39 protein-coding genes (1 of these 39 running past the window's edge) are annotated in these 57,671 nt (G+C 61.3%); 12 read left to right on the top strand and 27 right to left on the bottom strand.

Features of this window, described 5'->3' with window-relative positions:
• Window positions 1-262 precede the first annotated feature (262 nt).
• The 4 genes from ACVWXD_RS12530 to ACVWXD_RS12545 all read right to left on the bottom strand — a co-directional run bounded on the left by ACVWXD_RS12530 (window position 263) and on the right by ACVWXD_RS12545 (window position 4,456).
• Complete coding sequence (locus ACVWXD_RS12530) at window positions 263-706, bottom strand: GNAT family N-acetyltransferase (RefSeq protein WP_032885800.1); 444 nt, start codon at window positions 704-706, stop codon at window positions 263-265.
• A 95-nt stretch (window positions 707-801) separates the two neighbouring features.
• Window positions 802-1,131 (bottom strand): hypothetical protein, encoded by a 330-nt coding sequence (locus tag ACVWXD_RS12535; protein ID WP_032885840.1) that lies wholly within the window; start codon window positions 1,129-1,131, stop codon window positions 802-804.
• Between the two features lie 148 nt (window positions 1,132-1,279).
• Entirely contained in the window at window positions 1,280-3,781 is a 2,502-nt protein-coding gene (locus ACVWXD_RS12540) for a TonB-dependent siderophore receptor (protein ID WP_457371078.1), read from the bottom strand.
• Between the two features lie 237 nt (window positions 3,782-4,018).
• Window positions 4,019-4,456 (bottom strand): DUF3995 domain-containing protein, encoded by a 438-nt coding sequence (locus ACVWXD_RS12545; RefSeq protein WP_032885797.1) that lies wholly within the window; start codon window positions 4,454-4,456, stop codon window positions 4,019-4,021.
• Window positions 4,457-4,547: 91 nt separating this feature from the next.
• Between ACVWXD_RS12545 and ACVWXD_RS12550 the strand changes: the two genes are divergently transcribed.
• Window positions 4,548-4,937 carry a DUF2946 domain-containing protein gene (locus ACVWXD_RS12550; RefSeq protein ID WP_095185943.1) on the top strand — a complete coding sequence of 130 codons (390 nt, stop codon included), beginning with the start codon at window positions 4,548-4,550 and terminating at the stop codon, window positions 4,935-4,937.
• A 95-nt stretch (window positions 4,938-5,032) separates the two neighbouring features.
• Window positions 5,033-7,159 (top strand): TonB-dependent receptor, encoded by a 2,127-nt coding sequence (locus ACVWXD_RS12555; RefSeq protein WP_457371079.1) that lies wholly within the window; start codon window positions 5,033-5,035, stop codon window positions 7,157-7,159.
• Window positions 7,160-7,227: 68 nt separating this feature from the next.
• Here the strand turns inward: ACVWXD_RS12555 and ACVWXD_RS12560 are convergent, their stop codons facing one another.
• Both ACVWXD_RS12560 and ACVWXD_RS12565 read right to left on the bottom strand, forming a co-directional pair.
• Entirely contained in the window at window positions 7,228-8,229 is a 1,002-nt protein-coding gene (locus tag ACVWXD_RS12560) for an ABC transporter substrate-binding protein (RefSeq protein WP_181644244.1), read from the bottom strand.
• A 132-nt stretch (window positions 8,230-8,361) separates the two neighbouring features.
• A complete protein-coding gene (locus ACVWXD_RS12565) occupies window positions 8,362-8,811 on the bottom strand; it encodes a hypothetical protein (RefSeq protein ID WP_032885792.1) in 450 nt (149 codons plus the stop codon).
• Between the two features lie 420 nt (window positions 8,812-9,231).
• Between ACVWXD_RS12565 and ACVWXD_RS12570 the strand changes: the two genes are divergently transcribed.
• The 3 genes from ACVWXD_RS12570 (at window position 9,232) to ACVWXD_RS12580 (ending at window position 10,152) form a co-directional block, all read left to right on the top strand.
• Window positions 9,232-9,498 (top strand): hypothetical protein, encoded by a 267-nt coding sequence (locus ACVWXD_RS12570; protein ID WP_163033237.1) that lies wholly within the window; start codon window positions 9,232-9,234, stop codon window positions 9,496-9,498.
• A 114-nt stretch (window positions 9,499-9,612) separates the two neighbouring features.
• On the top strand, window positions 9,613-9,843 hold the full coding sequence (locus ACVWXD_RS12575) for a hypothetical protein (protein ID WP_032885791.1): 231 nt from the start codon (window positions 9,613-9,615) through the stop codon (window positions 9,841-9,843).
• A 72-nt stretch (window positions 9,844-9,915) separates the two neighbouring features.
• Window positions 9,916-10,152 (top strand): DUF2789 domain-containing protein, encoded by a 237-nt coding sequence (locus ACVWXD_RS12580; protein ID WP_032885790.1) that lies wholly within the window; start codon window positions 9,916-9,918, stop codon window positions 10,150-10,152.
• Window positions 10,153-10,209: 57 nt separating this feature from the next.
• Here the strand turns inward: ACVWXD_RS12580 and ACVWXD_RS12585 are convergent, their stop codons facing one another.
• From ACVWXD_RS12585 to ACVWXD_RS12645, 13 genes are all read right to left on the bottom strand, one after another.
• Complete coding sequence (locus ACVWXD_RS12585) at window positions 10,210-11,892, bottom strand: methyl-accepting chemotaxis protein (RefSeq protein WP_447095570.1); 1,683 nt, start codon at window positions 11,890-11,892, stop codon at window positions 10,210-10,212.
• A gap of 96 nt (window positions 11,893-11,988) precedes the next feature.
• Complete coding sequence (locus tag ACVWXD_RS12590; RefSeq protein ID WP_010564800.1) at window positions 11,989-12,393, bottom strand: TraR/DksA family transcriptional regulator; 405 nt, start codon at window positions 12,391-12,393, stop codon at window positions 11,989-11,991.
• A 381-nt stretch (window positions 12,394-12,774) separates the two neighbouring features.
• Entirely contained in the window at window positions 12,775-13,797 is a 1,023-nt protein-coding gene (locus tag ACVWXD_RS12595; RefSeq protein ID WP_032885788.1) for an ABC transporter permease, read from the bottom strand.
• 58 nt (window positions 13,798-13,855) lie between these two features.
• On the bottom strand, window positions 13,856-15,409 hold the full coding sequence (locus ACVWXD_RS12600) for a sugar ABC transporter ATP-binding protein (RefSeq protein WP_457371080.1): 1,554 nt from the start codon (window positions 15,407-15,409) through the stop codon (window positions 13,856-13,858).
• Window positions 15,410-15,474: 65 nt separating this feature from the next.
• The gene (locus ACVWXD_RS12605) at window positions 15,475-16,410 is read right to left on the bottom strand and encodes a sugar ABC transporter substrate-binding protein (RefSeq protein ID WP_122754346.1); all 936 of its coding nucleotides are present in this window, start codon (window positions 16,408-16,410) and stop codon (window positions 15,475-15,477) included.
• A 48-nt stretch (window positions 16,411-16,458) separates the two neighbouring features.
• Window positions 16,459-16,635, bottom strand: coding sequence for a hypothetical protein (locus ACVWXD_RS12610; RefSeq protein WP_163033238.1), 177 nt, complete (start codon window positions 16,633-16,635; stop codon window positions 16,459-16,461).
• A gap of 128 nt (window positions 16,636-16,763) precedes the next feature.
• Complete coding sequence (locus ACVWXD_RS12615) at window positions 16,764-17,792, bottom strand: Gfo/Idh/MocA family protein (RefSeq protein ID WP_095185947.1); 1,029 nt, start codon at window positions 17,790-17,792, stop codon at window positions 16,764-16,766.
• A 135-nt stretch (window positions 17,793-17,927) separates the two neighbouring features.
• The gene (locus ACVWXD_RS12620; protein ID WP_032885784.1) at window positions 17,928-18,938 is read right to left on the bottom strand and encodes a Gfo/Idh/MocA family protein; all 1,011 of its coding nucleotides are present in this window, start codon (window positions 18,936-18,938) and stop codon (window positions 17,928-17,930) included.
• A gap of 19 nt (window positions 18,939-18,957) precedes the next feature.
• Window positions 18,958-20,889: a 3D-(3,5/4)-trihydroxycyclohexane-1,2-dione acylhydrolase (decyclizing) gene (gene iolD / locus ACVWXD_RS12625; RefSeq protein ID WP_260367271.1), complete on the bottom strand. Its 1,932-nt coding sequence runs from the start codon at window positions 20,887-20,889 to the stop codon at window positions 18,958-18,960.
• Window positions 20,890-20,899: 10 nt separating this feature from the next.
• Window positions 20,900-21,715 (bottom strand): TIM barrel protein, encoded by an 816-nt coding sequence (locus ACVWXD_RS12630; RefSeq protein ID WP_095185950.1) that lies wholly within the window; start codon window positions 21,713-21,715, stop codon window positions 20,900-20,902.
• Window positions 21,716-21,739: 24 nt separating this feature from the next.
• A complete protein-coding gene (iolB, locus tag ACVWXD_RS12635; RefSeq protein ID WP_122681417.1) occupies window positions 21,740-22,528 on the bottom strand; it encodes a 5-deoxy-glucuronate isomerase in 789 nt (262 codons plus the stop codon).
• A complete protein-coding gene (iolE, locus tag ACVWXD_RS12640; RefSeq protein ID WP_181644242.1) occupies window positions 22,525-23,418 on the bottom strand; it encodes a myo-inosose-2 dehydratase in 894 nt (297 codons plus the stop codon). Before iolE ends, iolB begins: the two co-directional genes overlap by 4 nt.
• A gap of 177 nt (window positions 23,419-23,595) precedes the next feature.
• On the bottom strand, window positions 23,596-25,533 hold the full coding sequence (locus tag ACVWXD_RS12645; protein WP_032885777.1) for a bifunctional 5-dehydro-2-deoxygluconokinase/5-dehydro-2-deoxyphosphogluconate aldolase: 1,938 nt from the start codon (window positions 25,531-25,533) through the stop codon (window positions 23,596-23,598).
• Here ACVWXD_RS12645 and ACVWXD_RS12650 point away from each other — a divergent pair.
• Both ACVWXD_RS12650 and ACVWXD_RS12655 read left to right on the top strand, forming a co-directional pair.
• Complete coding sequence (locus ACVWXD_RS12650; RefSeq protein ID WP_143499427.1) at window positions 25,532-25,735, top strand: hypothetical protein; 204 nt, start codon at window positions 25,532-25,534, stop codon at window positions 25,733-25,735. The two genes, ACVWXD_RS12645 and ACVWXD_RS12650, sit on opposite strands and share 2 nt — an antisense overlap.
• A gap of 82 nt (window positions 25,736-25,817) precedes the next feature.
• Window positions 25,818-26,726, top strand: coding sequence for a MurR/RpiR family transcriptional regulator (locus tag ACVWXD_RS12655; protein ID WP_032885775.1), 909 nt, complete (start codon window positions 25,818-25,820; stop codon window positions 26,724-26,726).
• Between the two features lie 223 nt (window positions 26,727-26,949).
• On the opposite strand, the gene ACVWXD_RS12660 is transcribed toward ACVWXD_RS12655, so the two are convergent.
• The gene (locus tag ACVWXD_RS12660; RefSeq protein ID WP_032885773.1) at window positions 26,950-27,855 is read right to left on the bottom strand and encodes a hypothetical protein; all 906 of its coding nucleotides are present in this window, start codon (window positions 27,853-27,855) and stop codon (window positions 26,950-26,952) included.
• 313 nt (window positions 27,856-28,168) lie between these two features.
• Here ACVWXD_RS12660 and ACVWXD_RS12665 point away from each other — a divergent pair, with 313 nt between their 5' ends.
• Together ACVWXD_RS12665 and ACVWXD_RS12670 are read left to right on the top strand one after the other, a co-directional pair.
• Window positions 28,169-28,852, top strand: coding sequence for a response regulator transcription factor (locus tag ACVWXD_RS12665; protein WP_010564812.1), 684 nt, complete (start codon window positions 28,169-28,171; stop codon window positions 28,850-28,852).
• On the top strand, window positions 28,830-30,221 hold the full coding sequence (locus ACVWXD_RS12670) for a sensor histidine kinase (RefSeq protein ID WP_457371081.1): 1,392 nt from the start codon (window positions 28,830-28,832) through the stop codon (window positions 30,219-30,221). The genes ACVWXD_RS12665 and ACVWXD_RS12670 overlap by 23 nt, the downstream gene beginning before the upstream one ends.
• A 1,133-nt stretch (window positions 30,222-31,354) precedes the next feature.
• On the opposite strand, the gene ACVWXD_RS12675 is transcribed toward ACVWXD_RS12670, so the two are convergent.
• The gene (locus ACVWXD_RS12675) at window positions 31,355-31,765 is read right to left on the bottom strand and encodes an SRPBCC family protein (protein ID WP_032885770.1); all 411 of its coding nucleotides are present in this window, start codon (window positions 31,763-31,765) and stop codon (window positions 31,355-31,357) included.
• Window positions 31,766-32,005: 240 nt separating this feature from the next.
• On the opposite strand from ACVWXD_RS12675, the gene ACVWXD_RS12680 reads away from it, so the two are divergent.
• Window positions 32,006-34,168: a TonB-dependent siderophore receptor gene (locus ACVWXD_RS12680; RefSeq protein WP_457371082.1), complete on the top strand. Its 2,163-nt coding sequence runs from the start codon at window positions 32,006-32,008 to the stop codon at window positions 34,166-34,168.
• 3 nt (window positions 34,169-34,171) lie between these two features.
• Here the strand turns inward: ACVWXD_RS12680 and ACVWXD_RS12685 are convergent, their stop codons facing one another.
• Window positions 34,172-34,609, bottom strand: coding sequence for a carboxymuconolactone decarboxylase family protein (locus ACVWXD_RS12685; RefSeq protein WP_032885767.1), 438 nt, complete (start codon window positions 34,607-34,609; stop codon window positions 34,172-34,174).
• A 96-nt stretch (window positions 34,610-34,705) separates the two neighbouring features.
• Entirely contained in the window at window positions 34,706-35,176 is a 471-nt protein-coding gene (locus ACVWXD_RS12690) for an Lrp/AsnC family transcriptional regulator (RefSeq protein WP_032885766.1), read from the bottom strand.
• Between the two features lie 123 nt (window positions 35,177-35,299).
• On the opposite strand from ACVWXD_RS12690, the gene ACVWXD_RS12695 reads away from it, so the two are divergent.
• Both ACVWXD_RS12695 and ACVWXD_RS12700 read left to right on the top strand, forming a co-directional pair.
• Complete coding sequence (locus tag ACVWXD_RS12695; RefSeq protein ID WP_032885763.1) at window positions 35,300-36,544, top strand: methionine gamma-lyase; 1,245 nt, start codon at window positions 35,300-35,302, stop codon at window positions 36,542-36,544.
• 141 nt (window positions 36,545-36,685) lie between these two features.
• Window positions 36,686-37,354, top strand: a complete 669-nt coding sequence (locus ACVWXD_RS12700; protein WP_177326421.1) for a response regulator transcription factor — start codon at window positions 36,686-36,688, stop codon at window positions 37,352-37,354.
• 117 nt (window positions 37,355-37,471) lie between these two features.
• Here the strand turns inward: ACVWXD_RS12700 and ACVWXD_RS12705 are convergent, their stop codons facing one another.
• The 4 genes from ACVWXD_RS12705 to ACVWXD_RS12720 form a co-directional block, all read right to left on the bottom strand.
• Window positions 37,472-39,430, bottom strand: a complete 1,959-nt coding sequence (locus ACVWXD_RS12705) for a MacB family efflux pump subunit (protein WP_032885760.1) — start codon at window positions 39,428-39,430, stop codon at window positions 37,472-37,474.
• A gap of 3 nt (window positions 39,431-39,433) precedes the next feature.
• A complete protein-coding gene (gene macA, locus ACVWXD_RS12710) occupies window positions 39,434-40,585 on the bottom strand; it encodes a macrolide transporter subunit MacA (RefSeq protein WP_122681425.1) in 1,152 nt (383 codons plus the stop codon).
• A gap of 474 nt (window positions 40,586-41,059) precedes the next feature.
• On the bottom strand, window positions 41,060-52,387 hold the full coding sequence (locus ACVWXD_RS12715; RefSeq protein WP_457371083.1) for an amino acid adenylation domain-containing protein: 11,328 nt from the start codon (window positions 52,385-52,387) through the stop codon (window positions 41,060-41,062).
• A protein-coding gene (locus ACVWXD_RS12720; protein ID WP_457371084.1) for an amino acid adenylation domain-containing protein crosses the window boundary here: on the bottom strand, window positions 52,384-57,671 show its 3' end. It continues 7,618 nt past the right edge of the window; 5,288 of the gene's 12,906 nt are visible here — the last part of the coding sequence; its start codon lies beyond the right edge, outside the window; the stop codon is at window positions 52,384-52,386. Before ACVWXD_RS12720 ends, ACVWXD_RS12715 begins: the two co-directional genes overlap by 4 nt.

The raw sequence follows: 57,671 nt of genomic DNA on the forward strand, positions 1-57,671 counted from the left end.
ATGGAAACTTGGGATTTAAAAATGCATAAACCGTGGGAGGTGAACGCCCGGCTATAGTAACGACTGTAAAAACGTGTAACAAGACTATTTCAATCCTTTCGTCGGATTGGAAGTGTTGTAAGTCCTTCAATAACCACATGTTTTTTAGGGTAGTGACGGATATAAGTGCCACTTTTTGGTGCAACTACCGGGTATATTTCCACTTATAAAAAAGGGTTATTAATAAAAATAACGACGCATCCTTCGATGGGTCCACGCGTGATTACACCCTGTTTTTTTCGTAGCGCACGTCGTCACACTCAACCTGCCCTACTTTCGACCAGCCCAGGCGTTGGTAAAAACCGTTTGCACGAATGTGGTCACGCCCGTCGGTGATCAGAAACAGTGTGGTGTGGTGTTCAAACAACACGGCTTCGGCAACAGCCATCAGTTTCCGACCGAGGCCGAGACGCTCGTGAGTCGGCAGTACGAACATCGCAAACACTTCGCCTTCGGCCAGGTCGACCATCGCAAAGGCTGCAGGTTGACCGTCTACCTCAGCGATCCATGCACAGGGCGCGTCACGAATGCTCTCGGCCAGAACTTGGGGCGTAATGCCCAGGTCGGCCATCTGCGCAACGCTCAAATGGTTTTGCACCACAGACGTACGGATGGCGAAGAGCGTGGCGACATCGTCCTGCGTCGCTACCCGGATAGTGGTTTGCATACTGGCTCCCTGTCCTTGGATAAAGGCGCAATTGTAGACAAATGAGAAGCCAGGGGTTGGGATGGTTTTGTAAGCCGAGTGCTGGTGGCCGAGGCCTATTTACGCGCCACTTTGTAGCGTACGCAGTCCTGGTAGAAGCTTTGGCGGATCGCCTCCGGCTTGAGGCGTGAACGGCTGTCGTAGGTCTGCTCGGTGATGCCCATGGCCATCATGCGCATCCAGGATTTGTTGAACTTGAGGGTCTGGATCTTCTGCCGAGCGGCGTACAACGACACCCCCGACAGCTTGAGTTCCTGGGCCCTGGCAGCGGTGCCAGCGCCCCAACTGCACATGTACTTGTCACCCTCGCGCAGCTCCCGTGCCTGCACGACAGCCGCGCCCCCTGCCAGGGAGCAGGCGATCAGCATGATTCCAACATTGCGCATTTGCATCCCCGCCTAACCACCTGAAAATAAAAGCGATTCTGGCGAGGATTTTGTTACAAAGGGGCCATTAAATTGCCTTATCGAGTGAACGGGTTGTTGGCGAGTACGCTCGCCACACAGCGTTCACCCATTACAACGTTGCAGGCAGTCACCACTGATAAGTCGCACTCGCCTGCACCGTGCGCTGCGAGCCATACCAGCACCACGAGTAGGAATAGCACGACGCGACATACTCTTTATTCGCCAGGTTGGTAGCGTTCAGCGCCAGGCGCAGGTTGTCCTTGAGGTTGACGATGTTCTTGATGTCGTAGTGCACCGCCGCATCGAACAAGGTGTAGCCCGGTACTTTCAGGGTGTTAGCCGTATCGCCCCACGAAGAGCCGACATAACGCGCACCGGCGCCGGCACCAAAACCCTTGAGGTTGCCGTCATGGAAGGTGTAGTCCGCCCACGCCGAGGCGGTGTGACGCGGAACCGCGTAAGTGGTGGTGCCCTCTGCGTTGATGGCCGGGCCTACGCCGATGTCGCTGATGGGTGCATAGCGCACGGTATTGTTGGACTTGCTGATGCGGTTATCCAGGTACGCGTACGCCGCAGTGATGTCCAAGTTGTCATTGAGGCTGGCCTTGCCTTCCAACTCAAAACCACGGGATTGCACTTCGCCGTCCTGGCTCTGGCAACGACCGGTACCGCACAGGTGCGTCGGGTCCGGATCGGTCGTCAGTACGTTGCTCTGGCGCAGGTCAAATATCGCCGCCGTGATAAAGCTGTTACTGCCCGGCGGCTGGTATTTGATGCCGATTTCATACTGTTTACCTTCGGTCGGCTTGAACACCGAGCCGCCATATCCGGTGCCCGACTGCGGGTTGAAGGATTCCGAATAGCTGGCATACGGCGCCAAGCCATTATCGAAGAGATAGACCAGGCCGACACGACCGGTGAAGGCTTTGCTGTCCAGCGAGGATTGACTCTTGGCGCCCGTGCGAAGGGTTTTGGTGCTGCTCTCGGTGCTGGCCCAGTCATAACGACCACCCAGCAGCAACACCCACTTGTCCCACTTCATCTGCTCTTGCAGGTAGACGCCGGTCTGTTCGCTACGCGACGTGCCGTCTGTGGTGTACGCCGGTACCGCAACGGCTGCGCCGTAGACCGGGTTGAAAATATCCAGGGTTGGCCCGGCAGTGTAGGTGCCTGAGCCGGACAGGGTGTCGGTGCTGGTGTTCTGATAATCGAGCCCCATCAGCAAGGTGTGCTGCAACGGGCCCGTGTCGAATTTGGCCTGGACCTGGTTGTCGAGGGTATAAGCGTCCATGTCCACATCAGTAGCGATAGTCGAACGGCGGATAGTCCGATAATCCGTCAGCAGGTAGTTGCTGTAGAGGCTACGGTATTGGCCTTCACTGCGCAGGTAACGCGCGTTTTGGCGTACGGTCCACACGTCATCGAAGTGATGTTCGAAGGCGTAGCCGATGGAGTAATACTCGCGGTCGCTCTTCTCAAAGTTCTTTTCACCGTCGTAGAAATCCACATCAATGCTGCGCCCGGTTGGGCTGTGCAATACCGAGCCCCAGGCGGGGACTGATCCGTAGGACGCGCCCTTGGGGTCCTTTTGAAAATGCCCGAGCAGCGTCAGCGACGTGGCATCGTCCGGGCGCCAGGTGAACGCGGTCGACAGCGACTGGCGGCGGGTCTCGGTGTGTTCAACCTGACCATCGGCATCGTCGAAAAGTCCGGCAACACGGTAGGAGTACACGCCCTGATCGTCTATCGGCCCGCTCAAATCGAAGGTGGTGCGCTTCTTGTTGAAGGTGCCGTATTCGACGCCCACTTCATGAAACGGCGTGTCCAGCGGGCGCTTGGTGACCATGTTAATTACCCCGCTCGGTGTGCCCTGACCGTAGAGCACCGACGCCGGACCACGCAGCACTTCAACACGCTCCAGGTCGAAGGCGTCTTTTTGCGGCAAGGCATCACGACTCGATGGCATGCGCAGGCCATCAAGGTAGGTGGCAGGAGCAAATCCGCGGATCGTCAATTGGTCCAGACGCGAGGCGGTAGCGCCACGGGTTTCCGGGACCACGGCGGCGCTGTAGCGCAGGATCTGGTTGAGGCTCTCGGCGTTCTGCGCACGCATCTGGTCTCGGGTCACGATGGAGATCGACTGCGGGGTTTCAATCAGCGCGGTGTCGGTCTTGGTTCCCGACAGGCTGCGCGTGGCCACATAGCCGGACACTGGCCCAGTGGGGCTTTCAGCCTGGTAGGCAGCGCTGATGGTGGTGGGCTGCAACTCCATGGCGCCGCCGTTATCCGGGATAGCTTCCAGGCGGTAGCGGTCGGCGGAAATCTTCAAGGCTTGCAGGCCGTTGCCGGCAAGCAGTTGGTTCAGGGCCACATCGGTGTCGTATTGCCCGCTCAAGCCATTGCTACGCTTGCCCCGAGTCAAGCTTGCATCAAAGGCCAACACCAGCCCCGCCTGCTCGGCCAGGCTATTGAGGGCCTGGCTCAAGTCACCGGCCGGGATCTGGAAGCTACGCACAGCGCGGCTGCTTTCTTCGGCAAAGGCGGATTGGACATTCAGCAACGGCACTGCGGCAAAAGCCATCGCCACTGACAGAGCCAGTGGATGCAAGGGACGAGCGAGGCGCGACATGGGAAATCCTGCGTAATAGAAGTTCTATTAACCATGACGGCCATGTCCGCAAATCGGGCAAGAATGAGATCGGTTTTTATCTGAGAAAGTTTTCCCCGTGTACTGATGCAATCAGTTGGACCGCTTTTTTGTGTAGCCCTCTGCCAGGACATGGGTGGGCTCCCACGAATTCCTCTGGTTCAAAACTGGTACTTCATCCAGTCATGATCCAGGGATCTGAAAAAAGCGATCCGTCCATCACCCCCACGCCACCACCAACAACCCTACCCCCAACGCCAGGCACAAAGGCGAATAAAACCAGGTGTCCATACTCGCAAACCGCGACCCACTGACTTTCTTGAAAAACCCGACCAACTCCGAGTCCCCAATCGCCCTGGCAAACATCACCAAGGCAATCGCGCTGATCCCCCACTGCAATGCCCCATGGGACACTGGCGAGAAATAAAGCCCAGCCCGAAGACACACGAGCAGCGCAATCGCCACCAGCCCCATCGCCACCAGAAAAGTGCCCAATGCCGACGGTTTAAACGCCGGGCGTGGCCCGCTGGCGAATTCGCCGGGGAGTTGGGGGATGGCGGCGAGGCTGCCGAGTTTGCCTCCCGCCGCCCAGTACAGGTGGACCATGCTGATGCAGGTAAAAATGCCGACAATCCACCGCGCGATGACAAAGCTCATGGCTGGCTCTCCTTAAAGGTGCGAAACAGGATAGTCGCCCAGAGATTTTTTGCAGGCATTTCGTCGGCAGCTGATGCTAAAGTGCCGCCCCATGAAATTCGCCCGTGCCGACCGCTCGCTCATTGCCTGGATGCTGTATTGCTGCGTCCTGTTCAATGTGTTCGTCTGCAGTATTGGTCATGGGCAGATGGTGGGGATGCAGCTCAATGGCATCGGCGGTCAGTTCTGTACCGTGGACCCGCGTACCCAGGCGCCCCAGCCGTCCAACTCCACCGATGAGAACCTGCCCACGCTGTCCAAGGCGTTTGGTTGTCCGCTGTGCTCCTCCGGCGGGATGGGACCGGCGCTCAGTTCCAGCCTGAATGTGGCGGTGTTGCCGCAACCCCATGCGCCACCGCCGGCCATTGTGCTGGCCGCCGACATCCCTGCTCGCTTCACCTGGCCCGCGGCTAACCCGCGCGCGCCTCCTGCCTTCGCCTGATCCCTTCGCTTTCCGATCTGCACCGGCCACCGTTTTTCCAAGGAGATACGGACGGCTGTGCATTGCTTTCAAGCCAAGTTTTTCAGGATTCAACTATGAAACATTTACCCCTGTTGGCGGGCCTGTTCGGCTGCCTGCCTGTCTGCGCCTGGGCCATTGAGCTGGCCCCGACCACCATTGATGGAGAATCAACTGCCGAGCCTGGCCTGTCCCTGGATCAGTCCAGCGGCGTGGCTTCGCGCTTGGGATTGAGCGTGCGGGAAACCCCGGCGTCGGTGGCCATAGCCAATCGCAACGATATCGAGCGTCATGGCGCCAAGACCTTCCGCGATGCAGCCAACACCCTGCCCGGCGTCAACGCCAGCGCACCGCCGGGTTTCGGTGGATTTGTGTCTTATCGTGGATTTACCAGCAGCCAGATCACCCAAATGTTCAATGGGATCAACGTCGCCACCGGCCTGGCGCGTCCCGTGGATGCGTGGATCTATGACCGGGTGGAACTGGTCGGCGGCCCCTCCTCCTTGATCAACGGCGCTGGCTCCGTGGGCGGCTCACTGAACTACGTCACTAAGTTGGCGACCCGTGAGGACCAAGCCGCCGAAGGCCAACTGACCTATGGCAGCTACGACACGGCCGGCATGGCTTTTGGCGTGAACCAAGCGTTGACCGAACCGGGTGCCGAGGTGCAGCACTATGCGCGCCTGGATGTCAGCCGCAATACCAATCACAGCTACATCGACCGCGCTCAGCGCGATGCCTGGAGCCTGGCGTTTTCCCTGCTCAGTGACCTCACTCCCGACCTGTCACACACCCTGGCCCTGGAGTATCAGGATGAACACGAAGACAGCCCGTATTGGGGTACACCGGTGCTCAACCCCAAGGCCGGCGAGCTGAAGATCGACACACACAACCGCTTCAACAACTACAACGTGGCAGACGGTCGTTATGAACAGCGCACGCTGTGGGCACGCTCGATCATCGACTACCGGATCAACGACAGCACCACGCTGAAAAACACCCTCTACCACCTCGACAGCCAGCGCGACTACCGCAACCTGGAGACCTACCAGTACACCACCAATAACAGCGCGGTGAACCGGTCCACAGCCTACCAAGTGCGCCATCAAGGCGAACAGAACGGCAACCAGTTCGAGCTGCGCCATGACGACAGCCTGTTCGGCCTGTCGACCACTTGGTCCGGCGGCTTTGAGTACAAGGTCAACAGCACCACCAGCACGCCCTGGAATATGCCGGGTAACAGCACGGTGGATCCAAACGACTTCAATCCCGGGCACTTCTACGACATCCCGCGAACCCAGGAAAAGTTCGGTAAGGACAAGACTAATGAAGTCACCACCAAAGCACTGTTCGTGGAAAACCGACTGGGCCTAACCGATAAACTCTCGCTGCTCAGCGGCCTGCGTTACGACGCCATCGACCTGGATGTGACCAACCACCGCGTTGTCACGGCTACTAACCCACGGCACTTCAAGCGCCGTTGGGAGCCGGTGACAGGCCGCGTGGGCCTGACGTACCAGTTCATCCCCTCAGCCAATTTCTACGTGCAATACAGCACCGCCGCCGAGCAGCCCACTACCACCACTCAGGTGTTCGACGTCTCGACCGGCAAGCAGTGGGAAGTGGGCAGCAAGTTTGACTACTTGGACGGGCGTGGCTCGGCGACCGTGGCCGCCTACAGGATTGAGCGCAAGGATTTTGCCGTCACCGACCCACAGGACCCGACCACCAGCATCCCGGTCGGCGCGCAGTCGTCCAAGGGCATCGAGTTGGCGAGTTCGCTGCGCATCACACCAAAGCTTCTGGCAGAGGGCAACTTCGCCTGGGTGGATGCGGAGTACGACGAGTTCAACGAGAAAATCGCCAGCGGCGCAGTGGTTTCGCGTAAAGGCAATACGCCGACCAACGTGCCCAAGCGCGTGGGGAATGTGTGGATGACTTATGATTTCGCCGAGGACTGGCAAGGCGGCGTGGATGCGCGGTATGTCGCCGAGGTGTACGCAGATAATGCCAACACGATGACCGTCCCTGCCTACACCCTGTTCGGGACGTTCCTGCGCTACAACGTGGATGCGCACACGTCGGTGACTGGGCGGGTGCGCAACTTGACCAATGAGGTGTATGCCGAGTTTGCGCATGTATCGCCGGCTTACTACCTCGGTTCGCCGAGGACCTTTGAAGTGGCGGTGCAAACCAAGTTCTAAACAGCAACGTGTTCACAATGTGGGAGGTGCGGTGCGACGATTCGGCTTGCTCCCTCCCACATTACGGATCATTTCAGGCTGGCTTCAACTTTCCCCGCCACATCCTCCGTCAACCAAGCCTTCCACACTTCAGGGTGTTCTTTCATAAACGCCTGAGCCACGTCACGTGGCGGTGTGTGGTTCTCGCTCATGGTCGCCAAGGCTTTGTTCAGCGGCTGAATCGGAAACTCGACCTTCTCGAAAAACGCCGCAATCTGCGGGTGTTCCTTCTGAAACGGGGTAGACACACCGATGCTCAACTTGGACGCCAAAGACCGCGTAGGCTTCGGATCGGGATTATCCGCATCCGTCAGCGTTTTCCAGGCCTCGGCATCGAACGGTGGTTCTTCCAGCTGGATCAACTTATAGCGGCCCATCAAGGGCGTCGGCGACCAGTAGTAGAACAGCACCGGCTTGCCACGGCGGATCGACGAGGCAATTTCGGCATCCAGTGCCGCCCCCGAACCACTGCGAAAGTTCACATAACTGTCGTCAAGGCCATAGGCCTTGAGCTTCTGCTTGTTGACCACTTCCGAGGTCCAGCCGATGGGGCTGTTAAGGAAGCGTCCTTTGCCTGGGGATTCCGGGTCTTTGAACACGTCCTTGTAACGAGCCAGGTCTTTTACGCTTTTAAGGTCCGGTGCCAGAGGCTTGATGCCTTTGGCGGGATCGCCCTTGACCACGTATTCCGGCACCCACCAACCCTCGGTGGCACCTTTGACCGTATCGCCCAGGCCGACAACCTTGCCTTCGGCCTCGGCCTTCACCCACACCGGGCTGCGCCCTGCCCACTCTTCGCCGATGACCTGAATGTCGTTCTTGGCCAGGGCGCTTTCCAGCGTAATAGTGGTACCGGGCAAGGTGTCGGTGGGCAGGTCGTAACCCTTCTCGACAATCACCCGCAGTATTTCGGTGATCAGGCTGCCGCTTTCCCAGTTCAGGTCGGCAAAGTGTACCGGCGCCTGCGCGGCTGAGACAGACAGACTCAGGGCCGTAAACGACGCAGCCAACAGCGTTCTCAATCCTTTCATGCCCTTGCACCTCGCGATATCGCAGCAAACAGCGGACGGCTTTGCTGCTATGCGCGAAGCCTCTGAATAGTTAAGTCAACTCAACTGTAGTAGAGGTTCCGGGAGATAGGAGATGTTCGCAGTATTTGTTGGCTATTCGCTGGCCTTGAACGTTACCAGCTCACCCTTGCGCCATTTGGCGGCCTTGCCGGTCACGGCTTTGAGGGTTTTGGTCAGGCCTTCCTGCAGTTGTTCATTGGCCGCAAACACCAGCATCACGCTATGGCCTTCCTTGAAGACGATGCCGTGACCTTCGGCCGTCGACACAAAGGCATAGTCGCCCAGGCCATACACCGTCAACTTGATGTCGCGGAACTTGAGTTCGAACTTGCCACCTTCGCGACTGGGCAATACCGCGGCACGAAAATGGTCACCCACCTTGAGTTCCAAGCGCGGCTTGTCATCTACGACCATCGCCGCTTCCGTGTCTATTTCGGCGATGTAGATGCCTTCCGGCGTCTGCTCAGTGATGTAAACGAAACGGGATTGAAACTGTTTGACCAACTTTGCGCGCAAATCACCCAGCACGAACAACGCGTGCATATCCAGATTACTGACTGCCAAGGAAACGCCCCCACATCGAAAAGAGCGCTGTCCGCCAGAGCGGGCAGCACAAAAAAACGGCCATCTCGGCTCGATCACACGACACAATCATAGAAAAAACTGAAGAAGATCTCGCGGCTGCGCTCCAGGAGACTAGTGCAGACGCACACGATGGGCCTCATGCAAGGTCATCGCGAATCGCAGGAGATCACAGGTTCAATAACCAGAGAATACTGGTCGACCCGCTTCAGAAAATAACACTATTAAAAACGCAGTTTCCGACAGCGTATACAAACAAAAAAAGCCTCGGCGTGGAACCAGACGCCAACTGCCGACGACAATACTAAAACAGCAACACAGGTTAAAACCACCTGTAACGCTGCTGCTGGGTCAACAAAGATCGATCGACAGGAGCTGACCATGCAACGACGCCAATACAACGCTATGCCTTCCAGCACTCGTTCATCATGGCAGGACGAACATCCATACTACTGCTTGCACAGTCCCAACGGGTACCCTCAATCAGTTCTTTACCAAGTAGTACCCGCCGGAAGAAACTTCTTTCATATCCGCGAAGTGACCAGCGGCAGGATCAAAGGCTTTCGCAGCGACCACATCGAGGCCTGTGAACTGGCCAAGCGGCTGGAGGCCTCCCTGCTCGGGGGGATCGTTTCGTCACCCGGATGACTTTACTGCGCCGCCACCCCTCAACAACTGCCATACTGGCCTGTCCATTGAAATTGGCCCCGTTCGGGTCAGGTTTCATCAGTGCAGTTGGTTACCTCGAAGGGAAGGCTATACGTGACGGAATTTGATATTGGCGAATTTTTCATCCACGGCGACGCAAGGGAAGTAGACGGTGAGTTTCAAGCAGTGATCGTGATGCGCGCCAAGCCACCGTTGACCACTGTCACCACGCATCAGGTGGAAAAGGACCGTTGGTTCAAGACGCTGGATTCCGCCGCCATCGCTGGAAAAGAATCCGCCCAGGCGCTCAAGACTGCGGTGGATTCAGGCGCGCTGACCTCCTGACAATCCGATCGAACTCTACCGCGCCACAAGCCTCCCATGCATAACCATCCAGAAACCTGCAGGGAGAACGATATGGACGCGCCAATACCTACACTCGAAACGTTATTCGAACAACTGGGCCTGGACTCGTCGCCGCAAGCCATCGACGCCTTCATTGTCGCGCACCCGCTGAGTGACGACGTGAAGTTGATCGACGCACCGTTCTGGACGCCGCAACAGGCTCAGTTTCTGAAGGAAGAACTGCGTGAAGACGCTGACTGGGCCATCCCCGTAGATGAGCTCAACCAGCGCCTGCATCAACCGCAGTAACCCACTCGACGCAGGCGGCCTGCGGCTCGCAGCCGCTTGCCCTACCTGTAACCGTGCCTAACGCACAGCCTTCGCCGCCTCCGGCTTATAGCCCAGACGCAAGCCACCCCAATGCCGCCCACGGACCATGATAGGTACCGACAAATCGTGCATCAACTCGCCGGTATCGCGGGTGTAGGTCTGCAACAACACCGCTTGTTGATGGCTGCCGCAACGAATCCCGGTGCGGTCGTCGAACTTGCGCTTGGTCCGATTCTGCACCGCGTCGACTTGGGTATCACCGGTCAGCGCCTGGGAAAACGCGTTGTTGTGGGTCGGCACATAGCCTTGGGGCGTGCAGGCAATCGCAAACACTAACCCTTCGTGACGTGGCAGCAGCGCTTCCTGAATCGCCGGCAACACTTGGTCGGTATAACCGTCGAACCGCGTGTGGTACTTGCTCGGGCTGGTTTTGGGGATCAGCGTGTAGCTGCGGTCGAACAGGTCGTCCAGGCTGATGCGGTTTTGCTGCACATCCGCCTCGAACTGCTCGGCAATGCGGCCAGCCCCCTCCCGCGCCAGGTCGTAGACACGCTGGTGATAGTCATCGAGCCCGACCTCGGCGAGGCGTTCGCTGATGGTTTCCGCCTGCCCTTCCATTTGCACGGCGGCGTCGGCCAATTGGCGGGTTTGCTGGTCGCTTATATCCAGGTCGCTGCGCATCTGTTCAACGGCGTGGAACAAACTGTCGAGTTGGGCGCGGTTGGTGTCGGCGCCCTGGGCGATCTCATTGACCTGCCCTTCCACATCCGCCGCCAGGCTGGCGATGCTGTGCAGTTGTTCGCCAGCCTGCTCCACCTGCTCGACACCGGTGTGCAAGTCCGCCGACAACTGGCGAATCTGCTCCACCACCTGAGCCGTTCGCTGCTGGATATCCGCCACCATCAACCCAACTTCATCGGTGGCGGTGGCCGTACGACCGGCCAGGCCACGCACTTCGTCCGCCACCACGGCAAACCCGCGCCCATGCTCGCCCGCCCGCGCCGCTTCAATGGCGGCGTTAAGCGCCAGCAGGTTGGTCTGGCTGGCGATGGACTGGATCACCAGGGTGACGCGCTGGATTTCTTCGCTGCGCTGGCTCAAGGCCTCGATCAACTCGCGGCTGGCATTGGCACGTTGGCTGAGCTGGTGCATGCGGATGATCGACTGGGCCAGAACTTCACGACCTTCGGTGCTGCGCTGATGGGCTTGGCTGGCAGCATCCAAAGCCTCGCGGCTCAGTTGGGAAGTGACTTTTTCGGTGCCGATCATCACTTCGGCACTGCTGACAATCTGCTTGGCGGCGCTCAATTGCGATTGCACGCGCGCAGCCAGCTGCTTGACCGAATACGCCACTCCGGCGGCGGACAGTGCGTTATGGCTGGTGGTATAGGACAGGTCGCGGGTCAGCTCGCCTATCGCATCGACGGCGGCAGACTGCTCGATCACAGGCTTGGGACTTTTCAGGCGGGGCAACCAGATGACCAGCAAGGCCAGTGGCAGGCAGAGGTACAGCGGCAGGCTGGCATAAGCAAGGCCCAGCAGTACCAGCACCAGGGCAGTGCTCTGCAAGAGCGGCATCAACCAGCCGGGCAACCCGCGCACCACCGCTTGGGGTGGCACTGCTGCGCCCATCAGAGTTCCGTCTCCAGCCATCTTCATTACCCCACTGCTTGTCGTTATTGTGTCTGCATTTAACGCCACTATCGGGCCATTATCCATGGGCCTTTAGTGGGGTGGGCTGCAGCAGATCAATAGACGGGCGTAACGGGGGTCTTTCTCTGGGGAACCGCGCGGGCGGCCCCCAGCTTCACCGCATCAGGCTTGGCGCTGATGCTTGTCGATCTGCTCGTGGCGCTCTTGCGCTTCGATGCAGTACTTGGTGGTCGGGCTGATCAACAGGCGCTTGAGGCCGATAGGCTCACCGCTGTCATCGCACCAGCCAAAGGAATCTTCCTTGATGCGTTCCAGTGCACGCTCAAGCTGCGGCAGCATGCGCTGGTCGCGGTCGATGGCGTTTACCAGCCAGGTGCGCTCTTCTTCAACGGAAGCGGCGTCGGCCGGGTCAGCCGGAGTGTCCAGGCTTTCAATGGCGATACGGTTCTGTTCAATGCGCTCGTGGTGCTCCACTTTCATGTCTTGCAGCAATTGCTCAAAAAAAGCGTGCTGTTCGGCATTCATGTAGTCATCCGCCGGCATGGCCAGCAACTTTTCCTTTGTCATTGATTTCTCTATAAAAAATACGTGCATTAAGGCGAATAAGGGAGCGTTCCGGCCGACCTCTGCAGGTCTCGGAAGGGCGCCATCCATTCCAAGCGCCACCCGGCACTCAATTTACGAGGGGCGGCAGTCTAAGGCCGACTTGAGGGCGCAGCAACTGAAAAGACAGGCATTTTTACCGATACAACCCCAAAAGGCACCAGGACGGGCTTGGCGAATGGTTATCGGAGTGCGTTTATAGCAAGAAATTCAGTGTTGTGGAGCTATATAGAAGACAAACGGTTGAAACAGACTGTTGATGATTAAATGTGGGAGGTGCGGTGCGACGATTCGACTTGCCCTCAGTCGAATCGTCGCACCGCACCTCCCACATTTTGTACCGCGTCAGCGTTTGAGTTTGCGTTTGTTGCGGTACTGGTCGATCACCACCGCCACCACGATGATCAAGCCTTTGATGATGTCCTGGATATACGCATCCACCCCCACAAAGGTAAACCCGCTGGCCATCACCCCAAGGATAAGCGCGCCGATCACCGTACCGGTAATACGCCCTACCCCGCCCGCCAGGCTGGTGCCGCCGATGACCGCTGCCGCAATCGCGTCCAGCTCATAAGACATGCCCATGCCCGCCTGACCCGTGGCGGCGCGTGCCGAAGCCACCACACCTGCCAGGCCTGCCAGGAGGCCGGCGATGCTGTAGACGATGATCAGGTGACGCTTGACGTTGATCCCCGAGGTCCGCGCCGCCTGCATGTTGCCGCCGATGGCGTAGGTGTACTTGCCGTACTTGGTGTAGCGCAGGGCGATATGGAAGATTACCGCCACCACCAGGAAGATGATCACCGGCATCGCGCCATGACCAATAGCCGTGTACGAGTCCGAGAGCATGCTCACCGGCTGGCCTTCCGTGTAATAACGCGCCAGACCACGGGCCGAAACCATCATGCCCAGTGTCGCGATAAACGGCGGGATACCGGTGACAGCAATGATGCTGCCGTTGATCGCCCCTGCCAGCAGCCCCACACCCAGCCCCATCGCCACCGGAATCCACACGGGCAGATCGGTCAGCGACGGGAACACCGCCCGGGAAAAGTCAGAAGTCTGAGCCAAACTGGCGGCAATCATCGCCGACAGCGCCAGCACCGAGCCCGAAGACAGGTCGATCCCCGTTGTGATGATTACCTGCGTCACCCCGATGGCCAGCAGGCCGATGATCGATACTTGCAGGATCATCAGCACCAGCCGCTGGGAGTTCATCAAAAAGCTCTGGTCACGCACGATCCAGCCGAACAACTCAAACACCAGCCCGATGCCGATCAGCACCAGGAAGATACTCAGCTCGGTGGGCAGTCGCCGCCGGTTCTTGACCGGTGCCGTGGCAGGCTTGTTGTCTGTTATCGCGTTCATAGCCAATCACCTTCTTATTCTATGGTGCGGGCCAACCGCAGGCCCGCACGGCTGTTCGTCAGTGGACTACGGTCATACCGGAGGCCAACTGCATGACTTTTTCCTGGGTCGCATCCGCACGGTCCAGGGTGCCCATCAGTTCACCCTCGTGCATCACCATCACCCGGTCGCTCATGCCCAGCACTTCAGGCAGCTCCGAGGAAATCATGATCACCGCCATGCCTTCGCTGGCGAGGAAGGAGATCAGGCGATAAATCTCGGCCTTGGCACCGACGTCGATGCCTCGGGTCGGCTCATCCAGGATCAGCAACCGCGGATTGGTCATCAACCACCGGGCGAGCAAGGCTTTCTGCTGATTGCCACCGGATAAGGTGTCGATGCACTGCTCAAGAGACGGGGTTTTCACCCGCAGCTTCTTGCACATGTCTTCGCACAGCGCACGCAGGGCTTTCTGCTGGATAAAACCGTTACCCGAATAGTGCGGCAGTACCGCCATCTCCATGTTTTCCAGCACCGACAGGCACGGGAACAGGCCGCTGAGCTTGCGGTCCTCAGTCAGCAGCGCAAAGCCTTTCTCGATGGCCATGTGCGGATCGGTAATGCGTACCGGCGCGCCATCCAGGGTGATCTGCCCGCTGCTGCTTGGGGTGATGCCAAAGATGGTTTCCGCCACGTTGGTACGGCCCGAGCCCATCAACCCGGCAATACCGAGGATCTCGCCAGCATGCAGGTCGAAGGAGACGTCCTTGAACACGCCATCCAGGGTCAAGTCGCGCACCGACATCAGCAACTCGCCGATAGGCGTCTCGCGCACCGGGAACAGCTGGCTCAGCTCGCGCCCCACCATCATCGAGATCAAGCTGTCGCTGTTCATGCTGTCGGCACGTTGCAGGCCGATGTAATGGCCGTCGCGGAACACCGCCACTTCATCGGCGATGGCAAACACTTCGTTCATTTTGTGCGTGATGTAGACGATGCCTTTGCCCTGCGACTTGAGGTCGGCAATGATCGAAAACAGGTGGGCCACTTCCTTTTCGGTAATGGCCGAAGTCGGCTCATCCATGATCAGGATGTCGGAGTCGTAGGACACGGCCTTGGCAATCTCGACCATCTGCCGTTCGGCGATGCTCAGGTTACCCACGTGTTCCTCGGGGTCCAGGTTGATACGCAGGCGCGCCAGCAACTCGGTGGTGCAGCGGTGCATTTCGCGGTGGTTGACCATGTGCAGGCTGTTGAGCTGCTCGCGGCCGATCCAGATGTTTTCGGCGATGCTCATATGGGGCATCAGGTTGAGTTCCTGGTGGATCATCGCGATCCCGGCTTTCTGGGCCGCCAGGGGTGTTTCAAAGACGATGGGCTTGCCGCGCAGACGGATTTCGCCAGCATCCGGCTGATAGATACCGGCGATGATTTTCATCAAGGTCGATTTACCCGCACCGTTCTCGCCCATCAGCGCCAGCACTGTGCCGGGGCGCACACGCAGTTGTACGTCGGCCAAGGCGACGACGCCGGGAAAGCCTTTGCTGATGTTGACGATTTCCAGCAGGTAGGGTTCTTCCTGCGCCAGCGGCTGGATACCGGGAGGCTGCGAGACAACGGCTTGAGCGAGCATAGGGAGGTACTCCATCAGCAGGGCGGGCACGACCGCCCTGCCGGTTCATTGTTGTTATGTCTGGGCTACTTGAACTTGGCGACGTTTTCCGGAGTGATCAGTTGGAACGGGATGATCACGTTCTGCTCGACCGGCTCTTTCTTGGCCATCTTGCGCGCCGCTTCCACCGAGCCCACCGCCTGGCCCTTGGCGTCCTGGAACGCGGAGGCGGCCATGTCACCCTTGGTGATCGCATTCAAGCCGTCCGGCGTACCGTCGACCCCCGCGATCAGCACACTGCCTTTTTCCTTGCCGGCCGATTTCAAGGCCATGGATGCGCCGATCGCCATCTCATCGTTGTTGGCCAACACAGCATTGAACTCGCGGCCTTGGGTCAGCCAGTCGTTGACCAGGGTCATGCCTTTGTCCCGCAGCCAGATACCGGTCTGCTCCTGTTCGATCTTGATGTCCGGGTACTTGGCCAACACTTCCTTCACGCCCTTGGTGCGATTGGTGGTGGAGTTGTTCGCCAGGTCGCCCAGCAGGATCACGATCTTGCCCTTGCCGCCGAGTTTTTCAGCGATGTACTGCATTTGCAGCTTGCCGGCCTCGACGTCATCGGAGGTCACGGCCACTACGTCCTTGGGCAGGTCTTTCTGGTCCGGACGGCGGTTGACGAACACCAGCGGGATGCCCGCCTTGGTCGCGGCGTTGATGATGTTTTTGGTGGAAGCCGTGTCGACCGGGTTGACGATGATGGCGTCGACTTTCTGACTGATAAAGTTCTCGACCTGGCTCAGTTGCTTGACCACATCGGCGCGGGCGTCTTCGAACTGCAACTGCACGCCGTCGCCCTTGGGATAGGACTTGGCTTGCTTATCCATGTCTTCGCGCAGGTAAGTGAGGAAGGTGTCATCGAACGCGGACATGCTCACGCCGACCTTGATGTCGGCGGCGCTGGCAAAACCGCTGGCCAGCATCATGGATAAAGCCAGCGCGGTAAAACGGATCGGGGTCTTCATGAACGGTCTGTCTCCACTTTCTTGTTGGTTTTTTGGACGTTGCGTTTATCAGAGCTCGGCGGGCAGTCGAACGACCGGGGCGCCAGGAATGCAGCAGACCAGCGCGCCTTGGTTTTCGACGCACAGCACATTAAGGAAGGAGAAGTAGAACGGCCGGGCGCGGGGCAGACCGCGGGGCGTGTGGGCAGGGCGTAAAACTCGCAGTACAGCGTTGAAGATTTTCATCTGACGGTACCTGGTTGTTTTTGATCTTGTTTTTGTTGAGTCGCCGGGGTCGAGCCCAAGACGTACTTTATGCAACCTGGAAAAGACTTTATTGGAAAATAATTTCCATATCAACCTGTTTTAGAATTTTATTCTATTTTTGTTGAAACCACCTGCTGACGCTCGGCGCTCAGGCGTGCGGCGTCCAATATACGGGTGGTTTCCAGCGCGTCATAGGCATCTACCGGCAAGGGTCCCTGCCCTTGCACGGCCGCTTGCAGTTGCCGGTAAAACTGCGTCCAGCAGCCCTTTTCTGAAGGCACCCGTTCACGCTCATCACCTTGCTCAAACCAGCCCCAGCGGCGGTGCTCCTCGGCGCCCCAGTGCTCGCCTTCGGTTTTCGGCGATTTGCCCGCCATCAGCGCTTCTTCCTGGCCATCCAGCCCGTCCACCGTGTAACAACCCAAGGTGCCACTCACCCGAAAGCGCGGGGCCTGGCTGTTTTGCAGGGCGTTGCCCCACAGATGGGAAATAACTCCGTTGGCATGGGTCAGGGAGATGAAGAAACCGTGGTCGACGCTGGGGTGTTCGGCGGTGTAGTGCAATTGTGCGAACACCCGGTCCACCGGGCCAAACAATTGCAGCGCCTGGTCCACCAGATGACTGCCCAGATCACGCAGCCAACCCCCGCCACTGGCATTGCCCACCGCTTGAGGGCTGAAGCGTTCCACGCGGGATTCGAAACGAGTGATGGTGCCCAGTGCACCGGCGTCGATGAGCTTGCGCAAGGTCAGGTAATCCGAGTCCCAGCGCCGGTTCTGGTAGACGCTGAGCAACACTTCATGGCGTTCGGCAGCGGTGATCAGCGCCTGGGCCTGTTCGGCGTTGGCGGCAAAGGGTTTGTCGCTGACCACCGCCACACCGTGTTCGATGGCTTCCAGCACCAGCGCCGGGCGGCCCTTGAGGGTGGTGGAAATGACCAGCGCATCGACACCGGCTTCGACGATCTGGCCAATGCTGTCAAAGGCCTTCACACCTGGAAGATCAGTACTTAATTGCTGGCGCCGCTCTGGTGAGCGCGTCACCACGCCGACAAACGTCGCACCCGGCAAAGTCGCAATCAGCGGCGCATGAAAAAAGCGCCCTCCGTGGCCGTAGCCGACTAGTCCGATTCGCATGATCAACTCCTGAGTTGAATTGGAAACCCAATCAACTGTGGGAGGGGGCTTGCCCCCGATAGCGGTGGATCAGAAACAAATTTATTGCTGACCCACTGCTATCGGGGGCAAGCCCCCTCCCACATTGACCGAGTGTTAGCCGTAGAAGTGCGGACGATCCGGCAAGCTCACCTTCACAATCTGCTCACTGCCCTGCGCCTCAATACACGCATCCGCTGCCACCGCCGCCGCAAACCCATCCCACGCCGACGGCCCACCGACCTGCCCAGCGCGCACGCTATCAATGAAGGCCTGCAACTCCACGTCATAGGCACCGATAAAACGGTCCTTCCAGTCCATCAAAATTGCGTTCGACAGTTTGGCACCGCTGCGCAATTGCACTTGTGAAGGCTCCGGCAATTTGGCGATGCCGGTCTCCCCTACCACTTCGCACTGGATGTCGTAGCCGTACTGGCAGTTCACAAACACTTCCACATCGATACGGGTGCCCTTGGCGGTTTCCAACAGCACGATCTGCGGGTCACGCAGGTGGGCCAAGGCCTTGCTGGTCTTGCGCGGGAACACCACTTGCACTGATACGTAGTCGTCGTTGAGCAACCAGCGCAGCACGTCCAACTCGTGGATCAGGGTGTCGGTGATCGCCATATCGGTCTTGTAGTTCTCGCCCACCGTCGGGTTGCGGTGCGCGCAATGCAGCATCAGCGGCTCGCCGATCTGGCCGCTGTCGATCACGGCCTTGAGGGCGCGATAGCCTTCGTCATACGGGCGCATGAAGCCCACCTGCACCAGGCGCTTGCCGTGGGCCACTTCGGCCTCGACGATCTTGCGGCAGCCTTCGGCAGTCACCGCCAGGGGCTTTTCACAGAACACCGGCTTGCCGGCGGCGATGGCCGCGAGCACGAATTCTTCATGGCTCGGGCCCCACGAGGTCACCAGCACCGCTTCCACCTGCGGCGAGTTGATCAGCGCGTGGCCGTCCGGATACACCTCGGCGTCCAGCTTCAACTCCGCAACCACCTTGGCGGCCTGCTCAAGGTTGATATCGGTCACCGCCACCACCTGGCTGTTGAGCAAGGTCTGGCTGCAACGACGAATATGGTCGCGGCCAATGGCGCCGGTACCGATCACTCCAAGCTTCAAAGACATACAAACACTCCTCTTGTTATTAGTACTGCCGGGCCTTCGCCAGGTGTTCATTGAGTTTTTTCGCCGCTGCGTTGGTGCGCTCACTGGTGGAAACCTGCGCCACGCCTACCCGCCACCACGACAGGTAGCCGTGGATCATGGTCTTGGGCAGCACTTTGATGTCGATCAGGGTCGAGACGGTTTGCGTGCGCGCATCGGCCAGAGCCGCTTCAAGCTGCTCCACGGTGCTGACCTTGTAGGTCTTGCAGCCGTAGGCCGCCGCACTCATGGCGAAATCCACCGGCACCAGCGCGCCGTCGAGCTTGCCGCTCTCGGGGTTGCGGTAGCGGAATTCGGTACCGAAGCTGTCCATGCCATTGCCGATCTGCAGGTTGTTGATGCAGCCGAAGGCCATGTTGTCCAGCAGCACTACGTTGATCTTGCGTCGCTCCTGGATGGAGGTGGCCAGCTCCGAGTGCAGCATCATGTAGGAGCCATCGCCGACCAGCGCGTAGACCTCTTTGGTCGGCTCGGCCAGCTTCACGCCCAGCGCAGCATTGATCTCGTAGCCCATGCACGAGTAGCCGTATTCGACGTGGTAGGTGTTGACGCCCTTGCTGCGCCAGGCGCGCTGCAAGTCGCCAGGCAAACTGCCGGCGGCGGCCACGATGATCGCGTCATCGGCCAGGGTTTGATTGAGCACGCCGAGTACGCGACTTTGGGTCAGGCACGAGCCAGTCAGCTCGATAAATTCGCGCAGTACAGCGCGGTCCAGGTGGTCATCGACCTCAGGCACAAAGTCATCACCCTGGTATTCCACCTGGTGCACACGGTCCACTTCGGCGTCCAACTGCGCCTTGGCCTCACTGATCTGCGAGCCCCAACCGGAGCGATAATCGCCGAGGGCATCGGCCAGCGCTTGCAGGGCCAATTTGGCATCGGCCAACACCTGCACGCCGTCCAGCTTCAAGGCGTCGGCGGGGCTGATATTCAAGTTGAGAAACGTCACCTCGCCATGTTTGAACAGTGACTTGGATGAGGTGGTGAAGTCGGTATAGCGGGTACCGATACCGATAATCAAGTCGGCCTCTGGCGCCAGCAGGTTGGCGGCCAGGCAGCCGGTTTCACCGATACCGCCCACGTTCAGCGGATGGCTTGAGACCACTGCACTTTTGCCCGCCTGGGTTTCAGCGAACGGAATATCAAAACGCTCGGCAAACGCCTGCAACGCAGCATTCGCGCCGGAGTACTTTACGCCGCCGCCACAGATAATCAGCGGCTTGCGCTTGCCTCGGAAAGCCGCCAACGCATCGCCAATCATCGAGGCGGTGGCCGGACGGCGGTCGATACGGTGCACGCGTTTTTGCAAGAAATAATCAGGGTAGTCCCAGGCTTCGGCCTGCACATCCTGAGGCAGCGCCAGGGTTACCGCGCCGGTTTCAGCAGGGTCAGTGAGCACGCGCATGGCGTGAATTGCGGCGGTCATCAGTTGCTCAGGACGGTTGATACGGTCCCAGTATTTGCTCACCGAGCGGAACGCGTCGTTGGTACTGATGCTCAGGTCGTGGAACTGCTCGATCTGTTGCAACACCGGGTCGGGCTGGCGGCTGGCGTAGACATCACCGGGCAACAGCAGCAACGGGATACGGTTGGCGGTGGCGGTCGCCGCAGCGGTCAGCATATTCGCCGCGCCAGGGCCGACAGAGGCGGTGCACGCGTAGATCTTGCGGCGCAGGTGCTGCTTGGCAAAACCGATGGCGGCGTGGGCCATGCCCTGCTCGTTGCGGCCCTGGTGCACCACCAAATCGCCGCTGTCCTGCTCCAGCGCCTGGCCGAGGCCCAACACATTGCCGTGGCCGAAAATGGTAAACACGCCGGCGACAAACTTGCTCTGCACGCCATCAACTTCGATGTATTGGTTATCCAGGAACTTCACCAGGGCCTGGGCCATGGTCAGTCGTGTTGTGGTCATGTCGCGCCCCTTAACGATTTTGCAGGTGGGCGATGCTTGCCCCCAACGCCTGCTGTATATCCGCCAACTCATGCACGCTTGTGGCAAATGGCTCGAACGACAGGTAGCCGCTGTAACCGGTGCTGAGCAACGTGTCGATCTGTGCGGCATTGCCGAGGATGTCGCCCTCGCCGACCAGCACGCGGTGGCCGTCGCGGATCGAGTTGAGCGGCGCCTCGGCATCTTCCACGCCGGAGATATGCACCAGGCCGGTCAACTCCGGGAAGAACTCATGTTCATTGGCCAAGTGGTGGTGGAAGGTGTCGTGCACCACGCGGAACACATCCAGGCCGCCAATGGACTTGATTGCGTCCACCGCCACACGCTTGCGGCGCAGGGCAGACTCTTCGAAGCCCAGGGGTTCGACGAAACCGAGAATCCCGTACTCGCGCAGGATCGGCGCCAGCTCACTCAATGCAGTGCGCAAACCGGCGGCGCGCTGGGCATCGTTGCGCGTGTCGCCCGGTTCATTGAGCGGGCACATCACCAGGCCTTGGGCGCCGCATTCACGGGCGTAGGTAGCGAGTTTGATCGCCTGGGCGCGGCGCTCGTCGTTCCACACATCAAAGGGGTACAGCGCGTTGATCGACAGCACCGTAATGCCCTGCACCGCGCATAACTCACGCACGCGACTGGCCGGGGTGCCGTATTCGATTTCACGGTTTTTGAGGTCATTGCGAATTTCGATGGCATCGCACTGGAGCGCGGCCGCCAATTGGATGAAATCCGGCAGGGACAGGTTGGGCGCGACCATGCGGTTCAGGGCAAAGCGTAGAGGCGACTTCATTGTTGTTCTCCGTCTAGAACCGTTTTAAAGGTCAAGCAGCCAACTGTGCTGCGGGTCGTTGTGGAAATGCCAGGCGCGTTTGGGGCCGGCCATGACGTTCAGGTAATAAGACTCGTAGCCGTACGGCACACTGACCGGGTGATAGCCCTTGGGCACCACCACCAAGTCACTGTTTTCCACGGCCATGGCTTGGTCGATGCTGCGGTCGTCGGTGTAGACCCGCTGGAACACAAAACCCTGGGGCGGGTTGATCTGGTGGTAGTAGGTCTCTTCCAGAAAGCTTTGGTGCGGCAGATCGTCGGTGTCGTGCTTGTGCGGCGGGTAGCTCGACGAATGACCCGACGGCGTGCGTACTTCCACCACCAGCAGCGAATGGGCCGGTGAGGTGTCGGGCAGGATGTCGCACACGTAACGGGTGTTGGCGCCTTTGCCACGTACGCTGCGCTTGCAGTCTTGCGGGCGGATCAGGCGCGGTTCGTAACCGCCGGCACCGGGAGCAGCGCAGACGGCAATTTGTACGTCGCTCAAGGCGGTGACCTGGGCATCGGTGCCCGGCGGCAGGTAGGCGGCGAACGGGGACTTTTCTTCGAACACTGACTGGCGATCACCAAGGTTCTGCCAGTTGAAGCCCTCGCCGTCGATATTCACCCGACCGCTGAGCAGCACCAGGCACAGCTCTTTATCGCCGGCGCTGACCGGCAGGGTTTCACCGAGACTCAGACGGTAGGCTTTGAACCCTACGTATTCCAGACGCCCCTCTTCCAAGGCAACCATGGTTTGTCCGCGTTTGTTGCTTTTGACCAACAGACTCATTGTCCAACCCTCTCAGTGAGAAGAGCACGCAAGGTGTCATAGCCCTTTTTCGCGTAGATATAACTGGGCGCCACTGCCGGATCCTGCTCGGCTTCCACCACCAGCCAACCTTCGTATTTGGCGGCCAGCAGCACATCGAGCAACTCGGCAAAATCGATATCGCCATCGCCGGGCACGGTGAAAGTGCCGTTGACGATGCAGTCGGGGAAGCTCCACATCTGGTTGCGCGCCAGCTGCACCACCGGTTTGCGCACGTCCTTGAAATGCACGTGGCACACGCGGTCAATGTGTTTGCGCAGCACGTCGAGGGGTTCGCCGCCGCCCATGTAGCAGTGGCCCGAATCGAACAGCAGGCCGACTTCCGGCCCGGTGCGGCGCATCAACTCGTCGATGTCTTGCGGGGATTCGACGTACGCGCCCATGTGGTGGTGGTACGCCAGTCGCACGCCTTGGGACAAAGTAAAACGCGCTAACTCAGTGAGCTTGTCGGCGTATTCCCGCCAGGCCAGTTCGCTATGAAAGCGCGGGCGTTCGATCAGGCGAATGCGCGAGCCCTGGATCGAATCGGCCACCTCGCCGTACACCAGCACCTTGGCGCCGTTTTGTTTCAGCAGTTCGACGTGGCCGGCAATGGCTTCGATTTCTTCAGCCACCGAGCGGCGCGCCAGACGGCTGGAATACCAGCCGGAGACCAGCGCCAAGTCATAGGGGCGCAATACGTCGCCGACGCCCTTGGCATCCTTGGGGAATTTGCCGTTAAGTTCGAAACCTTCGTAGCCGATTTCCTTACCTTCGCTCAGGGCAGTGCTCAGCGGAGTTTCACCGCCGAGGGCCGGAAGGTCGTCGTTGCTCCAAGAGATCGGGTTGATGCCAATTCGGATTGCGGGCATGGCTGCACCTTTATTATTTTCAGGTATCACTGAGATCTGCTTTATGCGGGAGGGGCTTGCCCCCAATAGCGGTAGTTCAGTTACAGAAGTGTTGTCTGACACTCAACCATCGGGGGCAAGTCGAATCGTCGCACCGCCCCTCCCACATTGGATTGCATTTCAAATTAGGAACTGGGTTTAGCCTCGGGCACTGCGCCAGGCGTTGATCAATTGCTCAAAGGTCGCCTGTACCTGCTGAATCAACGTCTCATCATCAATCTCCCCCGCCATCCACAAACGGCTCGGTTCCTGGAAGATCGTGCGGCCCACGGCAAACCCACGGCAGGTGGTGCTTTGGCTGGCTTGCTGGAAGCCGTCAGCGAGAAACTCAGCCGAGGCATTCAAGCCCAGCAACACCACGCCACGGCAGTACGGGTCACGCTCCTGGATCAGTTCATCGAGCTTTTTCCAGTCCTCGGCCGACTGCGCCTCGATTTTCCACCACGCCGGGTAGATGCCCAGGTTGTAAAGGCGCTTGAGGCTGCGGTAGAGCGCGTCCGGGTAGGTGGACGGGTGATCCTTGGGCGGGATGACTTCCAGCAGCAATTCATGGCCGCTGACCAGGGACGCCTCGTACACCGCCTTGAGCTGGGCTTCCTGTTCCAGGCGCAGCAAGGGTTCGTCATCCGGGTGGAATTGCACCAGGCACTTGATGATCTGTTCCTGAGGCCAGGCGATCAGGTTGCTGCCAATCGAACGGCCATGCTCGAAAGCCAAGGGCCGCGAGTTCTGCACTTCCACCGGGCGGGCGATCCACCAGCCACGACCGCTGGCGGCGTTGAGCGCGTCCTGACCAAAACGCTGGTCGGCCAACAACCCCACATCGGCGGCAACGCCCTGCTCGGCGAGCTTTTTTTCCACGCGTTCGATGGCCTGGATAAACAGCTGCTTGATATCGCTGATGCGTGCCGGATCCTGGCCACCTCTTTGCGCCAAGTCGACCAATTGCCAGCGGTGGTCGAAGGCGAAAATAAACAGTTGCTTCCATTGCTTGCGCGGCACGCTGACACGGTGCAGACGTTGCAGGGTCACGTCCTGGTCCGGCCGGGTGATCGGCACCGGGCTGTTGAACAGGTAATCAAGCTCGGCTGGCGTCGGCATGGCCGGAGCGCAAGCGTGGCGCGAGACCACCAGGCCGCCACAGGCATTGGCCAGTTGGCTGCAACGTTCGTCGCTGGCGTCATTGATCCAGCCGCTGAGAAAGCCCGACATAAATGCATCGCCGGCGCCCAGCACATTGAGCACTTCCACACGCACGCCAGGGTAGATCGCGCCGTCTTCCAAGCGCGCTGGAATCGCACCGTGGATGACCGTGCACCCCTGCGGTCCGAGCTTGACCACCAGCGTGGCGGGCGTAAGTTCGCGCACGGTGCGCAGCGCGGTGAGCAGGTCTTCGCTGCCGCCGGCGATCAGGAATTCTTCTTCGGTGCCGACGATCAGGTCGAAACGCGGCAGGATTTTCTGCACATGCTGGCTGACATTCTGGTCCGCGACAAAACGCGTCTCGCCATCTGCCTTGCCTGCCAGGCCCCACAGCACAGGGCGGTAGTCGATATCCAACACGCGCTTGACGTTGTGCTTGGCCGCATAGTCCAGCGCTTGGATGCTGGCCTTGTACACACCGTCGGTGGAGAAATGCGTGCCGGTAATCAGCAGCGCTTTGCTGGAGGCAATAAAGGCTTCGCTGATGTCTTCGGCGCGCAGGGCCATGTCGGCGCAGTTTTCGCGGTAGAACACCAACGGGAAGGTTTCGCGGTCCTTGAGGCCCAGCAGCACCAGGGCAGTGAGCCGTTCCGGGTCGACCTTGATGCCGCTGACATCACAGCCTTCGCGGGCCAGGGATTCCACCAGGAAGCGACCCATATGATCGTCACCCACGCGGCTCAGCATCGCCGACTTAAGGCCTAACCGCGCAGTGCCGAAGGCGATGTTGGCGGAGGAACCGCCGAGGTATTTGGCGAAGCTGGACACGTCCTCAAGCCGCGCACCTACTTGCTGTGCGTAGAGGTCGACGCCCAGGCGCCCGAGGCAAATCAGATCCAATTGACGCCCACTGGCAAAACGAGTCTGGCCCATGCTGGCTCCTGTTATTTTTATCAGCCTGCGTGGTGCCGCCGTGGTGACGGCTCACGCTCTTGGTGAGAGCAGACTAGAACGTTCAGCGGGCTCAATCAATATTTATTCCAGAATTATTTTTAGTGGAATATTTTTTCCAATAAGCCAGCATAATGGCACCCTAGCCCGCGTGCATCGTTTCAGCAGCCCACCGGGGCCGTGATGCCGGGGTATTTTTTTGCGCCTACCCTGTAGACTTGCGCCACCCATCAGCGCATCAGACGAACACGCCAGAAGGATTGCCCATGTCCCGCACCGATCCCGAGACCACCCTGGAAGCCCCTCTCGCCAGCCCTCCGGTCAATGCCGAACGCCTGTTGCAGCTGATCACCGACGAATATGAAAGCCTGCCTCGGCAACTCAAGCGCATTGCCAGCTACATGAGCCAACAGAGCGACCGCATCATGGTTGACCGCATCAGCGACATCGCCCGCGAATGCGAAGTGCATCCCTCGGCGATCGTGCGGTTTTCCCAGCGTTTCGGCTTCAGTGGGTTCAGCGAAATGCAGGCACTGTTTCGCGAGGCCTACACCCACAAGACCACGCCGGTACAGAACTACCAGCAGCGCATTCGCAGCATGATTGCCAACAAATCCCAGAAGGCCAGCGGCGGCGACCTGGCGCGCGAATGCGTCAACGCCACGCTGTCGGGTATTGAGCGTCTGGGGCTGGAGTTGGATGACGTCGCGTTCGACAAGGCCGTGGACCTGGTGGTCAATGCCGACAATATCTACGTGGTGGGTGTTCGCCGTTCGTTCGCGGTGGCCGATTACTTGGTCTACAACCTGCAGCACACCAACAAGCGCATCCATCTGATCTCGGGTCTGGGCGGCAGCTACCGCGAGCAGATGCGCAGCGTGCGCGCCAATGATCTGGTGATCGCCATCAGCTTCACGCCCTACGGCAAAGAGACCCAGCACTGCCTGCGCATTGCGCAACACCACCAGGCAAAGACCCTGATCATCACCGACAGCAACCTGTCGCCCCTGGCCAAGCGGGCGAACGCAGTGTTGTTGGTGAATGAAGGTTCGTCGTTTGCCTTCCGCTCATTGAGCGCGACCCTCTGCCTGTGCCAGGCGCTGTTTATTGCGGTGGCGTATCGGTTGGAGTTGAAGGTGGACGAAATTCACGAGCAAGTCGGGTTCGACGACTGACTATCAAACACCGCAAAGCAAATGTGGGAGGGGGCTTGCCCCCGATGGCGTTGGAACAGTCGATGTTGCTGTCGACTGACACTTCGCTATCGGGAGCAAGCCCCCTCCCACAATGGACCGAGCTGGGTCCGGATCAGTGCATGAAAATCGCGATCAGGATGATCACCGGGATCGGCACGCCGAGGAACCAAAGCAGTAATGAGCGCATGTTGTTCTCCTTGAATTAACGAACGTAGTTTTCGGTTTCGACGTACACCACGGCATCGCGACGACGACCACCAAAGGTCGCAGCGAAGCTGGCAAAGAACGCACCGATCAACAGGGCAACAAAGGTCCAAAGCGAGGTGTAAGCGGCGACCTTGGCGGCGGTATCAGCAGCCTGTTTGGCTTTGAGCTTGGCGTCTTCGACGGCTTTACGGGCATCGCCGTAAACCTTGTCGATACGCGCTTCGGCGTCGGCCTGGCTGAGGTTGGTGCGCTGGCTGATCAACTGGGCCAGGTAGGCACGGTCTTCAGCGGCCAGTTGGCCGTCGTTGCTCAGGGTGCGAGTGAAGATGCGGGCGACTACGCCGTGGGCCGCGTCATCGCTGACGGCAACTGGGCGGTCATCGCGAAATAGGCTGTCGACGTAATAGTCGAAGTCGCCGCCGTTCACGCCTTTAGCCGCACTGCCCGCCGCTTGAGTGATTCCGCTGGCAGCACCCGCCGCCACGCTGGCACCGGCTTTGACGCCACCGCTGACAACACTGCTGACCGAACCGACCACCAGCACTGCGGTAACCAACGTGGCTACCGCCCAGGCCAGGAAGCCATGGGCTGTGTCGCGAAAGTACACCTCGTCGCCATGCATCCCGGCCCACTTCACACGTAACCGGCCGGCGATATAGCCACCCAAGCCGGACGCAACGATCTGGGTAAACGCCAGCCAGACAATGGTGGAAATGCCAAGCCCCTTGGCACTGATACCGCTATCGGCCCACGGCGACACCGCCGAAAAGCCCAGGCCGAAACCCAGCAGTACCAAAATCAGCGACAGCGCAGCTGCCGCCGCGGCCCCTGCAAAAATAGCCCCCCAGGAAACCCCGGAGAGCGTGCTCGACTCTTGCAGCGTGGATGAGGATGTGATCATTGTTGTTTTGCTCCCGGCAGGAAAAATAGTGTTACAAGTCTCAAAAGGGACAGTGCAGGCACCATGCCAGCGAGTAATAAAATTAAAATCGTTAAAATTCAACACGTTAACTCGATTGAACTTAACCGAACCATGCAAGTTGCAAGATAGGGCTTTCACCAGCGGGCGTTATGCAAGCCCTGCCCCCCTTTATGAGCGCCAATCGTGGAAACAGGGTGAGGTTCAGAAACATGAAGTTTTATTTAGGAAGCGTTCAGCCATTTCTTGGCAAAATGCCCCCACTTCTAGTGTGAATCGCTCACCAGGTAATCCTATGACCCGCATTTTGACCATCGAGGATGACGCCGTAACGGCCCGCGAGATCGTCGCCGAGCTGAGTAGCCATGGACTGGACGTAGATTGGGTGGACAACGGCCGCGAAGGCCTGGTCCGCGCCGTGAGTGGTGATTACGATCTGATCACCCTCGACCGCATGCTGCCCGAACTCGATGGCCTGGCCATCGTCACCACCCTGCGCACCATTGGGGTGTCGACGCCGATCCTGATGATCAGCGCCCTCTCCGATGTCGACGAACGCGTACGCGGCCTGCGCGCCGGGGGTGATGACTACCTGACCAAGCCGTTCGCCTCCGATGAAATGGCCGCCCGCGTCGAAGTGCTGCTGCGCCGCAAAAGCACGGTCAAGGAGTTCGAGACCGCCCTGCGCGTGGCCGACCTGGAACTCAACCTGATCAGCCGCGAAGCCAGTCGCGCCGATCAGCCCCTGAGCCTGTTGCCCACCGAATACAAACTGCTGGAATTTTTGATGCGCAACACCGGGCAGATCCTGTCGCGGATGATGATCTTCGAGGAAGTCTGGGGCTATCACTTTGACCCAGGCACCAACCTGATCGACGTGCACATCGGCCGCCTGCGCAAGAAAATCGATCCACCGGGCCTCACGCCGCTGATCCGCACGGTACGAGGTTCCGGTTATGTCATTGCTGAACCCCTCTAAGGGCTGGCGTTCTTCCAGTAGCCGTCTGCTGGCGCTGTACAGTTCGCTGTTCGTGGCCTGGAGTTGCATCCTCATGGGGGTGCTGTATTACGAAGTCTCCGGTTACCTGAGCGACCTCTCGCGCCACTCGCTGATGCAGCGCCAGCACCTGTTCCAGCGTTTCGACGGTGAAGAACTGGTGGAAGCGCTGACCACCAGCATGACCTTCGACATGAAGGGCGTGGACGCCTACGGCCTGTTCGACGAACAATTTCGACCCTTGAGCGGGCCGATCCGCGCGATACCACCCGACTTGCCCCTGGACGGCAAGATCCACACCCTGACCAATTGCGTCGACTCCGACGATCCCAAACTGCCCAAGGACAGCTGCGACGCCGTCGCCACCCACACCGACGAAGGCCGCTGGCTGGTGCTGGTGCGCGCCAACGGTTCGCTGTTTGGTGTGACGCGGATCATCTGGCATGCATTGCTGTGGGCATTGTCCCTGACGATCATCCCCGGCGCTGCCGGCTGGCATTTGCTGCGCCGCCGTCCGTTACGGCGGATTCGCGGGATCCAGGCCAGCGCCGAAGCCATCGTCGCCGGCGACCTCACGCACCGCTTGCCATTGTCCAACCGCCGTGACGAACTGGACATGCTCGCGGCCATCGTCAACGCCATGCTCGACCGCATCGAGAAGCTGATGAACGAGGTCAAGGGTGTGTGCGACAACATTGCCCACGACCTGCGCACCCCGCTCACCCGCCTGCGCGCGCAGTTGTACCGCATCAAGCAGCAGGCCGAAGCCGATTCGGCGCATGCGTTGCAACTGGACGACGCCATCGCCGAAACCGACACCCTGATGGCGCGTTTTCGCGGGCTATTGCGTATCTCGGAGCTTGAAGACCACCAGCGCCGCTCAGGCTTTCTGGTGATGGACCCACTGCCGCTGCTGCGCGAGTTACACGACTTCTACCTGCCCCTGGCCGAAGAAGGCGAACTGCATCTAGTGCTCGACACCCCGGAATCCTTGCCGTGGATCACCGGCGACCGCGCACTGCTGTTCGAAGCCCTGGCCAACCTGCTGAGCAACTCAATCAAATTCTCCCCTGCGGGAGGCGAAGTGATTTTGCGCGCGGTCAACGATGGCGGCAGCACGCGCATCGAAGTGCACGACTCCGGGCCGGGCATACCGGCGGCAGAACGCAAAGCAGTGTTCCAACGGTTTTATCGCGTGGATGAGAGCGACCAACAAGGTGGGTTCGGGTTGGGCTTGTCGATTGTGGCGGCGATCATCAACTTGCATGGGTTCAAGTTGGAAGTAGGCAGCAGTGCAAGCGGGGGCGCGCGTTTGGTATTGGAGTGCCGCCAACAGCTTATGCCCGAATAGCCTTAACCGAGTGAATGTGCGTGTTGTGGTGCGCCATTCATTATTCTGCTGTACCCGTTATCTTGCTGTACCAGCTATCCCGTGGTGCCAGTTGTCTGCGGTGACAGCTATCTGTGGTGACAGTTGTCTGTAGTACCAGTTGCCTGCAGTGACAGTTATCTGTGGTGAGCGGGCCTGCCCCGCGCTGGGTGGCGAAGCCGCCCCAAACCAGGCGACCCGGACGCTGCCTGACACTACGCGGTGCGCTTATTGGGGCCGCTTCGCAGCCCGGCGCGGGGCAAGCCCGCTCACTACAGAAGCACGCTCATGAGGTCAGAAATTCGCCCGCAGCGCCTCAACCCCGCCCTTGTAAACCCCGGCAAATTGTAGTGCCAGTTGTCTGTGATGACAGTTATCTATGGCGACAGTTATCTGTGGTGACAGTTGTCTGTAGTGACAGTTATCTGTGGTGAGCGGGCTTGCCCCGCGCTGGGTGGCGAAGCCGCCCCAAACCAGGCGACCCGGGCGCTGCCTGATACTACGCGGTGCGCTTATTGGGGGCCGCTTCGCAGCCCGGCGCGGGGCAAGCCCGCTCACTACAGAAGCCCGCTCATGAAGTCAGAAATTCGCCCGCAGCGCCTCAACACCGCCCTTGTAAACCCCGGCAAATTGTAGTGCCAGTTGTCTGTGATGACAGTTATCTATGGCGACAGTTATCTGTGGTGACAGTTGTCTGTAGTGACAGTTATCTGTGGTGAGCGGGCTTGCCCCGCGCTGGGTGGCGAAGCCGCCCCAAACCAGGCGACCCGGACGCTGCCTGATACTACGCGGTGCGCTTATTGGGGCCGCTTCGCAGCCCGGCGCGGGGCAAGCCCGCTCGCTACAGAAGCGCGCTCATGAGGTCAGAAATTCGCCCGCAGCGCCTCAACCCCGCCCTTGTAAACCCCGGCAAATTGGAGTGCCAGTTGTCTGTGGTGAAAGTTATCTGTAGTGACAGTTATCTGTGGTGAGCGGGCTTGCCCCGCGCTGGGTGGCGAAGCCGCCCCAAACCAGGCGACCCGGGCGCTGCCTGATACTACGCGGTGCGCTTATTGGGGCCGCTTCGCAGCCCGGCGCGGGGCAAGCCCGCTCACTACAGAAGCACGCTCATGAGGTCAGAAATTCGCCCGCAGCGCCTCAACCCCGCCCTTGTAAACCCCAGCAAATAACTCTTCGACCGCAGCATCCGTGGTGCCCGCCGCCGGCGTGAATACGCCCGACCAGGTTACCTTCGCCGACGATTCGCTCAGCGCTTCAACCTGCAACGTCGCCAGGTACGCAGTCACAGGAAATGACGATTCCTCGATGGTGTAGCTGTAGGTGCGCGCCACGTTATCAAAGGTCTGCAAACGTTCTACGATCACACCACCGTCGCCAGTGGTCAGGTGACGCAAGCGGCCGCCTTCGCCTGGCTCGCTCTTGGCGATCAGCGGCAACCAGTCCGGCAGGCTGTTGAAGCCGCCAACCAATTGCCAGACCGTGTCGGCCGATACCGGGATTTCAATCACTGCAGATGCTGTTGCCACGGTAAATCTCCAAGTCGTAGGAAAACGTCGTCCAGACTGCCACGCCACGCGCCTCAATGCATCAACTCCCTCAAGCAGCGGCGAACACAACACCTTTAGGCGTTCTTGCTGAAATCTAATCCCTAAGCCGGCTTCCACCGTTGCGGGTGAGGTGAAAGAACCATTCTCGATAACTTGTAAAACCGCGCCGTAATGCCTAGCTTATGCGCCCCCCGCCCTGCGCTTTAAGGCCCTGCTCCCATGGTTTTGCGTTTTCGTCCCGTCGTTAGTTCACGTTTCGCCCTCGGCCTGTTGCTCAGCGGCGGTATTGGCAACAGCCTCGCGGCAGAGATCGAACTGCCGGCCGTGAAGGTTCAGGGCCAGGATGAGTCCGGTTATCGCGCCGATACCGCCTCGGTCGGCGGCTTCACTGAAGCACCGCTGCTGGAAACCCCGGCCTCGATCAGCGTGTTCAACGCCGACCTGATCAAGGACCAGCAAGCGCGACTGCTCAGTGAGGTGCTGCGCAACGACGCCTCGGTAGGCGACAGCTATGCGCCCATCGGCTACTACGAAAATTTCGTGGTGCGCGGCTTCTCGCTGAATGCGGCAAGCAGTTACAAGATCAACGGGCGCACCATCACCGGCGAACAGAACGTGGCCCTGGAAAACAAGCAACAGGTCGAAGTGCTCAAGGGCCTGGCCGGCCTGCAAAGCGGGATTTCCGAGCCCAGCGGCGTGATCAACTACGTGACCAAGCGCCCTGAGGATGTGCGTTCGGTAACGGTGTCCACCGATGACCGCGGCAGTGGCTATATCGCCACCGACGTCGGCAGCTGGTTTGGCAGCGAGCAGCAATTCGGGCTGCGCGCCAACGTCGCCCATGAAGACCTCAATTCCTACGTGGAGCATGCCAACGGCCAGCGCGACTTTGTGTCCCTGGCCTTCGACTGGAACATCAGCCCCGACGCGGTGCTGCAACTGGACGCGGAATACCAGAACAAGCAACAACGCTCGGTACCGGGCTACCAGTTGCTGGGCGGCACTGAGGTGCCCCACGACGCCTCGCCAAAAAAACTGCTGGGCCACCAGAGCGGCTCCAAGCAAGTCGGCATCGACTCGTTGAACCTCAACGGCAGGTTTGAATACCGCTTCAGCGACCAGTGGAAAGGCAGCGTCAGCGCCGCGCGCAGCAAGGTGGTGATCGATGATTACAGCTCGTTCGCCTGGGGTTGCTATGGCTCGACCAGTTGCACCTCAAGCGTGCCGAACACGTTCAGCCCCGAGGGAAACTACGACGTCTACGACTACCGCAGCCCCGACGACACCCGCCGCGACGACGAAGTGCAGGCGGCCATGACCGGGTTGTTCGACACTGCAGGCATCGGCCATGAGCTGACCTTTGGCACCAGCGCGTTCCGTCGGGTGATCGACAAGCGCAACCCGGTCAACGAGTACATCGGCACCAGCAACATCGACGAAGACACGCCGACGTTCACCCCCACCGACAAACCGCTGAATCCAAGCCACCGCAACCTCGACAGCCGCCAATACGGCGTGTTCGTCACCGACCGCATCCGTTTCAATGAGCAATGGCAAACCATCCTCGGTGGCCGCGAAGTGCGCCTGGATGAAAAAGCCTTCGACGCTGTCAGCGGCGACCAGACACGCCATACCCAGCAATACGTGTTCCTGCCCCAGGCTTCGCTGATCTACACACCCATTGAAAACCTCTCGCTATACACCAGCTACAGCAAAGGCCTGTCCCTGGGCGGCACCGCGCCGTTGTTCGCCACCAACGCTGCTGAAACCCTGGCACCCACCACCTCACGCCAGATCGAAGCCGGGGTGAAATACGACTGGCGCCGCATCAGCTTCGCCGCTGCCGTGTTCCAGACCCGCCAGGCCTACCAGTACGCAAAGCCCGGTGCTGCCGGCGACTTCACCTATGTGCAGCAGGGCGAGCAGAAAAACACCGGATTAGAACTCTCGGCCAACGGCTGGGCCACTGAACGCCTGCAAATCTCCACCAGCGTGGCGGCGATTCGCGCACGGGTGACCGGCAGCGGCACGCCGCAATACGAAGCGCATCAGGCGATCAACGTGCCGAAGCTGCGCGCCAGTGTCTACGCCGACTATGCGTTGCCGTGGGTGAATGGCTTGGCGGTGCTCGGCGGCGTGCAATACAGCGCCAAGAAGTACGCCAACCGCAGCGGCAATGTGGAGGTGGGAGATTATGCGGTGGTCAACGTCGGCAGCCGCTACACCACCAAGGTCGACGGCTACGAGACGGTGTTCCGCCTGAGCGTCGACAACCTGTTCGACAAGCGCTACTGGCGCGACGCGGGTGAGTACATGGGCGATGACTATCTCTTCCAAGGCGCGCCACTGACGGCGCGCCTGAGTGCCTCAGTCAACTTCTGACGCTTACTTGGGCATCTTGCGAAAACCCACCGCCAGACGGTTCCAGCTGTTGATGGTCGCGATCGCCACGCTCAGGTCGATCTGCTCTTGGGCGCTGAATTCAGCGGCCAGCACGTTGAAGTCTTCGTCCGGAGCGTGGGTCTGGCTGATCAGCGTCAGGCTTTCAGCCCAGGCCAGCGCCGCACGTTCACGGGGGGTGAAGAACGGCGTTTCACGCCAGGCTGACAGGGTGTACAGGCGACGCTCGGTTTCGCCGCCCTTGCGGGCATCGGCGGTGTGCATGTCCAGGCAGAAGGCGCAGCCGTTGATCTGCGACACACGCAGGCGGATCAATTCCAGCAACGGCAACTCGATGGAGAGTTTGCCGACCGCCGCTTCAAGGGCAAGCATGGCTTTCATGGCGTCCGGGGAAGCGGTGTAGAAGTCGGTACGGGATTGCATGGTGGAACTCCAGAACGGTGGGATTGGTGGCTAGGTTAGTCACCGTCGCGGCCGTCAGGAATATCCAATTCCGGGGAAGATCAGGTAGCCAATGCATCAGCCCGGCAACGGAATCACCCGCAACGGCCGCACCGACTTATAAGAAAAACTCGAATAGATCTCTTTGACGCACGGCAGCGTCTGCAACACCTCCCGCGCAAACTCGCCAAACGACTCCAAATCCTTGGCGACCACTTCGAGCAAAAAGTCATAGCGCCCCGATACGTTATGACAGGCCACGATTTCCGGAATCTCCAACAACCGCTGCTCAAACGCCCGGGCGATATCCTGGGTGTGGCTTTCCATCATGATGCTGACAAACGCCGTCACCCCATACCCCAGCGCCTTGGGCGAAAGAATCGCCTGGTAACCGCTGATCACCCCGCTCTCCTCCAAGTGACGGACCCGACGCCAGCACGGTGACGTGGTCAGGGACACGCGTTCGGCGAGTTCGGCCACGGTTAAACGGGCATTGCCTTGCAGGGCGTTCAATAACGCTTTGTCGGTGCGGTCCAAGGTGACGGGCATGATTTGCCTCTGTTCATTATTTTTAGGGTTTTTTCATCCCTTAACGCGGGATTTGTCGGCAAAGTTTGGAAAATTCAGCCTTGGTTATGAGCATAGCATTGTAGGAAATAAGGAGCGCCCGACATGAACAATAAACATAATGCATTCGGCTTTTCTACCCGCGCCATCCACCACGGCTACGACCCCAAGGACCACCACGGCGCGCTCGTGCCGCCGACCTACCTGTCGGCCACGTTTGCGTTTCCCACTGCCGAATACGGCGCCGCCTGTTTTGCCGGCGAAGCCGACGGCCACTTCTATACACGCATTTCCAACCCGACTCTGGCGCTGCTGGAATCGCGCATGGCCACCCTGGAAAACGGCGAGGCGGCAGTGGCGTTCAGCTCCGGCATGGGCGCAATTGCCGCGACGTTCTGGACCCTGCTGCGGCCAGGCGATGAGGTGATCGTCAGCCAGACCCTCTACGGCTGCACCTTCGCTCTGCTGCACCACGGCATTGGTGAGTTCGGCATCAAGGTGCGCCACGTGGACCTCACCGACCTGGCCGCCCTGCGAGCGGCGCTCAGCCCTGCCACTCGTATGATCTACTGTGAAACCCCGGCCAACCCCACCCTGCAATTGGTGGACATCACAGCCGTGGCCGCCCTCGCCCATCAACAGCCAAACGTGACGGTGGTGATCGACAACACCTACTGCACGCCGTACCTGCAACGCCCGCTGGAACTGGGTGCCGATGTGGTGGTGCATTCGGCCACCAAGTACCTCAGCGGCCACGGCGACATCACCGCCGGCATCGCCGTCAGCAACCTGGCCACGGCCCAGCGCATTCGCCTGCAAGGCCTCAAGGACCTGACCGGCGCGGTGATGTCGCCCCAGGATGCGTCGCTGCTGATGCGCGGGCTCAAGACCCTGGCCCTGCGCATGGACCGCCACTGCAGCAACGCCCAGGCCGTGGCCGAAGCGTTGCAGGCGCACCCGGCGGTGGAGTGGGTCACGTATCCGGGGCTGCCCTCTTTCCCGCAATACGAACTGGCGGCGCGGCAAATGAGCCAGTCGGGCGGCATGATTGCTTTCGAGCTCAAGGGCGGGATCGATAGCGGTCGGCGCTTCATGAATGCCCTCAAGCTGTTCACCCGCGCGGTCAGCCTCGGCGACGCTGAATCCCTGGCCCAGCATCCGGCGAGCATGACCCATTCCACCTACACCCCGGAACAGCGCGCGCACCACGGCATCAGCGAAGGCCTGGTGCGTTTATCGGTCGGGCTTGAGGACGTTGCCGACCTGCTGGCGGATGTGCAGCAAGCACTGGCCACATGCACGCGCGCCTTGCCGCGCCGAACGCTGATGGCGGCGCATGCGGTGAGATGAGTTTGTTTTGCCCTGACGGCGGTCGGACAGGTCCGGCCGCCGTTGGCCGTGCTTAATCTGGTTTTTTTCCCAATTGGATCCCCATCCCGCCGCCAGGCTGTACTAGCATACGTCCTGCACTCGACATTCATGGACGAACTGATGAACTCAAACCTGTTCCCACATATAGGCAAGGTCATCGCCAGCACCGGCAGTCGCCATTTCCCACGCATGCTGCATGACCTGATTCTCACCCAACTGGCAGTGGACGCCACCCATATCACCCAAATGCGCGTGAGCCCCGAAGGGCACACCCGCCGCAAGATCAGCCCGGTCTACACCGATTCGGTGGCGGCCCTGGGCGAAGCACAACCCGCCGCACAACTGCACCTCACACGCCGCAAAGACGACGTGCGCTACGTGCTGTCGGTGTACCGCTCGCACCAGTCCGAAAGCTTTTCGCCTCAGGAGCGCAGCATGCTGCAGGACTTCTCCACCCTGCTGCTGCCGATGGTGGAAAAACACATCGCCGCGATCCAGCCCTGCCGCCAGGACAGCGATCCGAGGGAGCCGCAAAACCAGGGCATCGACACCCTGCGCCGACGCATTGAAGAACGCCTGGTGCAATCGGGTCTGACCCTGTCCAACCGCGAGCTGGAAGTGTGTGTGGGCCTGCTGGCCGGGCGGACGGCGCCGGAGTTGGCGGAGCAACTGGCATTGAAGGTCAACACGATTGAAAGCTACCTCAAGCGGGCGGCGATCAAACTGGGGATCAGCGGACGGCATTCGTTGTTGCGCTGGATGTATTCCACGGACGACATCACCAGTTAAACCGGTGGGAGGGGGCTTGCCCCCGATAGCGGTGTGTCAGCCATAGATGCATCAACTGACAGTCCCTCATCGGGGGCAAGCCCCCTCCCACACTTGATCTTCACCGGCCAACAGAAATCAGTCCCTGGCCAATGCCTCAATCGGGTCCAGCCGCGCCGCGTTCCGCGCTGGCACAAAGCCGAACACAATGCCGATCAGCGTCGAACAGGCGAAGGCTGTGACGATTGAGCCGACCGAAAACACCATTTCCCATTCCTTCACAAACAGCGAAAACAGAAACCCCAGCGCGTAGGACAGCGAGATACCAATCAAGCCGCCGATCAGGCACACCATCACCGCTTCCACTAAAAACTGCTGACGAATGTCCGACTGCCGCGCGCCCACTGCCATGCGAATACCGATCTCACGAGTACGCTCGGTGACCGACACCAGCATGATATTCATCACGCCAATCCCCCCCACCAGCAATGAAATCACTGCGATCAACGACAACAGCAGTGCCAGGGAGCGGCTGGTTTTTTGCACCGTCTGCATGATGCTGTCGAGGTTATTGGTGAAAAAATCCTTGGTGCCGTGGCGTTGCAGCATGAGCTTGTTGACGTTGTCTTCCACCACCTTGCTCGGCTGGCCGTCCTTGATGCGCACGGTGATGCTGTCCAAGTGGCGCTGGCCTAAAAGACGCCCCGCCGCTGTTTCGTAAGGCACCCACACGTTGAGCGCCTTGCTGGCGGCGAACATGTTTTTGTTGTCGGCCGTCACGCCAATCACTGTGCACGGCAGGTTGCCCACCAGGATCACCTGGCCCAACGGGTCCACGTTCGGCCCGAACAGACGGTGCCGGGTGTTGTGGTCGATCACCACCACCTGGGCCTGGCGCCGTGCATCGCTTTCGCTGAAGGCAATACCGGCTTCAAGCTTCAGCCCCTTGACCTTGAAGTAGCGGTCGCTGACGCCATTGACTTGGGCATCCAGATCAATATTGCCGTAGCGCAGCAACAGGCTGCGGCCCACCACCGGCGTGGCACTGTCCACGTAGTACAACTGGTTCAACGCGTCCACATCCGACGGCATCAGGGTTTCGATGGCCGAGGCGCGGCTGTCGCCGAAACTGGTGCCGGAAAAGATATCGATGGTGTTGCTGCCAATCGCCTGGATGTCCTTGAGCACATAGCGCTTGGCGCCTTCGCCGATGGCCGAGATCGACACCACCGAGGTGATGCCGATGACAATGCCGAGCATGGTCAGCAAGGTGCGCATGCGATGGGACACCAGCGCGACCCAGGCCATGTTGAACGCTTCCTTGAACAACCCAAGGCTCGCCACCAACCGCCGTGCGCCGCTGCGCCGGGGCTCTATCGGCGCCTCGGCAGGCGCGTCCAATCCACTGCGGGTGTTGGCCTTGTCACTGATGATCTCGCCGTCGCAGACCTCGACAATACGCTGGGCATTCGCCGCCACCTTGGGATCGTGCGTGACGATAATCACCGTGTGCCCGGCCGCGTGCAGCTCGGCGAGGATACGCATCACCTCCTTGCCGCTGTGGGTGTCGAGGGCGCCGGTGGGTTCGTCGGCGAGGATCACTTCACCTCCATTCATCAAGGCTCGGGCGATACTCACCCGTTGCTGCTGCCCGCCCGACAACTGGCTGGGACGGTGGGTGGTGTGGCTGGCCAGCCCCAGGCGTTCGAGCAACTCCCGTGCGCGACTGTGGCGTTGAGTCTGTGGGGTGCCCGCGTAAATCGCCGGCATTTCCACGTTGTGCAAAGCACTGAGGTGCGCCAGCAAGTGGTAGCGCTGGAAGATGAACCCGAAATAATCGCGGCGCAGTTCCGCCAGTTGTTCATCACCCAACGAGCGGGTTTCGATGCCATTGATCTTGTAACTGCCGGCAGTGGCGTAATCCAGGCCGCCAAGGATATTCATTAAGGTGGATTTACCGGAACCGGACGCGCCGATAATCGCGATCATTTCCCCGGCCTGAATCGTCAGGTCGATACCCTTGAGCGCAATGAATTCACGCTCGCCGGCCATGAAACTGCGGGTGATGCCCTTGAGTTCCAACAGTGGCTGGCTCATCCGTCAGTTCCCCGCCACAGCAGGCGACGCATCACCGATCACCACTTTATCGCCCTCGGCCAAGCCCTCCAGGATCTGCACCTTGACGTTGTTGTTGATGCCGGTTTTTACATCACGGGACACCGCCTTGCCCTTGGCATCCAGCACCCGCAGCGCGTAACTGCCGTCCTTATTGCGCGCCCCGAGCGCCGCCACCGGCACCATCAACGCGGCCTGGGCGGTGTCGAGGACGATACGCACCTGGGCGGTCATGGCGATGCGCAGGCGATGGTCGGGGTTGGGCACATCGAACAACGCGTTGTAGAACACCGCCGTGTTCTGCTTGGGCGTGCCGGCGGTCTGGGTTTCAAGGAAGTTCTGCGGCGCCGGCTCGGTGCCGCGCAGCTTGGCGTAGTAGCGTTTGTCGGCTTCACCGAGGATGGTGAAATACACCTGCTGGCCGGGGCTGATATGAATCACATCCGCCTCCGACACCTGGGCCTTGACCGTCATGGTGTCCAGGTCCGCCAACTTGAGCAGCACCGGCGCCAGTTGGCTGGCAATCACCGTCTGGCCTTCCTGGGTGACGATGCCCACCACATCGCCGTCGATGGGCGCATTGATACGGGTGTAATCCAGGTTGATCTTGGCGGTGTCGATCTGGATATGTGCGCTTTTGATCTGCGCATCCAGGGCCAACAGATTGGCCTGCTGCACCTGGAAGGTCGATTCGGCATCTTCAAAGTCCTGGCGCGATACCGACTCGTCATCCTGCAAACCTTTGTAGCGTTCATACACCGACTTGGCCTGCTTGAGCTGAGCCGCCGTGGCCCGGCGCTGGGCCTGGAGATTTTCCTCATCCACTTGGGCTTTGCGCAGGGTGTTTTGCAGGATCAACGGGTCGATTTCGGCGAGCCATTGGCCCTTTTTTACCTTGTCGCCCACTTTGACCTTGAGTGACTTTAACTGGCCGGAGACTTGGGCGCCGACGTCGACTTGCTTGATGCCTTCGAGTAGGCCGGTGGCCAGGACGGCGTTTTCGATGTCGCCGCGTTCGGCGGTGGCGGTGAGGTACAGCGGTGCGTCGGCCGGCGCCTGGACGGTGTAGATGATTAGGCTGATGGCTACGGCCAGTACGGTGAATATGCCGATTTTGCGGAATTTAGAGTTTTGCATAGATGACCATAGAAAGTGGTTTGGCCCGGCCTATTGGGTTGGGCTTTTTTTGATTGGGTACATATCCGTTTCTGCAGGAATGGATATGCACACCGAAAGATCGCTATCGGGGGCAAGCCCCCTCCCACCTGTGAAAGCAGTTCGACTCAATAAACCGGTCGGCTCTAAGGCCATCGCGCTCTTGCTTGTGATCCGCGGTCGCCCCGTAAAACCACGCTGGCCGAACGCAGGTTTTGGAGCGGCGGCCCACGTTCCAAAGCCGGAGTGAGGGCACACCGAGCCTAGGCGAGGTGCCGAGTGGTGGGGCGAAGGCCTTTTGGTTACTTTTGGCTGGGCCGGCATTCCGGCCTTTCCAAAAGTGACCCGCTGTAAGAGCGGAACCACAAGCCGCCGTTACCGCAGGAATGGATATGTGCACCGAAAGATCGCTATCGGGGGCAAGCCCCCTCCCACATTTAAAGCGGTATACCCTCTTCACGAAACCACCTCCCCAATCACCGCCGTGTCCAACCACCACCGCGCCAGCCCGTGAACATTCGGCGCCTTGAGCAATGTGAAGTGATTCCCCACCCCATACCAAACCTCCAAAGAGCTGCCCTGCTTACGCCACCCCTCAATCATCCCCCCCTGCTCCCGCTGATTGCCCACCGCATCCAACGCCGGATCCTGCGCCAACACCAACCGCACCACCCCGCGATATCGCTGAGTCGGCCGATACTCCGTACGCAACGCCGCTGCATAAGTCCGGGCCGGTCCCGCCATCGCATCAACACTGGCACGGGCCGGCAACAACCCCACCCCAACCATTCCCCCATGCAGGCTCTGGCGCTGCGCCACTTCGTCGCCAACCGCGAAGGTTTCACGGTCAATCCCCAAGGGTTTCCCCGCCGCCAGCTGCATCGCCTCGATCAACCTCAACAACGCCGCCGTCGTCGTATAAGCCCGACCCGCACTACCCGGCGCTTCGCTGTCGATCACCGTCAACGACGCCACTTCCCGTCCAGCCGCCTGCAACCGCAGCGCCATCTCCAGTGCCACCCAGCCGCCAAACGAATGCCCGACCAGATGCACCGGCCCATGCGGGCACTCATGTTCCAGCGCGTGCAGATAACAGCGCGCTGCCGCTTCCACCTGGCTGTGGGGCACCGCCTCGCCATCCAACCCACGCGGCTGCAAGCCAAACAACGGCCAGTCCCGTCCAAGCGCTTCGCTCAGGCCCACAAACCCGGTGACGCTGTCCCCTGCCCCCGGCACGCAGAACACCGGCGCATACCCGGCCCGTCCGCTCTGGATCCGCAGCAACGGTTGATGCGCCGTTTCCCTCACCGGTGAACACCCTGCCAATGCCTCTGTCATCGCCGCACCCAGCGCACGGATATGCGGCGCCTGCATCATGCTCTGGTGATCACCCGGCACTTCAACCTGACGCAACTGCCCAGGCGCCAGGGCGTCATCCCAACCCAGCGACACACTGCGCCGCGACAACTCGGTCGGCCGCTCTATAGCGCTGAACAGGTGCACAGGCACCGGCAGCGGAAACAAGCTGTAGTGCGCCAGCGCATGCCCATGCCCGACTTCGCGCTCGATAAAGCTCAAGAGGTCCGCATCCGCAGCCGCCGCCATTTGCGCGTATAGCAAACCTTGATCGCGACAGCGTTGCAGCACACCTGCAAAGTCCAACTGTCCAATCTGCGCGTCCAACTGTTCAATCCTTGCCAGCTCATCCACACCTCCCTGTGCGTTCCAATAGGCGCGGCACTGCAACAGCAAATGCCGCTTGAGCGCGTCTGGCCCGCTCCAACGCGCCTTGCCCTGGTCGGTCAGGCGCGGCACGTAGCTGTCGATCAAGCCAAGGAACGCCACGGGTTCATCCAGCCCCAGTAGCTGCATCGCCACTTCATAGGCCAGCACACCGCCAAATGACCAGCCGGCGATGCGATACGGCCCATGGGGCTGCAAGCCGCGAATCAGGCCCACCATGCGCGCCGCCAAGCCTTCCAGGGTGTTGAGATGCGCCTCGCCGAGCGCCACACCCGGAAGGCCATAGATCGGGTAATCACCCGGTAAATGCTGGCCCAGCGCCGGGAAATACACGTCCATGCCGCTGAACTCATGCACCAGGAACAACGGCGCTTGCGAGCCGCTGCTGCGCACCGTAATCACCGAGCTGTCGCGCACCGGCTCAGCAGTGCGCTGGCGCAGCATGGTCGCTACCGAAGCCACGCTGGCGTGCTGGAACAACTCAGCCAGGCTCACTGCCAGCCCCGCTTCGTCCATCAGGTTGACCAGGCGAATCGCCAACAGCGAATGCCCGCCCAGTTCAAAGAAGCTGTCATGCCGGCCCACCTGCTCCAGCTTCAGCACCTCGCCCCATAATTGCGCCAAGGTCTGTTCCAGGGCGTCGGTCGGCGCTTCGAAATCACGACTGACCAGCGCGTCCAGAGCCGGCACCGGCAAGGCTTTGCGGTCGACCTTGCCATTGGCAGTCAACGGCAAGCGGTCCAGCGGCACATAGGCCGATGGCAGCATGTAGTCCGGCAATTGCCCTTGAAGATGGGCACGTACGTTGTCGATGCCGACCGGTTCGGCAGCCCAGGTGAAATACGCCACCAAGCGCTTATCCCCCGGCGCGTCTTCACGGGCCAACACGACCGCGTCCTGAATACCCGCGCAGGTCATCAGGCGCGCTTCGATCTCTCCCAGCTCAATACGGAAACCACGGATTTTCACCTGATCGTCATTGCGCCCGATGCATTCGAGCAGGCCCTGCGCCGTCCAGCGGCCAAGGTCGCCAGTGCGGTACATCAAGGCGCCTGGGTTGAACGGATCCTGCACAAACTTTTCAGCGGTCAGTTCAGGACGGTTCAAGTACCCCTTGGCCACGCCGTCACCACCGATGCAGATTTCACCGGTCACGCCCTGGGGCACTGGCTGCAAGTGCGCATCCAGCACATAAATCTGGGTGTTGGAGATCGGTCGCCCCACCGGCACGCTGTCGGCGTCGTCGGCAAGTGCGCGCACTTCATAGGTGGTGGCGTAGGTGGTGGTTTCCGTTGGGCCGTAGCAATGCACCAGGCGCAACGTCGGCGCCTGGGCCAACAGGCTGCGGAACGCCGCCGGATCGGCACGCTCGCCGCCGCACAGCAGGATGCGCAAACCCGCCAACGCGTCGGGAATCAGTTGCACGTACTGGTTGAACAGCGCCGTGGTGACGAACAACACCGTCGCGCCCTTTAACGCCATGCCGAATGCCACAGGGTCGAGCAAGGTGGCGTGATCGATCACCTGCACTTGCCCGCCATTAAGCAGTGGCCCCCATACATCCATGGTGCTGGCGTCGAACGCCGGGTTGGAGGCGAAGGCCACGCGGTCGCTGGCATTGAAATCGGCATAGCCGTTGTTGAGTACCAACCGCGTGATGCCCCGATGGGGCACCAGTACACCTTTGGGAACGCCGGTGGAGCCGGAGGTGTACATGATGTACGCCTCGCTGTCCGAAGACTGCGACAAATCCGGGTTATGGCTAGGTTGTGGATCGAGGGCCAGGGTGTCCACGTCCAGGCGTTGCGCCGCGTATTCGATCACCGCGTCGCTGTGGGTCAACAACCAGCGCGCACCGCTGTCCCGCACCATGAACGCCTGACGTTCGGCGGGCGCGTTGATATCCAGCGGCACATAGGCGGCCGCGCACTTCAACACGGCCAGTTGGCCGACCAGCAGCGCGACAGAACGCGGCAGCAGGATCGCCACGTTGTCGCCAGGTTTTACGCCCAGTCCTAACAGGTAATGGGCCAGGCAATTGGCGCGGGTATTGAGCTCGCCGTAGCTCAGGCGCTGCTCGCCATGCACCACGGCCAATGCGTCCGGACGCGCCTGGGCCTGGGCTTCGAACAGACGCTGCACGGTGTGTTCACGGGGGAAGTCGCGGGTGCTGGCATTGAACGCTAGCCGCAGTTGGTGCTGTTCGGCGGCGGGCAGGATCGGCAAGCGGCTGATGGCGACATCGCTGCCCTGTTCCAGCGCCTGCACCAGTTGCTCCAGGGCCACATTCAGGTAATCACACAGGCGCCGGGCGCCCTGCCCCGAGGCTTTCAAGGTGAAGCCATCGCCCTGGTCATCCACGCTCATCGACAGGCCGTAGTTGCTGTGTTCCTCGGCCTTGAGCAGCTCAATACCTTGCCATGCCTCGGCGACTGCACCGGCCTGCGGCGCGCTGTGCCGATAGTTGAATAGCACACTGAACAGCGGCGTGGTCACCGGCACGCCGCTGCAACGCTGGGCCAATGCCAGCGGCGCGTGTTCATGGCTGAGCAGTTGGCTCAGCCGCGCATGGGTGGCACGCGCGGCGTGGCGTACCGAGTGCTCGCCCAGGTCGACCCGCAACGGCAACGTATTGATAAAGACGCCCATGGCCCGTTCGGCGCCTTCACCGCCTTGCAAGCGGCCAAGCATCACGGTGCCGAACACCACCTGCTCACGGCCGGACACCTTGCCCAGCACCTGGGCCCAACCCAGGTGCATCAGGCTGGCGGCGCTGACGCCGGATTGGCGCGCCTGAGTGCGCAGGCGCTGGCTTAATTCGGGAGCAATCGTCAGACGGGCCTGCTCATCGATGCCCAGCTTGGCCACTTCCGTGGGCTCGTCGATCTGGCCGAGCATTTCGCGGAAAAACCCTTCGTGATCGTCTGCGCCCAAGCGCATCTGCGCCACATAGTTGCGATACGGCACAGGCGTTCCCAGGCGGTGTTGAGTGCCCAACAGAAACGCCTGCATCTCGTGTTGCAGGATCTCCAGGGCGATGTGGTCCATGACCAAGTGATGGAACAGCAAGGTGGCGACCACACGCGGGGTTTCTTCGCTGCACACCAGGCGCATCAACGGCGCTTGGGACAGGTCGAGGCGTTGCGGCAGCGGCGCGGTTTCAACCCGCAGCGACGCTTTGCGCCAGACCACCTGCACCGGTTCTTCCAGGCCGTCCCAGTGGAACGAGGAGCGCAGGATGTCGTGGCGCTCGATCACCGCCTGCAACGCCAGGGCAAACGCGTCCAGACGTTGGCGGCTGTCAAAGGCAAACTGCGCCTGCAACACATAGGCATCGCCTTCCTGCACGGCGCGGTGGTGATAGAGCATGCCGGCCTGCAACGGCGTCAGGGGGTAGATATCCTGCACATTCGCCGCACCGCCGGGGATGCAGGCGACGAGGCGGTCGATGGCGACTTGCTCCAGCGCGATCAGCGGCAACATGCTCGGCGTGATCGAGGTGCAACCGTCAACGATGCCATTGACCGGCACCGCCACTTCACGACCAGTGCCCAACGCCGCCGCCAGTGCCGACAAGGTTGGCTGACCGAACAGCACTTTTACGTCCGCCGACAAGCCAAGGCCGCGCATGCGCCCCATCAGGCTCACCGCCAGCAACGAATGCCCGCCCAGTTCGAAGAAGTTATCGTGACGGCCCACACGCTCCACCTTGAGCAACTCGGCCCACAGGCTGGCCAGGGCGATTTCCGTGTCGCCCTGGGGCGCTTCGTATTCGCGCACCACCACCGAATCCAGGCCCGGCGCGGGCAGCGCCTTGCGGTCGAGTTTGCCGTTGGGACTCAGGGGCAATGCGTCGAGATGAACGAAGATCGCCGGCACCATGAATTCAGGCAGGTGATGCAGCAACTGACTGCGCAGCACGTCGATGTCGGTGAAGGCTCCGGTGTAGTACGCCACCAGACGGTCTTCGCGGGCGATCACGGCAGCCTCGTTGACTGCTGGGCACTCGGTCAGGCGCGCCTGGATCTCGCCCAGTTCGATACGCAGGCCACGGATTTTCACCTGATCGTCGTTGCGGCCCAGGTACTCAATATTCCCATCGGGCAAGTAGCGGCCGACGTCGCCGGTGCGGTACATGCGGCCGCTGGTAAATGGATCTTGAAGAAAGCGTTCGGCGGTCAGTTCCGCACGGTTCAGGTACCCCCGCGCCACTTGCACGCCGCCGATAAACAGCTCGCCGACCACGCCCAGCGGCACCGGTTGCAACTGCGCGTCCAGCAGGTACATGCGGGTGTTGGCAATGGGCTTACCGATGGGCGTGTTGTCCGGCGTCACCGGGCCCGCGCAGTTCCATGCCGTCACATCGACGGCCGCTTCGGTCGGGCCATACAGGTTGTACAGGCCGATCCCCGGCAACTGCGCCTTGAACCGGCGCACCAGGCTGCCCGGCAAGGCTTCGCCGCTGCACATCACCCGCACCAGCCCGGCCGCCTGGCTGACGTCGCCATGGGCCAGGAACACGTCGAGCATCGACGGCACAAAGTGCAACGTGGTGATGTGTTCGGCCTCGATCACCTCGCACAGGTACGCCGGGTCTTTATGCCCGCCAGGACGCGCCATCACCAGGCAGGCGCCGGTGAACAGCGGCCAGAAGAATTCCCAGACCGACACATCAAAGCTGAACGGGGTTTTCTGCAAGACCCGGTCCTGGGCGGTGAGCCCATACTCGTCCTGCATCCACAGCAGGCGATTGACCACGCCGCCATGGTCGTTGATCACGCCCTTGGGCTGGCCAGTGGAGCCGGAGGTGTAGATCACATAGGCGCTCAGGCCCTGCACCGCGGGGTTATCCACGGATTGCGCGTGCCAGCTCGGTTGGTCCAGATCGACCACCGGCACCGCGCCCACCAGCGCACGAGTAGCGCCCTGAATCAGTACAACAGCGGGTGCGCTGTCGCTGAGCATGTAGGCGATGCGCTCCAGCGGATAAGCCGGGTCCAGCGGCACATAAGCGGCGCCGGCCTTGAGGATCGCGTACAGGCCGATGACCATCTCCAGGCCGCGCTCCACGCAGATCGCCACCCGCGAATCCGGCTGGACACCCAGCGCCAGCAAGTGATGGGCGAGTTGGTTGGCCCGCGCGTTGAGCTCGGCGTACGTCAGTTGCTGTTCGCCAGCCTTGAGCGCAATCGCATGGGGCGTGCGGGCCACCTGGGCTTCAAACATGCCGTGCAAGGTCTGGTCGAGGTTGTAATCCACCTGGGTGGCGTTGAAATCGAACAGCACGTGCCGGCGCTCGCCCTCGTCCAGCAGCGGCGCATGCTCCAACACCGCCTGATCGTTATCGACCATGGCCTGCAACACGCGGGTGAAGTAGCCGACGTAACGCTGCATCGTCGCTTCATCGAACAGCGCCACGGCGTATTCCAGCGCGCCGATAATCGTGCCCTGCACTTCGCCGAGGTTCAGCGACAGGTCGAACTTGGCAAAGTGGCTGTTCTCCACGATGCCTTCCAGGGCCAGGTCGCCCAGGGCCAGGATCGGCGCGCTGCTGTCCTGCCAGGCCAACAGGGTTTGGAACAATGGGCTGTGGGCCAGGCTGCGTACCGGCCGGGTGATTTCGACCACTTGCTCGAAGGGCAGGTCTTGATGGGCCTGGGCCGCCAAGGTCAGCGCCTTGACCCGCGCCAGCAGCGCTTCGGTAGTGGGCGCGCCCGAGGTGTCGATGCGCACCGCCAGGGTGTTGACGAACAGGCCGATGAGGCCTTCGACTTCAGTGCGCGTACGGTTGGCCACCGGCGAGCCGATCACCACATCTGCCTGCCCCGAGAGCCGCGCGAGCAAGGACGCCCAGGCGGTCATTACCGTCATGTACAGCGTGCTGCCATGGCGTTGGCTCAAGGCCTTGAGCCCGGCGGTGAGGCGCTCGTCCAGACGGATCTCCACGCTGCTGCCGGCGTAGTCCTGCTGCGCCGGGCGCGGGCGGTCGGTGGGCAGGCTGAGCAACGCCGGCGCACCAGCCAGGGCCTGTTGCCAATAGCGGCTCTGGCGGTGAAGTACTTCGCCGCTGAGCCACAAGCGTTGCCACACGGCAAAGTCGCCGTATTGGATCGGCAGTGGCGGCAACGGGTCGGGCTGCCCATGGCTGAAGGCCTGGTACAGCGCCATCAGTTCGCGGGTGAGCACGCCCATGGACCAGCCATCGGAGACGATATGGTGCAGGGTCAGCAACAGCACATGGTGCTCGTCGGCCATCACCACCAGGCGCCCGCGCAGCAGCGGGCCGCGTTCGAGGTCGAACGGCGCCGACGCTTCGCCGTGGATCAACGCATCCAGCGCCTGTTGCGGTTGCGGGTGGCGGCGCAAGTCCTGCACTTGCAGCGGCAGTACGTCGTCGGCCGCGACGATCAGCACCTGGGCGTCGTCACCGTGCTGGGCGAAGCGGCTGCGCAGGGTTTCGTGCCGCGCAACGATCCGCGCCAGCGCCCGTTGCAAGGCCTGCACATGCAGTTGCCCGCGCAAGCGCAAGCCGATGGGAATGTTGTAGGCCGTGTTGGCGCCTTCCATCAACGCCAGGAACCACAAGCGCTGCTGGGCGAACGACAGCGGCACCGGCTCATCGCGGTTGGCCGGCAGGATCGCCGGCAAAGTGCTGCGACCGGCCTGGGCCAGCACGTCGGCAACGGCGGCCAGTTCGGCATTGGCAAACAGGTCGCTGAGCAACAGCTCCACGCCCAGTCGTTGGCGCACTTGGGACACCATGCGCATGGCGAGCAGCGAGTGCCCGCCCAGTTCAAAGAAGTGGTCGTAACGGCCGACGCGTTCTACCTGCAAGACATCGGCCCAGATCTGCGCCAGGCTGCTTTCGATCTCGCCCTCGGGCGTCGCGTATTGGCGGGTAAACACGGCGGCCCTATCCGGCGCTGGCAGGGCCTTGCGGTCGAGTTTGCCGTTGGCGGTCAAGGGCAGCGCGTCAAGCTTCATGAAGGCGACCGGGACCATGTAGTCCGGCAGGTGCGCCACCAGATGGGCGCGGATATCGCCCACCGCCAATGAGTCAAGTTGCGGGTTTTCGGTGTAGTACGCCACCAGCCGCTCGTCACGCACCAGCACCACCACTTCCTGCAAGCTCGGCAGTTGGTTGAGTTGGGTTTCGATTTCCCCCAGTTCGATGCGCACACCACGGATTTTCACCTGATCGTCATTGCGGCCCAGGTAATCGAGGTTGCCGTCGGGCAACCAGCGCACCAGGTCACCGGTGCGGTACATGCGTCCGACGTTGAACGGGTCGTCCAGGAAGCGTTCGGCGGTCAGTTGCGGACGGTTCAGGTAGCCGCGCGCCACGCCCTTGCCGCCCACATACAACTCACCCGCCACGCCCAGCGGCACCGGGCGTTGTTGCTCGTCCAGCACGTACACCGTGGCATTGGCGATGGGTTTGCCGATATGCAACGCCTGCCCGGCCTCGACCTTGCCAGAGGTGGCGACCACCGTGGCTTCGGTAGGGCCGTAGTTGTTGATCAGCTCAAACCGCTGCGCCCGCCCGAACTGCCGCAGACGATCGCCGCCGACCAGCAAGGTGCGCAGGGTCGGGTGCTCGATGTGCTGGCTGAAGGCGTACTCGGCCACCGGCGTCGGCAGGAAGCACACATCCAGCGGCTGCGCGCACCACCAGGCCAGCAGCGCGTCGATGTCTTCGGGGCCGTCGTGGGCCGGTGGCAGGTGCAGGGTCGCGCCGACACACAGCGCCGGCCACACTTCCCAGGCCATGGCATCAAAGCCGAACCCGGCGACGCTGGCGGTGTGGCGCCCCGCGCAGAGGTCGAAGGCGCGGCAATGCCAATCCACCAGGTTGGTCACGGTGTGGTGTTCCACCATCACGCCTTTGGGCAGGCCGGTGGAGCCGGAGGTGTAGATCACATAGGCGAGGTTCGCGGGAGTCACGGCGACGCTGGGATTGCTCGCCGCGTGGTGGTGCCAGGTGTAGCGGTCCAGGTTGATCACCGGCACGTCCAGCTCGGGCAGGCGTTCGAGCAACGCGTGCTGAGTCAGCACCGCTACCGGGGCGCTGTCGCTAAGCAGGTAGGCGAGGCGCTCGGCCGGGTGGGACGGGTCCACCGGTACGTAGCAGGCGCCGGCTTTAAGAATCGCCAGCAACCCGGCCAGGGTGTCCAGTCCACGACGGGCGACGATGGCCACGCGGTCATCGGGTTTGACGCCCAGCGCCAGCAAGTGATGGGCCAGCAGGTTGGCTTGCCCGTTGAGCTCAGCGTAGGTCAGCGAGCGTTCAAGCTGCACCGCCGCGATGGCATGCGGCGTGAGAACGGCCTGGGCTTCGATACGCCCATGCAAGGTGGTGACCTGGGGGAACTCGGCCTGGGTGGCGTTGAACTGTTCCAACAGCAACCGCTGCTCGACGGCGGGCACCACCGGCACTTGATTGAGCGCGGTGTCCGGCGCCTGCTCCAGGGCCGTCACCAGGTTTTCCAGGGCAGTTTGCAGGTAGGCGCAGACCCGCTGCGGGTCCACCTGGGTGCTGGCCAGCAGGCTCAGGCCAAAGCCTTCGCCCAGGTCATCGACGCTCAGGGTCAGTGGATAGTTGGTGCGTTCTTCAGCACTGAGGGCGGCGATGCCTTGCCACGCCGAGACGGCTTCGGCGCTGGCGGCGGGCGCGCTGTGGCGATAGTTGAGCAGCGCGCTGAACAACGGCGTCGGCGCGATCACCCCACTGCAGCGCTGGGCCAGGGCCAGTGCCGCATGCTCGTGGCGCAGCAGTGTGGTGAGCCGACCATGGGTGGCCTTGACCCCGGCGCGCACGTCCTGGCCGTCCACGTCCACGCGAAACGGCAAGGTGTTGATGAAGATGCCCAAGGCGCGGTCCGTGTCATGACTGCCTTGCATACGGCCCATCAACACCGTGCCGAACACCACCTGTTGCTTGCCGGCCAATGCTCCCAACACCTGCGCCCAGCCCAGGTGAAACAGGCTTGCCGCGCTTACCCCCAACTGCCGCGCCTGGGTGCGCAAACGCTGGCTCAATAGCGCCGCCAAGGGCAGGCTGAGCTCACTGATGCCCCGCGCATCGCCCTGCACATCCTGCAAGCCAAACGGCAAGGTCGGCTCGCTGATATCGCCAAGCATCTGGCGGAAGAAGCCTTCGTGTTCCTGCTCGCTGATGCCCAGCCGTGCCTGAGCTACATAGTTGCGAAACGGCACCGCCTGGCCCAACGCCGCGCCCTGCCCCAGCAGGCACGCCTGCATTTCATGGCACACCACTTCCAGGGCGCTATGGTCCAGGGCCATGTGGTGGAACAGCAAGGTGGCGACGATACGCCCATTGGCCGGGTCATCGGCACGCACCAAGCGCAGCAACGGCGCCTGGGTCACGTCGAGGCGATAGTGGCGCGCATCGAACAGGGCGTGCAGTTGGGCGGCGATCTCGCCATCCGCCGGGTCGAGTTGCAAGGCCTGTACCGGCAGGCGCGCCGTGCGCCACACCACTTGCGACGGCTGTTGCAGGCCATCCCAGACCACGCCGGTGCGCAGGATGTCATGGCGGTCCATCACCGCTTGCAGCGCCAGGGCGAACGCCTCGAAGCGCGCCAGACTGTCGAACGCGAACTGAGATTGCATGACGTACGGGTCGCCCTGCTCGGCGCTGACATGGTGGAACAGGATGCCTTCCTGCAACGGTGCCAGCGGGTAGATGTCCTGGATATTCGCCACGCCGCCGTCGACGGTGGCGACGATGCGGTCGATCTCGTCCTGGCTGAGGCTGGACAACGTCAGCATGTCCGGTGTGATGTGCTGGGCGCCGGCCGGGATGCCATTGGCCGGTACGTCGACTTCACCGGCCTTGGTGGCGGAATACTCGCCGGCCTTAATCATCTCGATCAGCGCCGGTTTATGCTCGCGCAAGGCGGCAAGGATCGCCGGGTCACTCAACGCTTGCTTGTTGCCTTGCACCGACAACTGCTCGCCCTTGAGCGCCAGTTGAATGTCCTTGGTTTTCAGGGTTGCCAGCAGCTCTAAGAGGCTCACAGGACGATCTCCATTCGTTCGGTCATTGCGGCGTAGCCGGCCAGGGTCGGCTGTTCGAACAGCGCCCGGACGTCAGCTTCCATGCCTTCCTGGCGCAAGCGCCCGATCAAGCTCACGGCAAGCAGCGAGTGCCCGCCCAGTTCAAAGAAATTATCCTGGCGCCCGACCCGCTCCACGTTGAGCAACTCGGCCCACAGCTGCGCCAGCAGGATTTCGGTGTCGCCTTCCGGCGCTTCGTACTCACGCACGTTCAAGGCGTGCAGGCCGGGCGCTGGCAAAGCCTTGCGGTCGAGTTTGCCGTTGGGGCTCAAGGGCAGCGCGTCGAGGTGCACGAACAGCGCGGGCACCATAAAGTCCGGCAGGTGTTGCAGCAGGTGAGCGCGCAGTGCCTCGATCTCGGTTGGCGTACCGGTGTAGTAGGCGACGAGGCGATCTTCACGGGCGACCACCGCCGCTTCGCTGACCTGGGAGTGCTCAAGCAGACGCGCCTGGATTTCCCCCAGTTCGATACGCAGGCCACGGATCTTGACCTGGTCGTCATTGCGGCCCAGGTATTCGATAGTGCCGTCGGGCAAGTAGCGGCCAAGGTCGCCGGTGCGGTACATCCGACCCTCGTGGAACGGGTCGTCGAGAAAGCGCTCGGCAGTCAGCTCAGGGCGGTTCAGGTAACCCCGCGCCACTTGCACACCGCCGATAAACAGCTCGCCGACCACACCCAGCGGCACCGGCTGCAACTGCGCATCCAGCACGTACATGCGCGTATTGGCGATGGGCTTGCCGATGGGAGTGTTGTCCGGCACGTCGGGGCGTGCGCAGTTCCAGGCGGTCACGTCCACCGCCGCTTCAGTCGGGCCGTACAGGTTGTACAGGCCGATCCCCGGCAACTGCGCCTTGAAACGGCGCACCAGGCTGCCCGGCAGCGCTTCGCCGCTGCACATCACCCGCACCAGCCCAGCCGCCTGGCTCACATCGCCATGGGCCAGGAACACATCAAGCATCGACGGCACAAAGTGCAACGTGGTGATGTGCTCCGCCTGGATCACCTCACACAGGTACGCCGGGTCTTTATGCCCGCCGGGGCGCGCCATCACCAAGCGTGCGCCGGTGAACAGCGGCCAGAAGAATTCCCATACCGACACGTCGAAACTGAACGGGGTTTTCTGCAACACCGCGTCATCGGCGTTGAGGCCATAAGCGTCCTGCATCCACAGCAGCCGGTTGACCACCCCGGCGTGTTCGTTGATCACGCCTTTGGGCTGGCCGGTGGAGCCGGAGGTGTAGATCACGTAGGCCTGATGCCGGGCGGTCAGGCCCGGTACCTTGGGGTTGCTCAGCGGCTGATGCTGCCAGGTGTCCAGGTCCAGATTGAGCAGCGGCACGTCGCCCAGCAAGCCTACGGTGGCGTTCTGGGCCAGCACCACGACCGGCGCGCTGTCGTGCAGCATGTAGGCGATACGCTCCAGCGGGTACGCCGGGTCCAGCGGCACATAACCGCCACCGGCCTTGAGGATGGCGAACAGGCCGACGACCATGTCCAGGCCCCGCTCCAGGCAAATCCCCACCCGGGCATCCGGCTGTACACCCAGCGCGCGCAGATGATGGGCCAGGCGATTGGCACGCTCGTTGAGTTGTTGGTAGGTAAGCTGCTGCTCGCCCGCCTTCACCGCGATGGCGTGCGGCGTGCGCTGAACTTGGGCTTCGAACATCCCGTGCAGGGTCTGGTCGAGGTTGTAGTTGACCTCCGTGGCGTTGAACGTCACCAGCAGTGTGTGTCGCTCCTCGGAACTCAAGATCGGCAGGCGATTGAGCGCCTGGTTCGGTGCCTGCTCCAGGGCCTCAACCAGCCCGGACAGGGCCACTTGCAGGTACCCGCAGACACGTTGCGCATCGACCTGGGCCAACGCAGTCACGTCGTAGCCATCACCCAGGTCATCCACGTTCAAGGTCAGCGGGTAGTTGGTGCGCCCGTCGTTGACCAGGGTCTGCATACCCTCCCAGGCGTGTTGCGCCTCCTGGGAACGGGTGGCGCCGCCGCGATGGCGATAGTTGAGCATTGAGCTGAACAACGGCGCAGGTGCAGCCACGCCGCTGCAACGCTGGGCCAGGGCCAGGGAAGCGTGCTCATGACCGAGCAAAGCGGTGAGCCGCGCATGCGTGGCGCGTACGGCGGAGCGTGCGCCCTGACCGTCGATATCCAGGCGCAGCGGCAACGTATTGATGAACACGCCCAGCGCACGGTCGGCCCCTTCACCGCCTTGCAGACGCCCCACCAACACAGTGCCGAACACCACACTCTGGCGCCCGGACGTGGCCGCCAGCACTTGGCCCCAAGCCAGGTGGAACAGGCTCGCGGTGCTCACCCCCAGCAAACGGGCCTGGGCACGCAGGCGGCGGTTGAGGTCGCTGTCCAAGTGCAGGCGGTGCTCTTCGATGGCGTTACCGTCGCCGCGCACGTTTTGCAGGCCGAATGGCAGGGTTGGCTCGTCGACATCGCCGAGCAGGGTGCGGAAGAACGTTTCATGCTCCTGCTCACTCACACCCAAGCGCGCCTGGGCCACGTAGTTGCGGTACGGCATCGGTGCAGCGGTCGGCGCCGGATGGCCCAGCAGATAACCCTGCATTTCCCGCAGCACCACGTCAAAGGCGGTGTGGTCGAGGGCGATATGGTGATAGAGCAGCACCACAACCACACGCTGGTTGGCCGGATCGTCGGCGTAGGCCAGGCGAATCAACGGCGCTTGGCTGATGTCCAGGCGGTAGCGGCGTGCATCAAAACGTTGATGCAGGCCGGCCAGTACATCGCCTTCAAGCTGCAGCTGTTCAAGAGGCAACCGGGCCTTGCGCCACACCACTTGCAGCGGTTGCACCAGCCCTTCCCACACCACGCCGGTACGCAGGATGTCGTGGCGGTCGATCACCTGTTGCAGCGCCTGGGCAAAGGCGTGCAGGCGCTCGACACTGTCGAACGCCAGGTGCGATTGCAGCAGATACGGGTCGCCCTGCTCGGCGGTGAGGTAGTGGTAGAGAATGCCTTCCTGCAACGGCGCCAACGGGTAGATGTCCTGCACATTGGCAGCGCCACCGGGCACCTGGGCAACCACTTGATCAAGGGTGGATTGGTCGAGTTCCACCAGCGACAACAGGTCCGGGGTCAGGCGCTGGCAGTCGACCGGGATGCGGTTGGCGGGCACCTGCACTTCGCGCCCACTGCCCACCGCTGCCGCCAGCGCGGCCAGGGTCGGCTGGCTGAACAGCACGCGCACATCGGCGCTGAGGCCGACCTGGCGCATGCGTTCGATCAGGCTGACCGCCAGCAACGAATGGCCGCCCAGCTCAAAGAAATGATCGTGGCGACCCACCTGCTCAACCTGCAACACCTCAGCCCAGATCGCGGCCAGGGTGGTTTCCACTTCACCCTGAGGCGCTTCGTAGTCACGGGTCAGCAACGCGGCCTGATCCGGTGCCGGCAAGGCACCGCGGTCGAGTTTTCCGTTAGCGGTCAGGGGCAGCGCGTCGAGTTTGACGTAGGCTACTGGCACCAAAGCCTCCGGTAACTGCGCCTGCAGTTGCTCGCGCAGGCTTTCAATCAGCAGCGGCTGTTGCTCGGTGAACCAGGCGATCAAGCGGCCTTCGCGCACCAGCACCACCGCGTCGCCGACGCCTTGCAGTGCCGCCAGGCGGCTTTCGATTTCGCCCAGTTCAACGCGCACGCCACGGATTTTTACCTGGTCATCGTTGCGTCCCAGGTACTCGATATTGCCATCGGGCAACCAGCGCACCAGGTCGCCGGTGCGGTACATGCGCCCGTCATTGAACGGGTCTTGCAGAAAGCGTTCAGCGCTCAAGTCCGGGCGATTGAGGTAACCCCGCGCCACGCCGCTGCCGCCCACATAGAGTTCTCCGGCCACCCCCACCGGCACCGGACGCAACTGCGCGTCCAGCACGTAGACGCTGGCATTGGCGATAGGTCGGCCGATATGCAGCGCCTGCCCGGCACGTACGCGGCCCGAGGTGGCGACCACGGTGGCTTCGGTGGGGCCGTAGTTGTTGATCACCGCAAAGCGTCGCTCCTGGCTGAACTGGCGCAGGCGGTCGCCGCCGATCAGCAGGATGCGCAAGGTGGGGTGCTGCAAGTCCTGGCTGAACGCGTATTCGGCCACCGGCGTGGGCAGGAAGCTCACGTCCAAGGGCTGCGCCAGCCACCAGGCGAGCAGTTCGTCGATGTTTTCGTTGCCCACATCCTCCGGCGGCAGGTGCAGGGTGGCGCCCACGCACAGCGCTGGCCATACCTCCCAGGCCATCGCATCAAAGCCAAAGCCGGCCACGCTGCTGGTGTGGCTGACGGCGTGCAGGCCAAAGGCTTCACAGTGCCAATGCACCAGGTTTTCCACGGTGCGGTGTTCCACCATCACGCCCTTGGGCTGGCCGGTGGAGCCCGAGGTGTAGATCACATAGGCCAGGTGGGCCGGTGTCAGGGCGGCGAGTTGCGGATTGCTGACGGGGTGGTGCCAGGTTGCGTGCACGTCGATGCTGGTGACCGCGCCCAGCAAGTCGCGGGTGCTCGCTTCGGCCAGCACCGCTACCGGTGCGCTGTCCTGCAATAAGTAAGCAATGCGCTCGGCGGGATACGCCGGGTCAATCGGCACATAACCGGCGCCGGCCTTGAGAATCCCCAGCAACCCCACCAGCATCTGCGGCCCACGACGGCAGCACAGGGCGACGCGGTCGTCCGGCTGCACACCCTGTGCGATCAGGTGATGGGCCAACTGGTTGGCACGGTGGTTGAGCTGCTGATACGTCAGCGACTCGCCGTCCTGCACCACGGCTATGGCATGAGGTTGACGGTCGGCCTGGATTTCAAAGGCACCCTGCACGGTGTGGCCGCTCGGGAAATCCTCAGCCGTGGCGTTGAACTCGCGCAGCAGGGTTTCGCGTTCGCTGGCGGGGAGAATAGGCAACTGATTGAGCGGGGTTTGCGCGGTGTTTTCCAGGCTATCGACCAAGTGTTCAACGGCATTGGCCATGTACTCGCACAGGCGCTGGGCGCCGATGCGGGGCAAGGCCAGCACGGTCAGGCAGAAGCCTTCGCCCAGATCGTCGACGCTCAGGGTCAGCGGGTAGTTGCTGCGCTCTTCACCGCCCAGCAACTGCACGCCTTCCCAAATACCTTGGCCGTCGCGGGCCATGGCGCCGGGATGGCTGTGACGGTAGTTGAGCAACGCGCTGAACAGCGGCGTGGAGGCCGCCACCCCGCTGCAACGCTGAGCCAGGGCAAGGGACGCGT

The sequence above is a fragment of the Pseudomonas sp. TE3911 genome (assembly GCF_054062775.1).

Bases quoted from the DNA above. Each gene is read 5' to 3' on its own strand.
- ACVWXD_RS12565 (WP_032885792.1), bottom strand. From the start codon at position 8,811: ATGCACGCGTTGTTCGTGCTGGGTGATTTGCGCGCAAAGTTGGTCAAA.
- ACVWXD_RS12705 (WP_032885760.1), bottom strand. From the start codon at position 39,430: ATGAGCCAGCCACTGTTGGAACTCAAGGGCATCACCCGCAGTTTCATG.
- ACVWXD_RS12665 (WP_010564812.1), top strand. From the start codon at position 28,169: ATGACCCGCATTTTGACCATCGAGGATGACGCCGTAACGGCCCGCGAG.
- ACVWXD_RS12650 (WP_143499427.1), top strand. From the start codon at position 25,532: ATGCTGGCTCCTGTTATTTTTATCAGCCTGCGTGGTGCCGCCGTGGTG.
- ACVWXD_RS12580 (WP_032885790.1), top strand. From the start codon at position 9,916: ATGGACGCGCCAATACCTACACTCGAAACGTTATTCGAACAACTGGGC.
- iolB (WP_122681417.1), bottom strand. From the start codon at position 22,528: ATGAGTCTGTTGGTCAAAAGCAACAAACGCGGACAAACCATGGTTGCC.
- ACVWXD_RS12685 (WP_032885767.1), bottom strand. From the start codon at position 34,609: ATGCAATCCCGTACCGACTTCTACACCGCTTCCCCGGACGCCATGAAA.
- ACVWXD_RS12670 (WP_457371081.1), top strand. From the start codon at position 28,830: ATGTCATTGCTGAACCCCTCTAAGGGCTGGCGTTCTTCCAGTAGCCGT.
- ACVWXD_RS12680 (WP_457371082.1), top strand. From the start codon at position 32,006: ATGGTTTTGCGTTTTCGTCCCGTCGTTAGTTCACGTTTCGCCCTCGGC.
- ACVWXD_RS12655 (WP_032885775.1), top strand. From the start codon at position 25,818: ATGTCCCGCACCGATCCCGAGACCACCCTGGAAGCCCCTCTCGCCAGC.
- ACVWXD_RS12555 (WP_457371079.1), top strand. From the start codon at position 5,033: ATGAAACATTTACCCCTGTTGGCGGGCCTGTTCGGCTGCCTGCCTGTC.
- ACVWXD_RS12585 (WP_447095570.1), bottom strand. From the start codon at position 11,892: ATGGATAATGGCCCGATAGTGGCGTTAAATGCAGACACAATAACGACA.
- ACVWXD_RS12700 (WP_177326421.1), top strand. From the start codon at position 36,686: ATGAACTCAAACCTGTTCCCACATATAGGCAAGGTCATCGCCAGCACC.
- ACVWXD_RS12690 (WP_032885766.1), bottom strand. From the start codon at position 35,176: ATGCCCGTCACCTTGGACCGCACCGACAAAGCGTTATTGAACGCCCTG.
- ACVWXD_RS12540 (WP_457371078.1), bottom strand. From the start codon at position 3,781: ATGTCGCGCCTCGCTCGTCCCTTGCATCCACTGGCTCTGTCAGTGGCG.
- ACVWXD_RS12595 (WP_032885788.1), bottom strand. From the start codon at position 13,797: ATGAACGCGATAACAGACAACAAGCCTGCCACGGCACCGGTCAAGAAC.
- ACVWXD_RS12630 (WP_095185950.1), bottom strand. From the start codon at position 21,715: ATGAAGTCGCCTCTACGCTTTGCCCTGAACCGCATGGTCGCGCCCAAC.
- ACVWXD_RS12570 (WP_163033237.1), top strand. From the start codon at position 9,232: ATGCAACGACGCCAATACAACGCTATGCCTTCCAGCACTCGTTCATCA.
- ACVWXD_RS12695 (WP_032885763.1), top strand. From the start codon at position 35,300: ATGAACAATAAACATAATGCATTCGGCTTTTCTACCCGCGCCATCCAC.
- ACVWXD_RS12535 (WP_032885840.1), bottom strand. From the start codon at position 1,131: ATGCGCAATGTTGGAATCATGCTGATCGCCTGCTCCCTGGCAGGGGGC.
- ACVWXD_RS12550 (WP_095185943.1), top strand. From the start codon at position 4,548: ATGAAATTCGCCCGTGCCGACCGCTCGCTCATTGCCTGGATGCTGTAT.
- ACVWXD_RS12605 (WP_122754346.1), bottom strand. From the start codon at position 16,410: ATGAAGACCCCGATCCGTTTTACCGCGCTGGCTTTATCCATGATGCTG.
- ACVWXD_RS12610 (WP_163033238.1), bottom strand. From the start codon at position 16,635: ATGAAAATCTTCAACGCTGTACTGCGAGTTTTACGCCCTGCCCACACG.
- ACVWXD_RS12530 (WP_032885800.1), bottom strand. From the start codon at position 706: ATGCAAACCACTATCCGGGTAGCGACGCAGGACGATGTCGCCACGCTC.
- iolD (WP_260367271.1), bottom strand. From the start codon at position 20,889: ATGACCACAACACGACTGACCATGGCCCAGGCCCTGGTGAAGTTCCTG.
- ACVWXD_RS12545 (WP_032885797.1), bottom strand. From the start codon at position 4,456: ATGAGCTTTGTCATCGCGCGGTGGATTGTCGGCATTTTTACCTGCATC.
- ACVWXD_RS12560 (WP_181644244.1), bottom strand. From the start codon at position 8,229: ATGAAAGGATTGAGAACGCTGTTGGCTGCGTCGTTTACGGCCCTGAGT.
- ACVWXD_RS12590 (WP_010564800.1), bottom strand. From the start codon at position 12,393: ATGACAAAGGAAAAGTTGCTGGCCATGCCGGCGGATGACTACATGAAT.
- macA (WP_122681425.1), bottom strand. From the start codon at position 40,585: ATGCAAAACTCTAAATTCCGCAAAATCGGCATATTCACCGTACTGGCC.
- ACVWXD_RS12600 (WP_457371080.1), bottom strand. From the start codon at position 15,409: ATGCTCGCTCAAGCCGTTGTCTCGCAGCCTCCCGGTATCCAGCCGCTG.
- ACVWXD_RS12615 (WP_095185947.1), bottom strand. From the start codon at position 17,792: ATGCGAATCGGACTAGTCGGCTACGGCCACGGAGGGCGCTTTTTTCAT.
- iolE (WP_181644242.1), bottom strand. From the start codon at position 23,418: ATGCCCGCAATCCGAATTGGCATCAACCCGATCTCTTGGAGCAACGAC.
- ACVWXD_RS12620 (WP_032885784.1), bottom strand. From the start codon at position 18,938: ATGTCTTTGAAGCTTGGAGTGATCGGTACCGGCGCCATTGGCCGCGAC.
- ACVWXD_RS12645 (WP_032885777.1), bottom strand. From the start codon at position 25,533: ATGGGCCAGACTCGTTTTGCCAGTGGGCGTCAATTGGATCTGATTTGC.
- ACVWXD_RS12660 (WP_032885773.1), bottom strand. From the start codon at position 27,855: ATGATCACATCCTCATCCACGCTGCAAGAGTCGAGCACGCTCTCCGGG.